Raw genomic sequence first — 51865 nt, 5'->3', positions numbered from 1 at the left:
GTATTTCCGGGGATTAAGACGATGTGACATTTCAAATTGGGAATAAAATAGGACATTTCAAATTGGAAACCACAACAACCTTTAAATCCCTTGACAGTTTTGGTGAGGCAAGATATAATCAATACACCTTGATTAAGCGCAAAACCGTGAGGCTGCGCTCAAATGGAAGCGACTGAAGCCCCCACTACAGTCAAAGAGAAGAAGCGAAAGGGTAGACGCCCCAGCGGGCGGGTTACCATGCAGACGATTGCGGAGCGCGTCGGCGTCTCGCAGGCGACGGTGTCCTATGTGCTGAACAACAAGCCGGGGGCGCGGGTCAGCGCGGCGGTCCGCGCGGAGATTCTGCGCCTCGCGCGCGAGTTGAACTACTATCCCAACGAAGCCGCCCGGCGGCTGGCGGGAATGCGCAGCCGCACACTGGGTATCTTGCAACTGTATGTGCGACATTCCGTGTTGGCGGGCTGGTGGTCCTCGGAGATCATGCGAGGCATTGCCGATGTCGGCTTCGCAGAGGGCTATCACCTGATGATTTACGCCATGAGCGAAGACGTGCGGGAGATGTGCCTCAACGCCGTGTACAGTGGACGTCTGGAAGGCTTGATTATCCTCGCGCCACACAAGCATGAACCACTCCTGAAGGAGCTCTGCGACGCAGATATTCCCCTTGCCGCGGTCGGCACACAGCAGGTGTACGGCTGTAAAATGGTGGCGGTGGACGCCGACAACGAGATGGGCGGTTACCTCGCCACACGGCACCTCATCGAGCAGGGACATCGGCGTATCGCTCACCTGCACGGGATGCTCAGCATCCCCAACGCTTACGACCGCTATCAGGGCTACCTGCGTGCATTGCAGGATGCAGACATACCCATCGAGCATGACCTGCTTGCACAGACCGATTTCTCGGAACGGGGTGCCTGTGAAGCCACGCAACGACTGCTGCAGCTGCCCAACCCGCCGACCGCCATCTTCGCCGCGAACGATGTCTCCGCCATCGGCGCGCTACGCGCGGTGAAAGATGCCGGGCTGCGCGTGCCGGATGATATCGCCATCATCGGCTATGACGGCGCACCCATTACCGAGCTGACCGAACCGCCCCTCAGCACTGTCCAGCAACCCGCCGCTGACATGGGACGGGTAGCGGCTCGCTTACTGATCGAAGTGATCGAGGGCAACACCCCTGCAGAGCGAGTGGTGAAGCTGCCAGTGCACCTGCTGGTGAGAGCCTCCAGCCACTGTAACATTTCAGGAATGACGCAGTTGTAAAGGTTGTTCGTGAGTTGGCGATATAAAGCGGCAACACCCGTTATTCTGGGTGAAGCGAAGAGTCGTTTTGAGGGTCTGTGATGGTTTGCTTGCGTTCAGCACAACAGACAATTGGCTCTGCAGTCGGTGATAAAAGGGCAGTTGCAGAGCTGCTATCTAAAAATCTAAAAAAGAGGCAGTTATTTTATTGCACTTTTTGCCTAGCTGTGGTAAAATGTGGTAGCAAGCACAAGTGGTGCTAGCTATAAATTAATCAAAAGAATCCAATAAAAGGAGGAAAACACAACATGAAACGCCGTGCATTCACGCTCATCGAACTGCTGGTGGTCATCGCGATTATCGCGATACTGGCAGCCATCCTTTTCCCTGTGTTCGCACAGGCGCGGGAGAAGGCACGCGCGGCATCGTGCATCAGCAATCTCAAACAGATTGGGCTGGGCGCGCTCATGTACGCGCAGGACTACGACGAAATCTTCGTCGGCTCGTACAGCTATCCCAACACTTGGGGGCAATGTCCACGATTCGTGTGGTTGGACCTTATCTACCCCTATGTGAAGAACCAGCAGCTGTTCGCCTGCCCCAGCAGTAACCGGGTGTTCGCACATGATGGCACGCGCTTGAACTGTGGGCCTGTTGCATCTGCATACAACTCTGCACTTGGGCAGGAACCGGGCACTTCAGTGCGCCCATGGCGAGTGGGGTACCTAATCAATGAAGGCTACAACGACGCCAACCAGTACTGTAGCAGGTGCGATTGTAACACTGGTTTGAACTGTTACCATGGCGTCATCAGCCACTCCATCTACATCCCGGCAATCGACGACACCGTGATGGACGTCGGCGCTGCACTCGCAGCGATTGAGGATGTGGCTAACACCATTGCTATCTCTGACGGTGACCCCAACTGCCCTCACAACGGCAATCCTTCAGGAACGATGGCGGTTTTCCGCTTCCCACGCGACACCGATGTGGAGTATGATACCTATGGCAACAGCTATGTGGGAAGTGGATGCTACATCGCTGGTGAGAAGGTAGGGCGCATCGCCAAGAGGCACACCGGTGGCGCAAATCATGTGCTGGCGGACGGTCACGTGAAGTTCTTCCGCAAGACCACGCCCAATATGTGGACACGCTATCAGGATTGAGTTCGGTGAACGCCAACCCCCTGCTTTGCAGGGGTTGGCATCTTATCTACAAGGAGGAGAGGATGAAGGAGAATCAAATCAAACCGTGGCACATCATCCTGTTCACCTTCGCCATTTTGCTGGTACTGTGGCAGGTGTTCGGATATGTGCGGGAAAAGCGCAAGCAGAGCCAGGCCACGTTTCAGGCCGGCCCCGGACCCAACATCACGCCCTACACGCCGCAGCAGTTTCAGAACATCCGGCAGCGAATGGAGCAGGAAAAGTAAGCAGGCGAAGCACGAATGAAGAAAGCAATTGCAACGGTTGGGGCGGTCATCGGCATTGTGCTGCTGATGTGGTTGGGATATGGTCTGTTCGTATACAGCCGCAATTCCTCGCCCCAATTCTCGTTACCTCCACCTCTGACCCCACCCCCCAACAATGTATATAGCGAACTCATCGCGTGTATCTACAACATTCGCGAACCCGGTAAACTGGCAGCGCTTGCTCAGCAGACAGACTATGGAACACTCGCCGAGAAACAAGCCGTCGTGGAAGCCAATCGCGAGGTATTCCGGAAGGTACGAGAGGTGCTCAACAAGCCTGCACAGGTGGAGCGACTGGCATACCAGACGGGTGACCCCACCGTAGAAGCTTACCGCCAATTCGCTCGCCTTTACATCGTGCAGGCCACATTGCTTGCACAACAGGGTAAAACTGCACAAGCGCTGGATGCCTATCTAGACGCTTTTGCCTTCCTGGAAAAAATCCTTAATGGTGGCAATGTGCTCCATCTCACTTTTCACTTTATGGCAACCAGTGATCTCTTTCAGGCGATACCCGCTCTAATTCCTCGTCTGAATGCCCAGGATGCTGAGCGCGGCGCGCGTCGTCTGGAGCAATTGCTGGCAAACGAATACTCTCTGGAGAAACTTCTGGAGCAGGAATTCCGGGTTTGGTTGACCGGCTGGCAACGGACGGTGCGCGGACAGTCCCTGCGAGGCTTCCGTTTGGACCTGCCCAAATCTGACCTGGAGCGCGAAATGCTTTACCTGCCAAAGGCTCCGCTCTCGCAGGCAGCACAGCAGTACGTGCAACAATGGCTGCAACAGGTGAAATTACCCTATTCACAACAACAGTTTGTTCCTTACCCTCCTGCGTTACAACAACTGGGACGTGAACTGGTCGTACGCGAGCCAGAGGGAATTGCTCTTGCCATCGCCCGCTATACCTATACCCGCGCTCGACTGCGCCTGCTATACACTACCCTGCGTCTGGAAGCATATCGCAAGTCCCGTGGACGCTACCCGGCTTCACTGAAAGAGCTGGGGGATAGCCCATACTTCACCGACCCGTTCAGCAACCAGCCGTTTGTCTACCGCCCGCAAGGTGACCGTTACATGTTGTACAGCGTGGGACCGAACGGTAAAGACGACGGCGGTCAGCCGTTCCACGAGGGACGCCTGCGTCGCGACCAGCCCGGCGACATGGGGCTGATGCCTTACCTGCCACAACGCCCATCGTGACCCCGTTTGCTTCCTCCGGATGAAGATTGGTATACTGTACCCGCAAATCCGTGCAGGAGAGGGACGCGATATGCTCGATATCCGTTTGATTCGGGAACAGCCTGACTTCGTGAAAGACGGTCTGCAGAAGGTGGGTGCAGACCCCGCCATCATCGACGAGATACTGCAGCTGGACGCTCGCCGACGGGAGATTCTCACTCAGGTGGAAAGCCTTCGGGCGGAGCGCAACGCCGTTTCCAAAGAAATCCCCAAAATCAAAGACCCCGAAGAGCGCAACGCCCGCATCGCGCAGATGCGACAGGTGGGCGACCAGATTGCGCAGCTCGAGAAGGAACTGGAAGAGGTAGAACAGACCTTCACCGCACGGATGCTGGAGGTGCCCAACCTGCCCCACCCCAGCGTGCCCGTTGGCAAAGACGAGAGCGAGAACGTGGTGGTGAAATACGAGGGTGACCTGCCAGCATTTGAGTTTACCCCCAAACCCCACTGGGAGCTGGGCGAGCAGCTGGGCATTCTGGATTTCGAGCGGGGGATTAAGATCAGCGGCTCGCGCTTCTACATCTTGAAGAAGGCAGGGGCGGCGCTGCAACGCGCGCTCATCACCTGGATGCTGGACCTGCACACCCGCGAGCACGGCTACACCGAAGTCTACCCGCCCTATCTTGTCAAGTCAGAATGCCTTTACGGCACAGGCAACCTGCCCAAGTTCGGAGACAACCTGTATCACGATGCGGAGGAGGACTTCTGGCTCATCCCGACCGCGGAGGTGCCCGTCACCAACCTGCACCGCGAAGAGATTCTGGAAAAGGAGCAGTTACCACTTTACTATGTCGCCTACACCGCCTGCTTCCGTCGCGAGAAGATGTCGGCAGGGCGCGACGTGCGCGGCATCAAGCGCGGACACCAGTTCGATAAGGTGGAGCTGGTCAAGTTCGTGGAGCCACACACCTCCGATGAAGAGCTGATGAAGCTGATTGAAGACGCTTCGGATGTGTGCCGACGGCTGAATCTGCCCTTCCGATGGGTGCAGATGTGTACGGGCGACCTCAGCTTCGTGGCGGCGATGAAGTACGACATCGAGGTATGGGCAGCGGGCTGCCAGGAGTGGCTGGAGGTGAGCTCCTGCTCCAACTTCCGCGACTTTCAGGCGCGCCGTGCCAACATCCGCTACCGCCCTGCCCCCGGCGCCAGACCCGAGTTTGTCCACACACTTAATGGTTCGGGGCTTGCCCTGCCCCGCCTGATGATTGCCGTGCTGGAGAACTACCAGCAGACGGACGGCACGATACTCATTCCCGAAGTGTTGCGTCCCTACCTGCACGGCGCAACCCGCATCGACGTCGATGGGGAGCTAACGTAAAGGAGCAACGAGATGGGTAAGACCATAAACAGCCTGATACCGTCAAGTTAAGGAGGGAAGCATGTCCAAGATACTTATTGAAATCCCAGAAGAGGTCTATTCAGCCATCCGTCTGCCGCCTGACGAGGTGGAGGCGGAACTGCGCAAAGAGCTGGCAATCGCTTTATATCAGCGCGGTGTGCTTTCGGCTGGCAAGGCATGTGCGCTTGCTGGCTTAGACCGATGGTCTTTCGAACAAATACTGGGCAGACGTCGGATAAACAGGCACTACTCTCAAGAAGACCTGCTGGAAGATATTGCCTATGCCGACAGCGGTCAGTAACTCCTCGACCCCCATACACCTGTCAGCGATTGGCAGGTTGGACCTGCTGCGCGAGTTCTTCGAGAAGGTGATGATTCCCCCTGCTGTCTGGAACGAAGTGGTTGAGCAAGGGAAGGGACGCCCCGGTGCGGAGGATGTGCGACTCGCCTGCCAGGAAGGCTGGATAAACCTGCTCGCCCCTAACAATCGCGCGATGGTATCAATTTTACGGATGCAGCTGGACGCTGGCGAAGCGGAAGCCATTGCACTGGCCGCGGAGCACAAAGCGGATATACTCCTCATCGACGAGTCAGAGGGACGTGAGGTCGCAAGGAATCTGGGGCTGTCTGTGACTGGTAGCATTGGCATCCTTCTGAGGGCATACCGTAGCGGCAAGGTGAGTTCACTGCAGCAGGAGATGGAACGCCTGCGAAGCGAGGCAGGTTTCTGGATTAGCGATGCCCTGTACCAGCGAATCATCAGTCTCGAAGAAACGGCATAGCTGCAACATCACTGGAACTAAACGGCACCCGCCACAAACCCCTACCGCTGCACCGTTTGCACCACGCGCACGACGCCATCTGCTGCCTGCTGCGCCTGATCCCAACCCAGCGGATACAGCCCGAAAATCAGACTGCCCACCATGCACAACGCTATCGCCAGCTGCAAGCCGAAGCCAGGCCGCGGCAACGCAGGCAGTTCCGTCGGGCGGAAATACATGACCACAATCAGCCGCAGGTAGTAGAACGCGGAGATAACGCTGTTGACCGCCAGCACAATCGCCAGCAATAGCCCCACCGAACCCTGCTGCAAGGCAGCGTTGAACAGGAAAAACTTGCCCAGAAAGCCCGCGGTCGTCGGGATGCCCGCCAGCGACAGCATGAACACCGTCATCATCGCGGCGGCATGCGGGCTGCGCGTGCCCAGCCCTGACAAATCGTCAATCAGGTTGCTCTCGCGCCCCTCGTGCGCCATCAGCGACGCTACTGCAAACGCGCCCATCGTCATCAGCGCGTAGGCGATGAAGTAGTAAAGCACCGCACTGATGCCCGCCCGCGCCGAGGGGAAGCTGCTGACTGCCACCACGCCCACCAGCAGGTAACCCGCGTGCGCAATACTGGAGTACGCCAGCATCCGCTTCAGGTTGGTCTGCGCCAGCGCAAGCAGGTTTCCCACCGTCATCGTCAGAATAGCCAGTACCGCCAGCACTGGCACCCAAAGCGCGCTGGCCGGTTGGAACGCTAACGCTACGCGGATGAACACCGCAAACGCTGCCGTCTTCGCCGCGGACGCCATGAACGCCGCTGCTGACGTGGGCGCGCCCTCATAGACATCCGGCGTCCACATGTGGAACGGCACCAGCGCCGCCTTGAAACCCAGTCCTACTAATATCCAACCTAACCCTGCATACAGCAGCAACCGTTTCGCTGGCTCCGACGAAAACAGCGCAGGCATCAGTTCGTTGAGATTGGTGGTGCCAGACGCCCCGTAAACAAGCGCAATGCCGTAAATCAGGAAACCTGACGCGAACGCCCCCAGCAGAAAGTACTTCAATGCTGCCTCCTCCGAGCGAGCCTCCGTACGCGCCAGCCCCGCCATCACATACATGGAAAGGGACAATATCTCCAGCCCGATAAACAGCACCAGCAGGTTCTGCGCCGCCGCCATCACCATGCCACCCGCCGTGGAAAACAGCACGAGCGCAAAATACTCGGGAAAGCGGATGCGCTTCTCCTGCAGATACGGTTCCGCCATCAGCACCGCAATGGCAGCGATGCCCAGCAGAATCAGCCGCACCATCTGCGCAAACTGGTCACTCAACACCGTACCAGCGAAGGCGGTCAAAGGCTTATTCCAGAAGAAGACCACCGTCCCCCCGCTGACAGCGATGCCCACCAGGCTCAGTACTACCAGCGGGGTATACGTGCCCCGACGCATTGATAACCCGATGAGCAACACCGCCATCGCCGTTACCGAAAGCACCAGCTCTGGCGCAATCGCGCTGAAACGAATGTCCTGGGGCAGCGGCGGGTAACCGTTCATGCCTGCGCTCCTCCTGCTTCCAGCACAGCCTCACGGATGGCAAGTAACAGCTCTGGCGGCGTATCGGTGGGCACAGCGCAACCGGGCGCGACGATGATGCCCCGTCCTCGCGTCTGCTCAATGGTCTCGCGTACCTGCTGCTTCACCTGCTCCACTGTCATGCTCTTGATGTTCACCTCGTCCACGCCCGCCATGATGCAGCCCGTGTACTTCAGCCGCGCTTCGGGAATGGATGGTGCGGTGATTCGGTTGCTCCAGGACAGGATGTGCGCCTTCGCGCTCAGCGGCAGCATCAGGTCGAAGTAGATGTTCTCGCCGTGCAGATGCAGTACGTTCACCGGCGCGCCCTGCGCCGCATCCAGCACCATCTCATCCAGCGGCAGGAAGATACGCTCATACTCTTCTGGCGTCGCCAAGTCAGCACTTGCGCCAGCCACCGCCAGATAGGTACCGATGCCCTCCTCCGCCAACTTCCTTGCGTAGCCCGCCAGCGACTGCGCGATACGTTCCAGCCCAATGCGTACGGTATCTGCATCCTGGCGAAGGTGGTTCAACAGCTGCTGCTGCGAAATCTTCTGCGCGTAAGCGAACACGTTGAACACCGTGTCCACAATGGGCGCGTCGTCTCCCTTGCGCCGCTGGATGATGCGCAACGCCGCCAGCTGCTCGCCAAAGTTGCCCTTGTCAGGGGGAAGCACCGATAGCTTCGCCCAGTCGCTGATAGAGTGAATCGATGCCATGCCCAGCGGCATCTCATACGGGATGTCGTGCATTACCTTGAACAGGTCGGGGTCATATTTAGCGTAGAACTCCAGCTCCGCGTTTGCCAGAGTCTCCCCTGCGGGTGGGTTCAGTCGGAAGTGATACCACAGGCTGTACGGCACGCGGTCTACCGCCTCGCCCCGTATCGCTGCCTGAATGCGTTCGAATTTGGTCATCGCCGTTCGCCCTCCCGTAGTTGCTAACGTGTTACCGATTGTACCACTGATTCACCCATCTGCGCCAGCCAAGCTGCGCCCGCGTCGCCGTTCACCTGCCGAATCAGGTTGTCTACCGAAGCCTGCATCGGGTCTATAAACGTGCTGGGATACAAACCAATCCAGAAGATAAGCACCACGATAGGCACCAGAATGGCGATTTCGCGCAGGTTCAGGTCGGGCAGGTGGGCGTTTTTCTCCGATGGCTCGCCGTAAAACACCCGCTGAAACATCCACAACAGATACACCGCCGCTAGGATCACCCCCGACGCGGCGATGACCGTCAACGGAACGCTCGCCGCCCATCCCCCCAACAGGGTGAGAAACTCGCCCACGAACCCGTTGGTGGACGGCAGCCCCACTGAAGACAGCATCACCAGCAGGAAGAAGGCCGCGTACACGGGCATCACGCGCTTCAGCCCGCCGAACTCCGCAATCAGGCGGGTGTGCCTGCGCTCGTAAATCATGCCCACCAGCAGGAACAGCGCGCCCGTACTAATGCCGTGATTGACCTGCTGCAGGATGCTGCCCGTCAGCCCCTGTGCGTTCAGCGCGAACAGCCCCAGCATCACGAAGCCCAAGTGGCTGACGCTGGAATACGCTACCAGCTTCTTCACATCGGGCTGCACTGCCGCCACAATCGCCCCATAGATGATGCCGATGACTGCCAGCGTCAGCATCAGCGGGGCAGCCACCTGCGACGCATCGGGGAACAGCGGCAGACAGAACCGCAGGAAACCGTAGGTGCCCATCTTCAGCAACACGCCCGCCAGAATCACCGACCCTGCCGTCGGTGCCTCCACGTGCGCATCGGGCAACCAGGTATGGAACGGGAACATCGGCACCTTAATCGCAAACGCCAGCGCGAACGCTGCGAACAGCCACAACTGCAGATGAAGGGGTAGCGGGCTGGTTGCCAGTGCCTGCTGGATTTTCAGCAGGTCGAAGGTAGCCATGCCCGTCATGTCGCGGTGCAGGTAATACAGCGCGACAATCGCCACCAGCATCAGGATGCTGCCGAAGAAGGTGAACAAGAAGAACTTAATCGCTGCGTAGATGCGCCGCTCCCCGCCCCACATGCCAATCAGGAAGTACATCGGTACCAGCATCGCTTCCCAGAACACATAAAACAGCACCAAATCCAGCGCGCAAAACACGCCCAGCATTCCCGTCTCCAGCAGCAACATGAAGAACATGTACTCCTTCACGCGCTCCTCCACCACCCACGAGAACGCCACTGAAAGCACCGTCAGGAAGGTGGTCAGCAATACCAGCCACAGGCTGATGCCGTCAATGCCCAGATGGTAGTGGATTCCGAACTGGGGCATCCACAGAGCGAACTCACGGAACTGCATACCCGCGCTGCCAGCGTCGAACCCGAAATACAACCGCAGCGACAGCACAAATACCACTGTCGTCACCGCCAGCGTGAACCAGCGGATGGCACTGACGTTCTCACGTGGCATCAGCAGCAGAATCAGCGCGCCCGCCAGCGGCAGGAAGATAATCAGTGTCAACAATCCTGGTGTGGTCGTCTCCATCGCTTACCTCGCCACCCCCGCACTTGCCCCTCGTATTAATAGCCATACCAGCAGCACAATTGCTCCAATCAGAATAGTGAAAGCGTAGCTGCGCACATAGCCTGTCTGCACGCGCCGCAGGCTACTGCCCACCAAACCTGTAAGACCCGCGATGCCGTTTACCAGCCCGTCCACGAGGCGCACGTCCACAAACTGCCACATCCAGTTCGCGATTTTGCCGCCCAGCCATAAGCCTATGCCCTTTACCATCAGCCAGTCATAGTAGTACTGGTTGTACAGCACCTTGCGCACGCCAGCCAGCTCGCGTTCGCGTTCGGGCAAGCCCTTCCGATAGCGCGACCAGCCGTACCAGATGCCCAGCACTGCCGCCGCCACCGACGCCCCAACCAGTATCCATTCCACGCGGACAGGCAGATGGGGCACGGCATCCTCACCCAGCACTTTTAATCCAGCAGACGGCTCCAGAAACGCCTCGAACAGGCTGGGAATATGCAGCGGCGCGAATCCGCCGATGAATCCGCCCACCACTGACAGCACTGCCAGAATCATCAGCGGAACGGTCATGCTGGGCGGAGACTCCTTCGGTTCGCCGTGATGACCATGCGCGCCATGCCCATGCACGTCGTCTTTGCCGTGGTGGGCGTGCGCCGCTGCCCAGCGGGGCGTTCCCCAGAAGGTCAATCCTATCAGGCGCGTCATGTAAAACGCCGTCAGCAACGCCGTCGCCAGTCCCACCGCCCACAGGATTTGTCCCATGCTCACGGGCAGGGCGTGCGTGCCAAAGGTCGCGGCGAGTATCTCGTCCTTCGAGAAGAAGCCCGCCAGCGGGGGAACGCCCGAGATTGCCAGCCAGCCTGCCAGCATTGTCCAGTAGGTGATGGGCAGGTACTTCGCCAGTCCGCCCATGCGCCGCATGTCCTGCTCGTGGTGCAGCGCAAGTATCACCGACCCCGAACCCAGGAACAGCAGCGCCTTGAAGAAAGCGTGCGTGGTCACGTGGAACATACCCGAGGCGAACGCCCCCACACCGCACCCCAGAAACATGTAACCCAGCTGGCTCACCGTGGAATATGCCAGCACGCGTTTGATGTCCGTCTGCGCGATGGCGATGGTCGCGGCAAAGATGGCGGTAAACACCCCAATCACCGCCACCACCAGCATCGCCGCTGGCGCCAGTTCAAAAAACACATGGCAGCGGGTAACCATCACCACGCCAGCGGTGACCATCGTCGCGGCGTGAATCAGTGCGGAGACAGGGGTGGGACCTGCCATCGCGTCGGGTAACCACATATAGAGCGGAAACTGCGCGGACTTGCCCGTCGCCCCTACGAACAGCAACAAAGCGATGGCGGTGATGATGCCTGCCGAGAGCATACCCTGCTGGTTCATGTCTATCGCCCGCTGGAACATGCTTTCCTCGCCCGCGAAGTTCAGCGTGCCAAACGTCCAGAACGACAGGATGACCGCCAGCATGAAGCCCCAGTCGCCGATGCGGTTGACGATGAACGCCTTGTTCGCCGAATCGGTATTCACCTTGTCCTTATACCAGAACCCAATCAGCAGATACGAACACAATCCGACGCCTTCCCAGCCCACGAACATCATCAGCAGGTTGTTGCTGAGAACCAGCGTCAACATGAACACGATAAACAGATTCAAGTAGGTGAAGAAACGGGGATAGTCCTCGTCACCCGCCATGTAGCCAGTGGAGTAGAGATGGATAAGTCCCCCAACGCCCGTGACAATCAACGCCATCAGCAAAGACAGCGGGTCTACCAGCGCTTCGAACGATACCTTGAACTCGCCCGCCTCAATCCATCGCCACAGCGTGCTGATAACTTGTTGTTCCTCAGCAGGTCGCTTCAACAGTTCCAGCAACAGGTACACCGATAGCGCGAACGCCCCAAGCACTACCGCCGTGCCAACCGTTCCCACCACCTTCTTGCTAACCCGCTTCCCCAAGAAGGCGTGGAACAGGAAGCCCGCCAGCGGTAAGCCGATAACCGCCCATATCAGGTCAAAGGTACTGGTCATCGCAGTCCTCCCTCAGAACTTCAGCAGGTTCATCTCGTCCACGTTAATGGTGTCGCGCAGTCGGTAGATGGCAACGATAATCCCCAGCCCGATTGCCACTTCCGCTGCCGCCACCGCCATCACCAGTATCGTATACACCTGCCCCGCGACCTGCGCCCCCAACTGCGCCTGCTGCCGCGCGAAAGCCAGAAACGCCAGGTTCGCCGCGTTCAGCATGAGTTCAATGCACATGAATATCACGATGGGGTTGCGCCGGATGACCACTCCGGTCACGCCCATTGCGAACATAAACGCGCTCAACATCAGATACCAGCTGACCGGTATTGCCTCCATGCCTACAGCCTCCGCATGACCCTGACCATAAAAATCAGCACCATGGCTACCACCAGAACCACCAGCAGCTCCCTCCAGCCGACTACCATTCAGAACCTCCGCTTCGCCATGACAATCGCGCCCACAATCGCAATCAGCAGAAGCACCGAAGTCAACTCGAAGGGATACACCCAGTCGGTAAACAGGTACTTGCCCACCATCTGCACCGTGCCGATGTCATCGGGCGCAGGCTGCGCCTGCCCCAACCGCGCGAACACCCCACCAGACAGCACAATCACGAACAGCAACGCCAATCCTACCGTCACGGGACGCTTCCACTCATACCGTTCCACCATTTCCGACGGCGCGCCCAGATTCAACAGCATGATGGTAAACAGGAACAGCACCATAATCGCGCCCGCGTAGACGATAATCTGCACCACTGCCACGAACTGCGCGTAAAGCAGTAGATACAGCACTGCCAGCGCAAAGAAGTTCGCCACCAGGTTCAGCGCACTGCGCACGGGGTTGCGCACCGCCACCACGCCGATGGACGTTACCACAATCACCAGCGCCATCAGCCAGAACAGAATCTGTGCAAGCATCCCGTCCTCCTTACTTCTGCCACCACACGATGATGGCGACTAAAAACAGGTTGACCAGAGCCGTTGGCAACAGGCGCAGCCAGCCCAGCTTCATCAGCATATCGTATCGCAGGCGGGGCAACGTCGCCCGCACCCAGATGAAAAAGTAGATGAACACGCCCAGCTTCAGCAGAAACCAGATTGGACCAGGCACCCACGTGAAGGGCGCGAACGGCAGCGGCGGCAGCCAGCCACCGAAGAACAGCGTTACCATCACCGCGGAGATGGTAATCATGCTGGCATACTCGCCCATGAAGAACATCGCGAACTTCATGCTGCTGTATTCGGTGTGATAGCCCGCTATCAGTTCGCTTTCCGCTTCCGGCAGGTCAAAGGGGGCGCGGTTCGTCTCCGCAAGCATCGCCACCAGAAAAATGCCCGTTGCAATCAGCCCCAGCGGGAAAAAGCGGAACACATGCCAGTTCAACATGCCGAGGCTGCCCTGCTGATTCAGTACCATGTCGCGCATGGATAGCGAGCCTGTGAGCAGCACCACCGAGATGATAGACAACCCCATCGCCAGCTCATACGAGATGGTCTGTGCGGAAGCGCGCAGCCCACCCAGCAGCGAGTATTTGTTGTTCGAAGACCAACCCGCCAGCACGATGCCGTATACCGTCAGCGACGTCATTGCCAGCAAAAACAGGATACCGATGTTCACGTCGGCAATCGGCGTCAGACGGTCATTGGGTCCCCAGGGGATAATCGCAGGTGCTATCAGTACTGGTATTAGGAAACCCGCTGGCGCGAGAAAGTAAATAAATCGGTCTACCCGCTCGGGAACAACGTCCTCCTTAAAGAACAGCTTAATCCCGTCCGCTACTGGCTGTAACAGCCCCGCCGGCCCCACTCGGTTCGGGCCCTTGCGGATTTGCATCAACGCCAGCACGCGGCGCTCCAGCCACACCAGTCCTGGCACCAGGGTCAGGATGAATCCGATGACAATCAGAATCCGTAGCGGGATAACCACCCAAGGGTTATTCAGTAATGCGTCCACTCTCCTCAACCACCCCTTTGTCCATCTTTCAGTATATTACAACACCGCTGCGCCTTCTGCCGCAGGCGTCAGCCGCAGCCGCGCCGCACTCTGCACAACGCGACGCCCTTCTGCGGGAAGCACCTCATAGCAACAGGCAGCGTAGGCGGGAACGACCTTCGCAATCTCGTCCATCACCTGCTCCGCCGAGAAGACGGGTATCGGCTTGCCCAGATACACCGCCAGCTCGGCGAAGATGTTCAAATCGGGTTTGACCTCTGGCGATGGCGAGTTGAACGCCTTCCAGAAGCGCTGCACCCGCCCCTCGGTGTTGGTAAAGGTACCCTCCTTTTCTGCCACGCTCGCCGCGGGCAACACCACGTCCGCATATTGTGCTGTCTCGGTCAGGAACAGGTCCTGCACTATCACAAACCCCGCGTTCTCCAACGCACGCTGCGCCAGTTCGGGGTCATGGTACTTCTGTGCCACGTCCTCACCCACGATATACAGTACCTGCATCTGTCCCTGCGCGGCAGATTCCAGCATGGCGTGTGTGTTGAAGCCGGGCTCCGCAGGCAGGCCAGCTCCCCACATCCGCTCTATCCGCTGACGCGCTTCCTCATCCCCTATCGGTGCGTGCCCCGGTAACCCGTCGGGCAGTACTCCCATGTCTGCCGCGCCGTGCGAGTTCACCTCCGACAGAAGAATATTCAAACCGCCGTTGTCGCGCGCGGCATTGCCGGTCAAGACGGTCAGATTCGCCAGCGCGTGTAGAAGCCCGGCATGGTCAGGATGGTTGCGCACCTTTGCCCCGCACAATATCACGGTGCCCTCTCCCAGCAGCGTCACCGCCTCTTCCAGCTGCTGCACAGGAACACCTGTCGCTTCAGCAACCTGCTCAGGGGTATACACGCGCACCGACTCCCGCAACACCTGCAATTCGTCTGCGGACAGAGCGTCGGTAACCGCCTTGTTCGAATCAAGCAGCAGGTGAATCAAACCGTTGACCAGCGCAGCTTCCGTGCCCTCTCGGTACCGCAACACCAGCGGCTCGTCGAAGCGCAGCTCGGTCTCCGTCACCTCCGGGTAGGCGATAACCACCTTCGCTCCGCGCCGGTACCACGCCTTACGCGCCCGCAGGAACACAATCGGCTGCTCGTCTACCAGCTCCGAACCGAAAATGAACACTGTTTTCGCCTGCTCGATGTCGGCGATGGCGTTCTGCGCGAAGGGCACGCCGAATCGAGTTAGCATCACGTTGCCTGCCAGTGGCAGCTGGTTGCGCTCCAGACGGTGGTCGATATTGTTCGTGCCTACCGCCACGCGCATCAGCTTCTGCAACAGGTATGCCTCCTCGTTGGACAGGTGCGCCCCGCCAATCGCCCCGACCGACTTCGCACCGTGTTGCTCGACCGCCTGCCGCAGGCGCGACGCTATCAGCTGGTATGCCTCCACCCAGCCGGCGGTCACGAACTTTCCATCCTTCCTGATCAGCGGGCTGAGCAAGCGGCGGTCGCTGTTGACATATTCGTGCCCGAACTTGCCCTTATCACATGTCCACTCTTCGTTAACCGCTTCGTTCTCGCGCCCCAGCACGCGCACCAGCCGGTTCGGGCGATAATCCAGCCAGACGTTACAGCCGTTGGAACAGCGTGTGCAGATACCCTTTTGCGATTTCATATCCCACGGGCGCGCGCGGAAGCGGTATACGCGGCTCGTCAACGCCCCAACAGGACACAGCTCGATAGTATTGCCCGAAAAGCGCGACGTGAACTCGGTGTCGTAGAAGGTGCTGACCATCATGTCCGCGCCGCGCTTCAGGAACTCCAGCTGGGCGTCGCCCGAAATCTCCTGCGAGAACCGCGTGCAGCGGGCACAGTGGATGCACCGTTCGCGGTCCAGCACCACGTAATCGCTGATGGGGAAGGCTTTGGGCAAGTGGCGCTTCTCCTCCACAAAGCGCGACACTCCCGGCCCGTAAAACAGCGTGTTATTCTGCAAGGGACACTCGCCGCCGCGGTCGCAAATCGGGCAGTCGAGCGGATGGTTAATCAGCAGAAACTCCAGAACGCCCCGCCGCGCCTTCTGGATAGCCATCGTGTCGGTATAAATGACCAGACCCTCGCTGGCGGGCAGCGAGCAAGACGTTTGTGGCTTGGGCATCATGCGCACGGAGCCGTCAGGCTGTTTCGTGCCCACTTCCACCAGACACATCCGACAGTTTGCCGCTTGCCCACGACCCAGGCGGGGATGGTAGCAAAAGAAGGGAATGTCCACACCAATGCGCTTGGCGGACTCGATAATCATCTCGCCCTTCGGCACCTGAAGCTCGATGCCGTTGATTTCAATAGTCACCAGCTCCTGTTCAGCCATAGTTGCCCGACTTGCCTCCCTACACGGCGATAGCTTGCGCCTGTGCCTCCACGATGGAATGCCCATGCTGGATGTAATACTCGTATTCGTGCCGATAATGCTTGATGCTGGCGCGGATTGGCCACGCCGCGGCGTCACCCAGCCCGCAATAACTGCGCCCGTCGATCTGGTCACAGATGTCCAGCAGTAAGTCGATATCCTCCATCCGCCCGCCGCCTGCCAGGATGCGGTCGAAAATCTTCACCATCCACCGCGTGCCTTCGCGACAGGGCGTGCACTTTCCACAGGACTCGTGCGCGTAAAACGCGGCGGTACGGCGCATGAAGCGGACGATGCAGACGGTATCGTTCAGCACCATGAAGCCGCCAGACCCCAGCATCGTGCCCGCCGCCTGCAACGACTCGTAATCCAGGTTCACGTCGCACTTTTCCGCAGGCAGAATGGGCACTGACGAACCGCCCGGAATGACCGCCTTCAGCTTGCCCTTCACGCCGCCCGCCAGCTCCAGCAGCTCCATCAGCGGTGTGCCCATCTCCACCTCGTAGTTGCCCGGCTTGTTCACGTGTCCACTCACCGAGAAGATTTTGGTGCCGGTGCTTTTCTCGGTGCCCATCGACGCATACCACGCACCGCCGTTGCGGATGATGGCAGGGACGCAGGACAGGGTCTCCACATTGTTTATCAAGGTCGGGCAGTCCCACAAGCCCGCGATGGTGGGCAGGGGCGCGTGGGGAAACTTCAGGCGCGGCTGACCCCGCTCGCCCATCAGCGAACTCATCATGGCTGACTCTTCACCGCACTCGTACGATCCTGCGCCCATGTGGATGTACAGGTCGTAATCCACACCGCTGCCCAGAATATTTTTGCCCAGATAGCCCGCCTGATATGCCTCATCGATGGCGCGGCGCATCGCGCGGGCAGGCTCGGTGTACTCCCCACGAATGTAGATGTAGCCGACCTTCGCCAGTGTGGCGTAGCCAGCGATAATCATGCCTTCGATGAGCTGGTGCGGCAGGCGCATCATCAGCTCGCGGTCTTTGAAGGTGCCCGGCTCGCCTTCGTCGGCGTTGCACAGCACGTAGTGAGGCTGTCGCTCGTCCTTCGGGATGCCGTTCCACTTAATCCATGCGGGGAAGCCAGCACCGCCTCGCCCGCGCACGCCAGACGCCTTCACCTCATCGATTACCTGCTGACGGGTCATCCCCAACGCCTTGCGCAACGCGCTGTAGCCACCGTGCTGTTCATAAACAGCGAGAGTTTCGATACCAGGAACGTCCCTGTGCTGGAATAATACCCTTAACTCACCCATTGTCTACCTCCTGCGAGACACTGCTTTTCGCCAGCGCTTCGGCAATCGCCTGGCGGTCGCTCTCCGATAGATGACACTGCACGACGGTATCCGCCAGCTGCACTACTGTGTGCTGGTCAGTCTGTTTCAGCTCTTCCAGCAAGGCATCGATCTTCTCGGGGGTGAGATTGCCAACATAGCGATTGCCCACCTGCATCACGGGGGCGTTGCCGCAATCGTTCAGGCACTCTACCTCTGTCAACGTGAACTGCCCATCCGGCGTGGTCTCGCCTACACGAATGCCCAGCTTCTGTTCCAGATAGCGCAGAACTTCATAGCCTCCGCAGATGGAACAGGTCAGATTGGTGCATACCTCCAGCATCACCCGCCCGACGGGACGTTTGTTATACATGGTATAAAACGATGCTACCCCCTCGACCACCGCGTATGACGTACCCAGGCGGTATGCGACCTCCATCAACGCTTCTGGCGGTAGGTAGCCGCCATACTCCCGCTGGGCAATCCAAAGCGCGGGTAACATCGCCGCCCGCTTTGTCGGGTAATGCTGCTTGATGCGTTCCAGCTCCTCCACAGCTTGCGGGGAGAAGCGCAGTTCGGGTGGCTTTTTCTCATCGATGCGTCGCACGCGCGGATAGTCGCTCAGCTGAATCCGCTCGCTCATCGGTCGATCTCCCCCAACACGATATCGATGCTTCCGATGATTGCCACGATGTCCGCTACCATGTGTCCCTTGCTCATCAGCGGTAGCGCCTGCAAGTTCATGAAGCAAGGTGGTCGCGTTTTGACCCGCCACGGGCGGTTGCTGCCATCGCTCACCACATAGTAGCCGATTTCGCCTTTGGGTCCCTCGATGGGCACGTAAGCCTCGCCCTCTGGTGGACGAAAGCCCTCCGTCCACAGCTTGAAGTGGTGAATCAGAGACTCCATGCTGTTGTCGAGCTCTTCGCGTGGCGGTGGAACCACCTTGCGGTCGTCGCTGCTGACAGGTCCCTCCGGGATGCGCTCCAGGCACTGCTTGATGATGCGCGTGGCTTGACGCATCTCTTCCAGCCGCACCAGGAAGCGGTCATACACATCGCCCACGGTACCTGTCGGGATGTCGAACTCCACCTGGTCATAGTAGAGATACGGGTTCGCTTTGCGGATGTCATAGGCGTAACCGCTGCCGCGCAGGATAGGTCCGTTGATGCCTAATGCGATACACTCGTCCACCGTGATGATGCCGATGTTGCGCGTGCGCTCGATCCAAATCGGGTTCTCTCTGAGCAGCCCCTCATAGTCGTCCACTTTAGAAGGAAAATCTTCCACAAACGCCGCGATTTTCTCCAGCAGACCCTCTGGCATATCCGCACGCCAGCCGCCGACCTGAATCCACGACGGGAACATGCGCACGCCAGAGAGATGCTCGAACATGTCCAGAATCCGTTCGCGCTCGCGGAAGCAGTAGAAGAACGGCGTCATCGCGCCGATGTCCAGCGCGTGCGTGCCCAGCCACACCAGGTGGCTGGCGATGCGTTGCAGTTCGCTGAAAATCATGCGCATCCACACCCCGCGCGGCGGAACCTCGATGTCCAGCAGCTTCTCCACCGACAGCACGAACGCCAGCGAGTTGTTCATCGCCGAGAGGTAGTCCATCCGCTCCACCAGCGGGATGCACTTCTGATACTGTTCGTATTCGCAGGTCTTCTCAATTCCTGTATGCAGATAGCCAATGTGGGGCACCACGTTGACTATGGTCTCGCCTTCCAGTTCCACCACCAGTCGCAACACCCCGTGCGTGCTGGGGTGTTGTGGGCCCATATTGATAATCATCGTGCCTTCGGCGGCGCCGGGTAATATCTCCATCTGCTCTGGCGTAATGCTCATGCTTGCCTCCACCTGTTACTCCCTGCTGGACAGTCCTGTTTTCCCAAAGAAGGACTCTCCGGGATGCGGGGTCTGCACTTCCGCGATAGACGGTCCCAGCGTGCCGCGGTCGAAGACCACCTCTTCACCGCCCAGCGGAAAGTCCTTGCGCAGGGGATGCCCTACCCAATCATCCGGCATCAGGATGCGCCGCAGGTCAGGGTGCCCTTCGAACACAATGCCAAACATGTCGTACACTTCACGTTCCGGAAAGTTTGCGCCCGGGTAGATACCCGTCACCGACGGGATGGTTTCGTTTTCATTCACACGCACCTTCAGAAACAACCGCGTGAACGTGCGGAACGAATACAGGTTGTATACCACTTCGAAGCGCGGCTCGCGCCTGCCCAGCTGGTCAATACCCACTACGTCGGAGAGAAACCGATAGCTGAGTTCGGGGTCATCGCGCAAAAAGCGACAGACTTCCAACAGATAGGCTTTGTCTACAACCACCCACGTATCGCCGCGGAAGGAATATACCTCCTGTATCGCCTGCGGGAACCGCTCCCGAAGAAGCAACACGTCTGTCCGCTCGGTCATCTCCTGTGCGCTGGTTTGGCTCATGGTTTCCTCCTCAATTGGGCAACGCCACTTCCTCCCGCGAGGTCGCAGTGGCGTCCAGTCGCTGGGCGACTGCGCTGAGATTCACGCGCCGCGGTTGCGCCCGCTCGGACTCTTCCCACTCCAGCGCGCGCGTGCCCAGCATGTAGAAGTAGCCGACGAAAAGAATAGCGATAAAGACGCCCATCTCCATCAGGTTAAACAGCTGCACCGATTTCGGCGCGTCCTTGAAGATAACCGCCCATGGATAGAGGAAGATGGTCTCCACGTCGAAAATAATGAATAACATCGCCACCAGAAAGAACTTCACGGGGAACCGCTCGCGTGCGGAGCCGACAGGGGTCACGCCACACTCGTAGGCAGACACTTTGCGGGCGTCCGGTCGCTTCGGACCCAGCAGGAAAGAAAGCACCACCATGCCCACAGCCAACACCGCTGCCAGCACTGCTAAAACCAGCACAGGGATATACGTGTTAAGCATCATGTCGTTCCCTTCGCCACGTGAACGAATTCACAATCGCAAAAGCCGAAAATATTTTACCCCAATAAAACGATTTTTGGGTAGTATTTCGGCGTCGTTTGAGAACGAATTCGCGAAGGGTTTTGAAAAATCCTGCTTTATGCGAAGACCCCTCCCCCCTGTGCGGAGGGAGGGGGAAAACCGAGGAGGCTACTCGTCACCCAGCTCGCCGAAGTTACGCACCAGAATACCGAAGTCCAGCAGGGTAACCTCGTCATCGCCGTCCAGGTCGGCGTCAGCATCCCAGTTGGCATCGCCGGGAATGGAACCGAACGCGGCGACCAGCCGCCCGAAGTCGAGCAGGGTGACCTCGTTGTCGCCGTCCACGTCGCCGTTCACCAGCACGACGTCCACGCCGGTCAGGTCATTATCGACCACGACCCCGGTCAGCACCCGCCGCAGCCAGTGGCTGGCTTTGAAGGCGATATCGTACGTGCCTTGTGGCACTTCCGCTAGGACGTATCCGCCGTTGCTGTCCAGCGTCACGGTCTCCTGACGCACGACGGAACCGCCCTGTCGCAGCTCGACCTGCACCTGCACCCCCTGCGGGCTGGCTCCATAGTCGCCAAGCGTAACCTGCCCGCGCACCGAGAAGTCCATGACACCCGTGTAGCGCAACACCAGCAGCCCGGGCGCGTTATCGCCAACGTATACATACCTGCTGACAGCGAACACGCCTTCTGCCCAGCCCGGCGTGTTGTAATAGCCTGCTTCTACCGGCGCAGACGGGTTGCTCACGTCGTACATGCGCACGCCGGACGCCCCAGCTGCAGCATACACAAAGCGACCAGTCGCGTGCAGCTCCCAGACGTTTTCTGGCGTGTTGATAGTCTGCACAACGCGCGGACTGGCAGGATTGGACACGTCCACAATGCGTATGCCTGCATACCAGCTGGCAACATAGACTACGTTGCCAAGCACGGCAACATCGTATGCATAGCCAACGTTCAGTGTGGAGACCACCTGAGGGTTGGCAGGGTCAGAGATGTCCACGATGCGCAGTCCTGCGCTCGTAGCTGCCAAATACGCCAGCGAACCCGATACGGCTATAGCGCGGATGGAACCTCCCAGTGTGGCAATCTGACGCGGGGCGGCGGGGTTCGATACGTCGATAATCCGCAAGCCGCCATTTCCATCCGCGACCATAGCCACCGAGCCGACGACGGCCACCTCGTAGGCAAACTCCGGGGTGTCGAAGGCGCCTACCTCCCGAGGACTTGCGGGATTGGTGATGTCGATGATGCGCAAGCCTGCGCCTGCCGCCGCCAGGTACGCATAGTTGCCGGACACAGCCACATCCTGAGCGACCCCCGCGGTCTGCAAAGCCCCTCTTTGCTGAGGAGCAGCAGGATTGGATACATCGATGATGCGGAACCCACCGCCTTCATCGGCGACATACGCCAGCGAACCAGACACCACCACTCCGATCGCTTCCCCTGGGGTATTGTAGCTTCCCACGAGGTCCATGTTGAGAGCCTGTGCCTGAACCTCTCCCTGACACATCAGCAGAGTGGCACATACAGCGAACACGATACCCGCAAAGGTGCGTTGCATAACCAAAAACCCTCCTTTCCGAGTGTAATGGGAGATTAACACTCCCGTAATTATTTCGATGCAAGAATCGTGCCACAGGAAGGGATTCCAGTAATTTTTTCACCAAAATTTTCAGAAAATGCACGAAGCCGTTTGTGACCGCTCACGACGCGATGAACACCGCCGTCTCCCCTTCGCGCATCTTCAGGCGGAAGACGGTTTGCCTGCTGGAGTCGTTTTGCCATAAACGCATGGGTTTGGGGAGTTGGATTTCTCTTTCCCCATCGGACGTGGCGGTGACGGAGACAGCATCCGTGCAGGCGTAAACGATGTCGGGCTGACTGGTCCACAAACGTACCCCCGCCTCCTGCGCTAAAGAACGAAGAATCTCCGCAGGCACGGGCGCAGTGCCCACATACACGGAGGTAAACCCGTCTACCTGCTTGCGAGCAAAAGTCACACCGCTACCATCTTGCCAGCGCCCTAACTGCTCAGCGGAGGCATCTTCCACCACAAAGCGGGGCTGATGTACCCCCGGCAAACCAAACGTTCTCCCATCCGCTTCGATCAGCATGCCTCCCGCTCCAGGCAACAGGCGCAGGGAAAACCCTGTCAAACGGCTCATACGCTCCACCGAACTACCCTCTGGGCAAACATATCCGGGCGCGTAGAACCAGACCACCGTCGCACCGCTTTGCGCAAAAAGACGGCGCAACTTCTCCACCTGCTCATCGTTCAAGGTGAAACAGTTGCACAGCAGAAACAGCCGGTACCGCCTCGCGTCGCCTGGATTCAGGTCATTGATGTCCAGAAAGTCCACCGGCGCACCAAGCCGATGGATAGCGCGGGATTGCCTGTTGAGGAAATAGTCTCCGAACAGGTCGAACTCGCCTTCCCCCGTGGCAGTTTTCCAGTGCGCGGTGAAAAAGAAGCTCTCGGGCTGAAACACCGCCACCACCTGCGCGGAGGACTGCAGGTTCCAGCGGACACGTTCCCTGCCCAGCTGCACGAAAGCGCGAATCTCTTCCAGAAACTCCCTTTCCGCAAACCAACCCGGACCGATATCGAAAAGCCACCCAGCGTTGCCCTGCGCCGTCATATGCGCCAGGTCGCGCCGCAGGATGAGCCGACTGCCCCGCAGCGTCTCGCTGCCAACACCGCCGTTGCCCATCTGCTCGGGCTGTGTTTCCAGGCAGGTGCTGGGGTCTATCTCCGCGAAGTAGAGCTTGCCATGCCGCTGGATGCTCTCTAGTAGCACACGATACCCCCCATCACCCGACAAGCCTCGCGAGCGTCCCAACCAGTTGCCCGCGCCATCGCGCGCGTCTCCCTGATAGGCATAGGGGCACGCGACAAAATCGAGGTATGGGCTTGTCAATACCTTTTGCGGTGCGAGGTGACCACCCTCCTGTATCCACAGGTTCTCCAGCAGATAGGCATAGAACGCAGCGCACAGCACCCTGCCGCGTGTTTCTTGCTTCACCACCTGCGCGAAGGTCAGGATGGTATCGGCGCAAACGTCATGGAAGCGCTGGTAGTAGCGGATGACCTCCGCCTCTGTCGTCGGGTCACGGAACAGCCCCAATGAAGCGTGCATCCGGGCTCTGGCGTCGGGAACAACGCCGCACGCGCGTTGCATCGGCAGGCTGGTATCAGGCAGGTAGCGCGCCCCAAAGTAGTGCCATTCCCCATAGATACCGTTGGCTATCTGATAGCCGATGACGCGACTGCGCAGGGGATTGCGCTCTACAAAGCGCAGAAAGTGACGCAGCACCGCCTCGGTATCGCGTCGACACACCTCCGAGGCAAAAGACGGATGCCGCACCCCTCCAAACTCGCCCTGCCGCTCATCGAGTTCACAAGCGTAGCCAATCAGCTCCTGAGGATGCTTCGCTTTCCACCACTCCGGTGCAAACACACCCAGCCGTATCAGAAAGTACGCCTTTGGGTTGATACCCAGCAGGCGCGACAGCAGGTTCACGAACCCGCTCCAATCGTGCTTGCCGTCCTCCCGCCAACCATCGGCGAGGTTGTAATGGGGATGGAAGAGGTCGATGCCGGCGTGGGTGAAGTCGGGCGCGAACTCGATCAGGTCATTGCTCCATGCGAGTAACGGAAAGACCTCTCTGCCGTTGATAAACAATCGGGGCGCGCCGCGTTCCACACGCACTTCCGCGCGTGCCGGAGGCTCTCGTTTCAGCGGTTCCAGCGCGCCCTGCAGGCGTGGATGCGGGTAGTACCGCGCGATATTGCCGGTGCCGTACCATGGCCCGGCGAACACATCACCCTGCACCACCGCCTGCGCCCAGCGCGAATGATTGTAATCGACCTCCTGCCAGCGGGGGGATTCCTGGGTACTGCACCGCCAGCTGCTATCGCTGAACACCCGCTGCACACGCCCGTCAACGTCTTCGATTCGCAGCTCCAGCAACAATCCGGCGGGCGCAACCGCGTTGAACACCGACGCCGCCAGCACATTGCGTCCCTGTCTCAGCAGACGAGTGACATCCACATCACGAAGCATGGGCTGTCCGCCTTTCGCCACCTCGCGCCCGTTGAGCCACAGGGTGAAGGCATCATCGCCCGTGACAATCACCCTTGCCCGTCGAATGCGCTTGGGCACCTCAAAGGTCTTGCGGAAAAAGCGTGTGGCGTTGTCGGCGATAGGGGTTTCGGGATACCAAATCCATTGGGGAAAGTTTCCCTGTGTACCTGCCGTTTGGCGGGTGCGTGACCACCAGGAACGTCGCTTGCCCTGCCCCACATACGGCGAATACTGCACCCCAAACAAAAAGCGCAGACGCGCGTCACGCCGATCGCCCAGATAGGCGGGTTGTGAAGAGTCGCTCTCCAGCCGATGGGCGTAAAGCCCCACGCGCGTGCCGCCCGTACGCTGGGAGACCTCCCAGTAGTAGGTGCCGGGCGGAACCGGCTCCGGCAAAATCAGGGCGACCCTGCTGTTATCGCGGATGTCGGTAAATGCCTGCGACGCCAGACGGCGCCTGCGCCGGGGCGAATCCCACAAGGTGAGCGTGAATCCTCCCTCGTTATCGCTCCAGCTGGGCACGGAAACCCAGAGCAGGTTAAACTTCTCCTCGGCGGTAAACAACTGCCCGAGATGAGGATGGTCGTTCAAAGCGATTGCAACTGGTTGCGCCATGAATACCTCCAGTTTGGTGATGCGTCGGAAATAAACACGCCCCTCTGCCGTAAGCCGGGAGTAGACTTGCAGGATGGGTCATTCTTCCTCGCGTGCGGTGTCTAACGAACCGACACCCCAAACGGTTCCTTCCTTCTGCATGACCGCCGTCACGGGTTCGTACTGCTCCATGCCAATTGGACTGCGTGGGTGCACCGTGACGCGCACCCTGTCTCCCTGCATTTCGAACTCCCTTACCAGAAGCACCACCCGCTCGACAGGGATTGCCTTCCGCAGCGCACGCAGCATCGCCTCCCGTTCGGGGTGGACTTCAGGGAATATATCCCGCGGCGCGGCAGCCGCCTTTGCCTGAAAGATACGGTACAGGTAAGCCAGCACATCGAGACAGGTGTGTTCGTCTGGACAGGTCACGTATGCAGGGTTTACAATACCGCGAACGTACCACCGACTCCCCTCCTTCTGCAAAAGCGCAGCGATGTCGGCAACGTAGTTTTCCCCTATGACCTCTACCCATGCCCATCCGTCCTTCCAGGCGATGCGCCTCATCTCAGACGCAAGATCGATATACCGCCTCCCTGTTTGGCTAAAAAAAGATCGATGCGGTAATGGTACGGCTGGGCCGTTTGCCTGTCAGGTACCACCACCGGCAAAGCAAGCGCTGCGCCTACACCCGCTTGAAGGAACGTACGCCGTGAGACCTTGCTCATGTTTCTCCTCCTGTGACTGCCAGATGATAGGCATTCCAGTGCGCCTGCCACACATCCTGTGGCGGTTCCTCGCCGTTCCAGACCCATAACCTGTAGCGCAACGTCAGCGGCTTGCCCGGCTTCAACTCGTAGCGCACCCCCGCTGCAGGAAACGTGGGCTGTATCCAGTTCAGGTCAGGATACTCCACCCAGTCAGGCGGATGGTGGGGGTTCTCCGCATGTGGGAAGATAAGCAGTCCGCCTGTCTCCTTCGCCCCCGGAAAGACGCCAAACGCACCTGCCCACGCCTGCTTGCCTGTAGAGGGGATGGATGTAGTTACTGCGCGGGCGCGAGTAGATACGGTTTTCGGGAGACACCTGCGCGTGGCGCTCAGGGCGGTCCACCGTCCAGTAGTTGTATTGCAAAACGGGTTTCCCATCCTCTTCGATGAGCAGTTGTCGCGTCGCGCGGTCGCGCCGGGCGATGACCATGGCGGGAGCAGGTCGTGTGGATATCTGAAGTGCCCACCTTTCTCGCAGCACGGAGAGAGGCACTGACGCCCACACGGCCCCGTCCAGCTGCTGCGCCCAGGTTTGCCAACCGGAACTGGCATGAACGAGCTGTAGCCGAGCCTCTTCAGCCGCCCGTCGCTGCCCTGCGGAGAGAGACAGGTTAAGACGCACCGGTACCTCTACCTGTTCAGCGGACGGGCGGTGCTGTCCGGACATGGCGGGCTACAACCCCCAGCGTTTTCGCGCTTCCTGAATGGACTCAAGGGCTTCCTTGCCATGCACTTCATGCCCTTTCGGGTTCTCGCCAATCCACCGTTCATCTGCAGGCTCGTCCGCGCGCTGGTAACGGGTGTCGCAACTCAGGCGATACGTGTTGGTGACGTTATTCAGCGAACCGTGCATGGTAAACATGCCGAAAATGATGGCGTCGCCCGCCTCAAACTCGGTGGTTAGCCATCGTCCACCAAACTTGTCCACCATCTCGACAGGGTCATTGGAGAACCAGCCTTGCAGCCTGTCGCGGTCGACGTCCACCCGTCCGTAAGTCTCTTTCAGCTTTTCGAGTCGGTGCGACCCCTCCAGAATGGCAAGCGGTCCCTTTTCGAGTGGCACATCGCCCAGAGGAGTCCAGACGGTGTACAGATTGGTAGTTCCTCTGCCCATGTAGACGATATCGTAGTGGGCACCGGTAAACTCGCCCTTACCCACCGCACGGAGCCACTTGTAGTTAAAGGTGATTGCCGGCGCGCCCAGAAAGTCGGTGAAGAACTGCATGACTTCTGGAGATTCGACGACTGCCAGGAACTCCGGCGTATGTGTTACCGCCTTTGCCCCGCCGAGGAACGCCCCGCGTGCCCCCTCGGCGATGACCCCCTCGTCCAGTGGGTAGCGCGTGTCGATCTGTCCGTTCGCAGCGAGGTTTTCCAGAAGCACACGTCGCGCCGCTTTCACCCGCTCTGGATCATGGAAGCGGCGGATGAGCAGGTAACCATCCTCTGCCATGCGCTCGCGCAAAGCTTGAACATTCCCCATGAGTGCGTTGCAATCGCGTAGTTCGCCCAGATATTGGCTACCCAGCTCCAGTTCGCGAACACCCATTTGCACTTTCATGCGGCTACACCCTCCCGAATGTTTTTCGAGGATAATAATTCTGTCTCGCTAACGGAGCATCCTGCATCGCCAACGGATTCTCCACAGGCGTTTCCACCACAGGCGCCGTTGGGAAGCTTGATTCCCCCACCGTTTTGTGGTAAACTGGCTTTGCGACAAAACGCGATGACACACCGCTCCGGACTCGTGCGCCGGTGTCCCGCCCGGGATCGCGCACGGGGCGGATGGAGCGGGAGGCACAACCTGAAGGCAAAGGAGGAAAAACGGCTTTGGCTACGGTCACCATGAAAGAGCTCCTGGAAGCAGGAGTTCATTTCGGTCATCACACCCGCCGCTGGAACCCCAAGATGAAGCGCTATATCTATGGCGCGCGGAACGGCATCTACATCATTGACCTGCACCAGACGCTTCAGCTGTTCGAACAGGCGCAGGCGTTCGTGCAGGAGGTGGTACAAAACGGCGGGCACATCCTGTTCGTAGGCACCAAGAAGCAGGCGCAGGAAGCGGTGCGCGAAGCCGCCGAACGCAGCCGACAGTTTTACGTCAACAAGCGCTGGCTGGGCGGGATGTTGACCAACTGGAGAACCATTCAGGAACGCATCAAACGCCTTAACGACCTCGAAAAGATGGAGGCGGACGGCACGCTGGAGCGCCTGCCCAAAAAGGAAGCCGCCAAGCTGCGCGAAGAGAAAGAAAAGCTGAACTCGGTACTGGCTGGCATTAAGGATATGCCGGGGCTACCGCACGCCGTGTTCATCGTCGATCTTAAGAAAGAGCACATCGCCGTGCAAGAGGCGCACCGGCTGGAAATCCCCATCATCGCCATCGTCGACACCAACTGCGACCCCGACGAGGTGGATTACGTGATTCCGGGCAACGATGACGCCATCCGAGCCATTAAGCTGCTTTGCAGCCGCATCGCCGACGCTATCGTCGAGGTGAAGGCAGTCGAGTGGCAGGGCGCGGAAGTGGTGGAAGCTGCCGAAGAGGCTGAGGAAGCGGAAGGCGAAGAGAAACCCGAAGAAGGCGAAGCCATCTACGAAGAAGCAATAGAAACGGAAGCCGAGGAGGTTGAGGAAGAAGAAAAAGATATCCTGGTTCGACCCGGCGAGGACGACGAATACGCCAGGATGTACGAGGAATACAGCGAGTTCGAAGAAGAGGAAACGGTCGAACGTCAGCGCACACGACGAACACAGGAGGACTAGGCATCAGTGGAAATCACAGCACAAATGGTCAAGGAACTGCGCGAACAGACTGGCGCAGGTATGATGGAATGCAAACAGGCTCTGATTGAAGCTCAGGGCGACATGGAGCGCGCCCGGCTGATTTTGCGCGAGAAGGGCGCCGCCGCAGCAGTAAAGCGCGAATCGCGGCAGGCATCTGAAGGCGTGGTGGTCGCTGCGGTAAGCCCCGACCGCCGACGTGGCGCGCTTCTGGAGCTGAACGCCGAAACCGACTTCGTCGCCCGCAACGACGAATTCCAGTCGTTGGCGAAGGAACTGGTGCAACAGCTGGTGGATACGGGCTTCGAGGGTTCGCTGGAGGAGTTCCTCCAACAACCCAGCCAGGTCGCGCCAGACCGCACCGTGCGCCAGCGCGTGGAGGACCTGGTGGCGCGTATTCGTGAAAAGATTGTCATCGGACGCATAGCCACCTTCAGCACCGATAGCACCGGCTGCGTGGATACCTACATCCATCTCGGCGGTAAAATCGGTGTGATGGTGGAGTTGAAAGCGGCTACCGAAGCGGGCGCTCAGCACCCCGAAACGCTGCACCTCGCACGCGAGATCGGGATGCAAATCGCTTTCGGCAACCCGGGATATCTGACACGCGAAGAGGTACCCCAGCAGCTGATAGACGAAGAACGTGAAGTGCAAAAACAGCGTGCCCTGAACGAAGGTAAGCCGGCTCAGGCGATAGACAAAATCGTGGAAGGACGTCTGAGCAAGTTCTTCGAGCAAATCTGCCTGCTGGACCAGGGCTACATCCGCGACGAGAAGAAATCGGTCAAGCAGGTCATCGACGAGTTCTCGAAGGCGGTAGGTGAGTCGTTAACGGTGAAGCGATGGGTGCGCTTCCGTGTCGGTGAGAGTAGCGGGTCGTAACCATGAGGGCGGAAACATCCACACCTCAACCCCGCTGGCAACGGGTGCTTCTCAAGCTCTCCGGCGAGGCATTTGCCGGAGAGCGGGGAAGCGGACTGGACTACACGGTGATCGGCTCTCTGGCACAGCAGATTGTGGATGCACACCAGCTGGGTGTGGAAATCGCGGTCGTTATCGGCGGCGGTAATATCATTCGAGGGCAACACGCGGCGCAGGCGGGCATCGATCGCGCTACCGCCGACTATATGGGCATGCTCGCTACCGTCATTAACGCGCTCGCCCTGCAGGATGCCATCGAGCAGCTGGGCGTGCCGACCCGCGTGCAGACCGCCATCCAGATGTTTCAGGTTGCCGAGCCTTTCATCCGCCGCCGCGCCATCCGCCACCTCGAAAAGGGGCGCGTGGTCATCCTTGCCGCCGGAACCGGCAACCCCTACTTCACCACGGATACTGCCGCGGCACTGCGCGCGCTGGAAATCCATGCACAGGCTTTCCTGAAGGCAACGAATGTAGACGGGGTTTACGATTCCGACCCCAAACGCGACCCAAACGCGAAGCGATTCTCGTATATTACATATAGTGAAGCCATCACACGTCAGCTGCGCGTGATGGACCTGACTGCGCTGACTCTGTGCATGGAAAACCGTCTGCCGATTGTAGTTTTTAACATCGCCCGTCCGGGCAACGTCGTACGAGCCATTCTGGGCGAAGACATTGGCACTCTGGTAGGAGGAGAGGAAAAATGATTGAGGATTTGCTTAAGGAAGCCGAACACAAAATGGAGAAAACGGTGGAAAAAGCGGCGCACGAGTTCGCCACCATTCGGACAGGTCGTGCCAACCCGGCGATACTGGAACACGTGATGGTGGACTACTACGGTACTCCCACTCCCATCAACCATATTGCCAGCATCACCGTACCCGAGCCGCGTCTGTTGCTGATCCAGCCGTACGACAAAAACAGCCTGCCGTGGATCGAGAAAGCGATCCTGAAATCCGACCTGAACCTGGTACCCAACAACGACGGACAGTTCATCCGCATCCGCATCCCTGAGCTGACCGAAGAAAGACGCAAGGAGCTCATCAAACTGTTGCACAAGAAAGCGGAAGAGGAGCGCGTGGCAATACGCAATGTACGCCGTGAAGTCAACGAGCATCTCAAGGCGTTAGAAAAGAAGGGCGAAGTGTCGGAAGACGATGTGAAACGCGCCGAGCAACAGGTTCAGAAGTTGACCGATAAGTATATTGCCGAAATCGACCGCCTGCAGAAGGCGAAAGAGGAAGAGCTGATGGAGGTATAAGCGGAGCAAGGCTCCGGTGAGAAGGATGGAAACCCTCTCCTCACAGGCTGATACGGACGAACAGTCCGTGGCTGTCGTCAAAGCGCGAGAGGCAGGAGTGGATTTTTCGCGACTGCCCGAGCATATCGCTATCATCATGGACGGCAACGGTCGCTGGGCGGTACAGCGCGGTCTGCCCCGTCTGGTCGGGCACCGTCAGGGCTATCGAACGGTGCGTCGCGTGGTCAAGGACTGCGCCGACCTCGGCGTGAGGATGTTGACCCTGTACACCTTTAGCACCGAGAACTGGCGTCGCCCGCCGGACGAGACCAGCGGTTTGATGGCTTTGATTGAAGAAGCGGCGCGTCAGGAACTGCGCCAGATGTACATCAACGGTATTCAGGTGCGCGTCATTGGGCGTCTGCATGAGCTGCCCGCCAGCCTTCAGGAAGAACTGCGCCGCGGCATGGAGATTACCGCACAGAACGACCGCCTTATCCTGAACCTCGCCATTAACTACGGCGGACGAGCGGAGATTGTAGACGCCGTGCGTGCCATCGCCGAGCGCGTCCGACGGGGTGAGTTACAGCCCGAAGAGATCGATGAATCCACCATTCGGGCGCACCTGTACGCACCGGATATGCCGGACCCCAGCCTGATTATCCGTACCGCGGGTGAAATGCGCGTCAGTAACTTTCTTGTGTGGCAAACCGCCTACTCGGAACTGTGGGTAACCCCCACCCTCTGGCCCGACTTCCGCACAGAACATCTCATCGAAGCCATCGTGAGCTACCAGCACCGCGTACGGAAGTTCGGCGGCATTCTGGATGAGGGATGAAGCGGATAGCCGTTCTCGGAAGCACTGGTTCTATTGGCACACAATGTCTGGATGTGGTAGCGCGCCTGACCGACCGCATTCGGGTGATAGCCCTTGCCGCCCACCGCGACCACGAACGCCTGTGGCAACAGGCTCATCAGTTTGGCGTGCGGCACGTCGCCCTCGCTGACGAGCAGGCAGCTTCTGCCCTGCGCGCGCGCCAACCCGACTGGTACGTCTACGCCGGCGACGAAGGCTTGCAAGCAATCGCCACACTGCCCGAGGTGGACACTGTGGTCGTGGGAGTGGCTGGAGTCTGCGGGCTGGCGGCGACGGTTGCTGCGTTGCGTGCAGGTAAAAGCATCGCGCTGGCAAGCAAAGAGGTACTGGTTGCGGCGGGAGAGAGCGTGATGTCGCTGGCGAAACAGCATGGTGTGCCTGTAGTGCCTATCGACAGTGAGCACTCCGCCGTGTTCCAGTGCCTTCAGGGCGAGCGACCTGACTCGGTGCACCGAATCCTGCTGACCGCTTCTGGCGGCGCACTGCGCGATCTCCCCCTTGAAGAACTGCCCTTCGTCACCCCAGAGCGTGCCCTGCAGCATCCCACGTGGCAGATGGGAGCCAAAATCACGATCGACAGCGCCACGCTGATGAATAAAGGACTGGAGATTATCGAAGCGCACTGGCTTTTTGGGGTGCCCGCCGACAGGATACAGGTCGTGCTGCATCCGCAAAGCATCGTGCACGCGCTGGTGGAACTGCAGGATGGCTCGGTGCTGGCGCAGCTGGGTTTACCGGATATGCGCTTGCCTATTCAGTATGCCCTGCTCTACCCCGAAAGGGTGGATACTCACCTGCCCCGCTTGAACCTGACCGAGGTCGGTATGCTCACGTTCTGCGAACCCGACCTGCGCCGATACCCCGCGCTGCGGGTGGCGCGCGACGCACTGGCAGCAGGAGGCACCATGCCCGCCGCCATGAACGCCGCCAACGAGGTGGCTGTCGCTCGATTCCTGCGGGGAGAAATCGCTTTTACCGACATTATACAGTGTGTGCGCGACGTGATGGAAAAGCATCAGCCTCAACCCGCGACGCTGGAAGCCGTGCGAGAGGTGGACCTGTGGGCGCGGGAACAAGCACGCCTCTGGAAAAGTCCATAATCTGGTGCTTTTTGTAGCGAATCGGAAACGCGCAACAGGTATAATGAACGTAAGAATAGGTAGCAACCGGTTCGCCGCAAATCGTTGCCTGTTGAGGAGGTTTCGCCGTTGGAATACCAGGTGTTACAGACCCTGTTCTATTTTCTACTCACAATCGGTATACTCGTTGTCGCACATGAGTTCGGTCATTTTATTGTTGCGAAATGGTGCGGGATGCGCGTGGAAGAGTTCGCTGTCGGGTTTGGTCCCAAGTGGATTGTACTGGCACGCAGAGGTGACACCGAGTACACCATCCGCCCGATCCCACTGGGAGGCTTCGTGCGTATCGCCGGCATGGACTCACACGAAGAGACCCCGCCTCCGGGCACCTTCTTCTCCAAACCGATATGGCAGCGCAACGCAGTGGTGCTTGCCGGTCCTGTAATGAGCTTGCTGCTGGGTTATGCTATCTTCTCCATCATGGGCATGACGGTGGGGCTGGACATCGGTAAGCCCATGAACCGTGTCGCACAGGTTCTGCCCGGCACCGAAGCGGAACGCATGGGGTTGAAAATGGGCGACGTGATCGTGGAGATTAACAAGGAACCCATCCGCGACGGCGAACACATGATGAAAGTGATTCACAGCAGCCCCGGCAAGCGGTTGTTTGTGCGCGTCAAGCGTGATAACCAGTACGTCCTGCTCAGCGGTACCCCGAAGGAGTACGAGGTCGAAGAGGTCAAGGACGGCAAAAAGGTCATTCGCAAAGAGGGGCGGTTGGGATTTATACCCGGCTTCGAGGTCAAACGGCTGTCGCCCTGGGAGTCGCTGGTGGCAGGGACACGCATCACCAAAAACCTCATCATGGCGATTCCCGAACACCTTTTCACCAAGAACGTCAAGGACAACGTGGGTGGCCCGGTGGCAATCGTGCAGATGACGCACGTTGCCGCGAAAGAGGGGCTGCACCGTGTGCTCAGCTTCATGGCGGCTCTGAGTATCAGTCTGGGCATACTGAACCTCTTTCCCATCCCGATTCTGGATGGAGGACACCTGGTGCTTTACTTCATTGAATGGCTGCGCAGAGGGCGTCGTCTCACTGCCAAACAGCAGATGGCGGTGCAGATGGTCGGGCTGGCTATCCTGCTCTCCATTCTGGTACTGGTCACCGCCAACGACATCAACCGCCTGATTGCAGGGAAGTTCCCACAGTAGAACAAAACAACAGGGTATGAGGGGCACTATACGGAAGGCGCGCACGGCGGACGTTCCGGCGATGCAACGCCTTGTCAACTATTATGCAGACCGTGGGGAGATGCTACACCGCTCGCTGGCGCAGTTCTATGAAAACCTGCGCGACTTCTTCGTGGTGGAAGAAGGTGACGAGGTGGTGGGCTGTGTGGCGCTTCATGTGCTATGGCGCGACCTGGCGGAGATTAAATCACTGGCGGTTGCCGAACAGGCTCAGGGAAAAGGCTACGGCAAGCAGCTGGTGCTGGAATGCCTGCGAGAGGCTCCTCTCATCGGCGTCGAGCGGGTGTTCGCACTCACCTACAAACCGAAGTTTTTCGAGAAACTGGGGTTCCGCGTGTGCGACCGCGCCGAGCTACCCCGCAAAGTGTGGACGGAATGCGTACACTGCCCCAAGTTCTACGACTGTCAGGAGGTGGCAGTGATTATCGAGGTGTATCCTCCGAAATAGGGTGACGTTGCAGCTGTCGCTGCTTCGATGACGCCTGCTTTTGCCCGAAAAGCCTTTTAACATGGCTCGGCTTCCGCCGAGCCGTTTCCCGTCAATGCACGGGAACCTCCACCGCTTCGGGAGTGACGCTTCTTTTAGCGATGAACGCCAGCAGTATCGGAGCGACGAAGGTTGTCAGAAATATCACCGCCAGCAGTGCCGCATAATGGGCATCGCTCAGCACACCGTTCTGCTTGCCCACCGTCGCGAAAATGAGACCCACCTCTCCGCGTGGAACCATCCCCGCACCGATGAGGGCTTTTCGTATGCCCTTGCCCCACGCTCCCCAGCCTGCCAGGAACTTACCCAAAAACGCCACCACCGTGCCCAGCAGCGCAAGCACCAGTGTGGAGCGATTCGCTGGATCAAAGGGATTAAACAGTCGCACATTCACCGCCACGCCTACACTGACGAAGAAGATGGGCGTAAAGAAATCGGCAATGGGCTTGAGCTCATGCTCGATCTGCTTCGTGCGCCCAATGGAGGAGAGCACCAGTCCCGCCGCAAACGAACCCACTATCGCCGCGGAACCTACTTTCTTCGCCGCCAGCGCGAAAGCGAATGCCATCACCAGTGCCGCCGTCACCAGCGCACCGCGCACCGTCATCCGGTCTACCACCCGGAGGATAGAAGGAGCAAGCATCCTGCCCACGATTAACGCTACCGCCACAAATACCAGCGCCACGACCGTGGTCTGCACAACGAATAGCGGGCTCACGCTCCCCTTCATCGCTATCGCCGAGACCACAGCCAGAATCACCAATCCCAAAACGTCATCCAGAACCGCCGCCCCCAGCACGATACGTCCCTCTGTGCTGTTCAGCACGCCCAGGTCGGACAGCACACGCGCGGTGATACCAATGCTGGTCGCGCAGAACGCCGCTCCGAACAGAATGGCGGTCTTGCCAGTGATGCCCAGAGCGACGCAGGTCAGGTATCCCCCGGCGAACGGTAAGGCAATACCGATAAGAGCCACCACGAGCGACTTCGCCCCCACCCGAAGCAGCGCACCCAGGTCGGTTTCCAAACCGATTTCGAACAACAAAAGCATGACACCCACTTCTGCCAGCAGATGCAGGATCTCGTTATCGGGAACCCAACCGAGTACGCTCGCGCCGAGCAGTACCCCTGCAATCAACTCGCCCAGTACAGGGGGTTGTTTCACACGCTCCGCCAGCTGCGCCATGATGCGGGCGAAGAGTAGAATGAGAATCAGCATCAGCAAGAAACTATCCAGCGCCATACTGTCCTCCTTTCGCCTTTGTCTGCTAATTATACTTGTGAAGGGCGTTTACCTGTCCCCCTCGCCGGCACCGCACCATCGCGCTTGCAAGCAGGGAGCATGTCCACCAAGGAGAAAGAATCATTTGGAGCGTTAGCAGCCCCGCAGGCTAGCAGTCTGCAGTGTGCGCATCACGTGTGGAAAGAGGTATGAGCTGATGGGGAAAAGGATAACCTGGCTGTGCGCCATCTTGCTTTTCTGCTCCGCAGCCTGGGGCGAGTCGTTCGTCTTTTTGCATATCACCGACACCCATATCGGTATCACGGCGCATCATCAGGAAACTCGCGCCTACATTCAGACTTTCAACGCACTCGACCCACAACCCGCCTTTATTGTGAACACCGGTGACTGTACCGAGCTCGGCTCTACCGAGGAGTACCGGCGCTATCGCGAAATCATGAGCGAGCTGCGTATCCCGCTCATCAATGTGCCGGGCAACCACGATGTGCGCTGGAGCGCAATCGGCAAGGAAGGTTTCGCCAGGTGGCTGGGTCCCCTGCGGATGCACTGGGAGCGGGAGGGATGCCACTTTTTTGCTCTGGATAGCACGGCATTACTGGAACATCACGGGCACTTCGAAGAGGCAGACCTGCAGTGGCTGCAGAAGCGGCTTCGTCGGCTTCCCAAAGGCGCTCCGGTTTTCCTCTTCTTCCATCACTGGGTCGCCTCCGGTGCGAAAATGGTCGATAACGAACACCGCCTGCTGGACATCATCGCCCCATACAACGTCAAGGCGGTATTCGTAGGTCATGGACACAGGGACACCACGTGGTGGCGCAACGGTGTGCTGTTCCTGATGGCACGCGGACTGTATCAGGGCAGCTATCACCGCGCGGAGATAGGCAACACCACGATACGCATCTGGCGCGTGACGAAGGAAAACGCACAACCCATTCTGCTGGCAGAGTTACCTCGCGCGCCTCAGCCGGTACCACAGCTGCACGTGCAAGACGTGCGCCCGCAGGGCAATGCCCTGGTGGCGCGGCTGCAGTGGCGTGCGCCAGAAGACGTGCGTCCCGAGCAGTGGCAGAGCCGCATCGGCAACGGAGAATGGCGCAGCGTGACCGCGGAAGGCATCGGTACCTCCTTCACCGTGCGCCTGCCCATCGAAGATGCTGTGCCAGGCACGCATCGGGTGGATTTCCGGGCGGTCTGTGAACAGAAGCCTTACGAAACGTCCACTATCGTGCAACTGCCCGGTGCGGTGCGCCCTTTGTGGGTTTTCCGAACAGGAGGCTCCGTCAAGGCGCAACCTGTTGTGTACAACGGCACCGTCTACATCAGCAGTTTCGACGGCACATTGTATGCTGTGGACATCGCATCCGGCAGGGTGCGCTGGAAAACGCCTGTGGGTGGCACGCTGGTTGCCGCTCCGGCAGTAACTGAGGATGTGATAGTTATCGGAAGCACATCGGGAGTGGTCGCGTGCCTGCGCCGGTCCGACGGTCGCCCCATCTGGAAGACGAAGCTGCCTCCTCCCGTGTTTGCTTCGGCGGGGATTCATGAGGACGTGGTATGCACCGCTGCAGGCGACGGTAAGATTTACGGATTGTCCCTGCGCGATGGCAAACCGCTGTGGGATTTCCAGACGGATATGTTCGTGCAATCGCGCATCGTGCCAGTGCGCGGGATGTTTATCGCAGGATGCTGGGACAATCACGTCTATGCGCTGGATGCCCGCACTGGTGCGTTGAGGTGGAAACAGAAGTTCGGGAGGTCGTTCTACTACTCCCCCGCCATTGGCTCACCGGCTACGGACGGAGTGCGTGTCGTGGTTCCTTCCAACGATGGAGTACTGCACGCGATGCGCGTCAGCAACGGGGAGGTCTTGTGGGAACTGCCTTCTGCGTCGGGCAACAGTTTCGGTTATCCGTCCCCTCTGCTCAAAAACGGGATGGTCTACTGTGGTGCGCTGGGCAATCGGGGGCTGGTCTACGCCATAGATATACGTACTGGACAGCCGCGATGGGTTGCAGAAACGGGGCGAGTGATGTATGATTCTGGGTGTGCTCTGGCGCAGGGCGTTATCTTCACGGCGTCGGTAGATGGTGTGGTATACTGGATAGAGGAGAGCAGCGGGCGGATATTACAGACCTATCAGCTGGCGGAGGGACACGTTTTTTGCGTACCCGATACGGACGGTGAACGGTTCGTCATCGGGTCTCTGAACGGAAAGGTTTACGCTTTTCCGGCGCGTGTCCGGGGCAACCAGATGTTGGAAAAGTGAGGGAAAAGGCATGGAAAGTTACCGCATTTTAATCGCCGAGGACGAACCGCTGACCCGTATGATGCTGCGGGCGAGGCTGGAAAAAATCGGTCATCAGGTAGTTGCGGAGGCAGAGAACGGCGTGCAGGCAGTACAGGCAGCGCGAGTGCACGAACCCGATTTAATCATCATGGACATTCGCATGCCGGAGATGGACGGCATCGAGGCAGCTCGCGCGATTGTTCAGGAACGCCCCTGTGCCATTGTCTTTCTGACCGCCTACAGCGAACAGGAGCTGGTGGAGGCGGCAAGCGAAGCGGGGGCGTTCGGCTATCTTGTCAAGCCATTCCGCAAAGAGGACCTGGGGCCCGCGATTGAGATTGCCATGCTCCGCTTCCGCGAGCTTCAGGCGCGCAACCGCGAGGTAGAGGAACTGAAAGAAGCCCTTGAGACCCGCAAGCTGATCGAGCGCGCCAAGGGAATCCTGATGCAGCGTCTGGGGTTGACCGAAGAGGAGGCGTTCAAGCGCATCCACTTCCAGGCGCGCAATCAGAACAAGAAGATGCGCGAGATTGCCGAGAGCATCATCACCGCAGCGGATTTAATCTGAACGCTTACCGGTGGCGGAGCATCTGCTTCAGCTCCGCCACGTTCCCCGCATTTGCCAGAGCCTCTTCGTAGGTAATCAGCTGCGCCGAGTACAGTCGTTCGAGAGCCTGGTTCAGTGTGTTCATGCCGTAATGCTCACCTTCGCGCATGGCGGCATACAGGTCGTCGGTTTTACCGTCTTCGATCAACTTGCGCACGGTAGGCGAGCCCACCAGTATCTCCACCGCGGGCAACCTGCCTTCCCCATCGGCACGCATCACCAGCCGCTGTGCCACCGCGCAGATTAACGTATTCGCCAGCTGCACACGTAAAGGCACACGCTCCTCCGGCGGGAAGCTGTTGAGAATGCGTGTGATAGTGGCAGGAGCGGACATGGTATGCAGGGTGGCAATCACGAGATGCCCCAGCTCGGCAGCGGTCAGCGCAACCCGCATGGTTTCCACATCACGCATCTCCCCAATGGCAATCACATCCGGATTCTGTCGCAGCACACTTCGCAGGGCAGTGGCAAAAGAAGCGGTGTCCGTTCCCACCTCGCGCTGCAGAATCACACTTTGCTTGTCCTCAAAGACGTACTCTATCGGCTCCTCGATGGTGACGACGTTGGCAGTGCGGGTGCGATTAATCTCCTCGATCATCGCCGCCATGGTGGTGGATTTGCCGCTGCCGGTGGGCCCGGTGATGAGAATCAAGCCCTGCTGTTGAGAAACGAAATCCTTAAAGACCAGCGGCAGGTTGGCTTCCTCAATAGTGGGCGGTTGCAGAGGTATTATCCGTAGAGCCGCACTGATACTGCCCCTCTGCAGAAAAAGATTGCACCTTACACGTGCCAGCCCCCCGACGGTGAAGACGGTGTCAATCTCGGCGTGCTGTTCCAGCTGCTGCATCTTCTCGTCCACATCCAGCGGCTCCACGCTCGCGCGGGGATGAGCGGACGCCAGAAGAGCATCACGAGCGGCGCTGTAAAGAATGCTATACGCTAGCTCGTGGCAGTCCAGAGGAGTAAGCGGAGGTAAATCACTGACCACCACTTTGCCGTCAATCCTTAAAACCGGAGGACTGCCAGCCTTGAGGATGACATCCGAAGCGCGTCGCGGAATAGCATACTCCAGTAAATCGTGAATGTTTCGCATGATTCTTTTGTAACTCGCTACCGTCGATGTGGGAGGGAAGTCCCCCCACGCTTATTATATCACACAGTGCTTCTGCTCGTTGCTGTGCAACCTGCGGGGAAAAGCGATTGACAAACGGCGAGGAACACTGGTAGGATGTAAAGGGTTGACGAAAAATGGCAATGCACTCACTCAAAGTTTGTGTCCCGGAGACTGATTACCTACAGGCGGAACGGCAAGAGCCCACCAAAAGGGAGTATTTGGCGGGCGAGGTACGTGCCCTCGCAGGTGCATCGGAACCGCACCACATCATCGTGCTGTTGGTGCAGGACAGAATGCATGCAGAACACTACGTCCGTCAGCCCGATGGACAGTGGTCGCGCACAGCGTATGACCACCCCAAGCAAAGCGTGGTATTGCACAGCGCGGCGGTCGCGTTGCCGCGGTGGGCTATTTACGAAGGCATTTCGCTTTCACAGGAGGCATAGAATGGGCGCGGTGCGTGCCGTCCGAACTATCTCGCAAGCCGAGTACCTCCATACCGAGCGGCAAGCCAGCACCAAAAGCGAATACCTTGCAGGAAGGGTTATCGCGATGGCGGGGGCATCTTACGTCCATAACCGCCTCAGCACGAACATCGCGGCGAACCTGCATCTCGCCCTGAGAAACAAGCCGTGTGTGGTGCTGGGCAGCGATATGCGTGTCAAAATCGCAGAGGTGAACGCCTATTTTTATCCTGACGTGGTGATTGTGTGTGGGCAGCCGCAGTTCGAGGACGAACAAAAGGACACCTTGTTGAATCCCACGGTGGTCATCGAGGTGCTTTCGCCGTCCACCGAGGCGTTTGACAGGGGTGAAAAGTTCGCGGCGTATCAGCACATCCCCACCCTGCGCGAATACCTGCTGGTGGCGCAGGATAGAACGCACGTGGAACACTTCATCCGTCAGCCCGGTGGCGAGTGGCAGCGGAGCGAATATACAGACCTTACCCAGAAAGTCCACTTACCCAGCGTTGGGATCGACGTGCCTGTCGAGCTGATTATGAGGGCGTGAATCTTGCACACTCTAAACAAGCATGAGGTGTAGCATGCCAGAAACCTCCATCTTGATTGCGCTTACCCTGTCGTTCGTACTCGTCATGGCGAGCATCGCCCAGCCCGCTGTGGATACGCCTTTTCTGCAGGAAACCGCTGAGAAATACTCTCTGGGAGACTCAGGGGCAAATGATGTACGCGCGGTTGCTGTGGACATCCAAGGCAACATCTGGGCGGCAACCCGCGCCGGCATTTACCTTCTGGACAAAACACAGAACCGCTGGAGAGCAGCGACCGCCCCCGAACATGCAGGGCCCGCTTTCGTCGCCTTCACGGATAGTAACGGGCGCGTCTGGCTGGGTGCATGGGACGGGCTGTATCGCGCGACCGATAGTGGTTTACAAAAAGTGCCCGGCGTCGCGCAACCGGTATCCGCTCTCTGTGAAGTGAACGGTGAGATACTGGCTTTCGGTCCCGATGGGATGTGGCGGATAAAAGGCGATTCGGTAACGCCGCAAAACCTGCCCTGTGCGCGAAGCGTCCGAGCGGTATTGCCAGACGGTAACGGCGGCATCTGGATTGGCACCGACGTGGGATTGTTTCACCATTCTTTGTCTGGCACCACGTGGCACTACGACGAGCAGCACCTGCTGAGCGCATCGGTGCGGGGACTGGCGTTCGCCCCAAATGGGCACCTCTGGATTGGCGGTCTGGGGGGCATTACTATCCATCGCGATGGACACCGTGTGGGGCAAATCACCGCCGCCAATGGGCTGCCCAGCGTGCAGGTGCAGTGTGTGCGTCGCACGCCAGATGGCAGAATGTGGGTGGGCACGCCAGTCGGCGTGACCCGCACGGACGGCAAACGGTGGTCTCTGTTGCACAGCCTGCGCTGGCTGCCCGACGATGACGTACGTGATGTCGCATTTGAAAAAGACGGAACTGCGTGGGTGGCTACCGCTGGCGGGCTCAGCGCGATACGCAGGCGTATGCTGACCCTGTCGGAAAAGGCTCAATACTACCTGAGCGTTTGCCTCGCTCGCCATGTGCGTGAACCCGGTCTGGTCGAGAAATGTTTCCTGCAGGTGCCGGGCGATGTCAGCACCTGGAAACCACGCGATGACGACAACGACGGCGAGTATACAGGCATGTATCTCGCGATGGAATCCTTCCGGTATGCCGCCACTAAAGACCCCTCCGCCCGTGAGAACGCGCGCAAAGCGTTTCATGCCCTGCGCTTTTTGCAAACGGTGACCGATACGCCCGGATTCGTGGCGCGAACGGTCATCCCGGCGGAATGGAAGCCCATGAACGACCCCAACCGCGTGTACACCGATGCCGAGTGGGCAGAAGAACACGTGAGGGACCCCCGTCACAAGCGCGTGCACGAGCGATGGCGGCTGAGCAAAGATGGTAACTGGCTCTGGAAGGGGGATACCAGCAGTGACGAAATCACCGGACATTTTTATGGCTATCTGTTCTTCTACGACCTCGCCGCCGACGAGCAGGATAAGCAACAGGTGCGCGAGCATGTGCGCCGCGTGATGGACTACATCATCGATGGCGGCTATGTGTTGCGCGATATCGACGGCACACACACCCGCTGGGGCGTGTGGTCACCAGAGAAGCTCAATGGAGACCCGGACTGGGCGCCGGAACGCGGCATCAACTCGGTGGAGATACTCTCCTTCTTGAAGGCAGCGCACCACATGATCGGCGATGCCAAATACGAGCGCGAATATCGCCGCCTGCTGGACGAGCACGGTTATCGCGAAAACGTGAAGCGAGCGAAAACCTTCAACCGGGCCTGGCGCACGCATATCGACGACGAACTGCTGGCGCTGGCTTTTCCCGCTTTGCTGCTGTACGAAAACGATGCCGACCTCAAACGGCTGTACAGACAGGCACTGGACACGTGGTACGAAGGGGTGAAGCACGACCAGAACCCCTGGTTCCACTTCCTGTACGCCTCGCTCACCGGCTCTCCACCCGAAATGGGGGACTCCCTCATGTTCCTGCGCGATGCCCCGCTGGACCTGGTGCGCTGGACGGTGGACAATACCCGCCGCGAGGACCTGAAGTTGGTGCGCGCCCCCGAGATAGATCCCTGGCAAACCGACCGTCTACCCCCGCCGAGCGAACGCGGCGTGATGCGCTGGGATGATAACCCCTGGCGGGCAGTGCAGGGCGATGGCGGACAGACCGAAAGCGACGGTGTGTTCTGGCTACTGCCGTACTGGATGGGCAGATACTACGGCTATATCCTGCCCCCGGAGCAAAGCAAGTAATATGTAACCCGGCGAGATGTGGAACAGTCTAATTAGTGTAAGCACTGGAAGGGAGGGTGTTCCCATGAAAACTCTGGTCTCCCGCTGGAGATTGCTGATAGCGGCTGCGGTGATCGCCATCGGTGTGGCGATGGCAGTGCCTGCGTCCGCAGACGACCTCGGCAAGCTGTTTAAGAAGACCGAAAGCGGCAAGAGCAAGTCCGACGACAAGCCGGCGCCCAGCAAGAGCGATGGACGCAGCGCGCCGTCTGTATCCCCCGGCAACAGCAACTCCGACACCAACGACCTTTTCCGCAAGCGAGGAAACAACACCCCTGCACCTGCCCCGACGCGCCAGCCGTCCAATAATCCTTCGCCAACTGCGCCGGGCAATCGTCCACAACCCAGCGGACGCAACAACCAGCCGCCGGTTGGGCCAGGCGAGTACTGGGTGTATCCTCCAGAGATGGAAACACCGTTCGGCAACCGCCCACGCCCGTCCAGCAACGGCATGATTAACCTCGCACGACGAACCGGCGAATGGCAGCCGAAGATTTACTTCCCGCCGGTCAACGACCAGTACCGGCGTCACTATCCGCGCGGCGTGGCGTACGGTTTCTATATGCGTGTGTACGAGCCGTACCGCGTCTGTCCGTCGGTGTACGTGTTTTATCCCACAATGCCCGCGTATATCTCGACCGAGCGCATTGTGGTGATAGAGCGACCGGTCTTCGTGGAAGTGCCGGTGTTCACCTACCGCGAGAGCTACTATCTGGAGCGCAACCTGCCCTCGCGGCTGGACGTGACCATCGGCGATATCCAGCGCGCATGGCGATACAATAGTCCCGACCTGATACGCCGACACCTGCGCTTCGATATGTTTGTGGCAGTGTACCTGCGCGGTAAGTACGCCTACTCTATACCCGCAGAGGATTACTTCACCATGACGATAGATGCCATGCGCAACACGCGCACGGTGCGCTTCGCCTTTGACGAAATCCGCAAGCGGACAAACGACGCCTACGTGCTGTACGGACAGCACGTATACGAGGACGAAGATGGGCAGATACGCACCACCTACATCAGCTACACCGTCGAGCGCATGGGCAGCGAGTGGATCATCACGGAGGTCGGGTCCAGTCCGGAACCGATACTGCGCTGACACCGCTCCAGCGGCAGATGGGGAGGGTACAGAGGAAACGCTCTGTGCCCTTCACTATTTTATGTCCACAGACGCGTTGCTTTCCATTGCTCCATAAACTTTGTCCAGCTTGGAGTATAATATGCTTAGGAGTTACGCAGTTGCGATGAACATCTAACGAGTCACGCTTTTTCAGTGATTGCAAAGACACTTTCCTGTCATGCTGAGCGAAAGCGAAGCATCTCAGCCCGGTAAACGAGATTCTTCGCTCCGCTCAGAATGACAGAAGATGGCGTGTTACATCGGAAACTTCCGGATAGTCTTTCAACTGCGTAATTCCTAATGCTGTTGGGGAGGTGAGTGGTATGAGCGAAAAGTGGGAGGGCAAATTAGAGCGGATTGATACCTATCGCTGGCGCATTCCCAAGGACTACAAAAACGGCATGCGCGTGGACGGCATCATCTACGCCAGCGCGCAGTTAGTCGAACAGATTGTTCAGGACCAGTCTCCGGAGCAGGTAGCAAACGTCGCCACCCTGCCGGGTATTCAGAGCTACTCCATCGCCATGCCCGACATCCACTGGGGCTACGGCTTCCCCATTGGTGGAGTAGCGGCAATGGATATCAAAGAGGGTGTAGTGTCACCTGGAGGGGTTGGCTTTGACATCAACTGCTTAACTGAGGAAACACGAGTTCTCTGCGAGCATGGCTACACCCTGACCATTGGCGACCTGCAGCACCGGTGGCACCAAGAGACGATTATCTGCCAGGTGTTCTCCCGAAAATCGTCCGACACAGCAAGTATCGGCGCTTACATCAAAGCGCGCGCGGATAACCCTGTCTATGAGATTTGTACAGAGGCAGGGGATGTGATTCGGGCAAGCGTGGAACACCCCTTCTTAACCCCGAGCGGAATGAAGCCCTTGCAGGAGCTGAAGGTTGGAGACGTCATCGCCCTGTATCCTTTCGAAGGGGTTCCCTACGAACAGCCCGGTGACGAGGTTATTCTTGATGAAGAGGACATCATCCATCGCTTAAAGGACCTGGGTGACGTGGAGGCGGGAAACCGTGGCGAGCAAATACTCAGATACTTGAGACGACTGAAGATTCTTCCATTGCGATACGACTCGCCCGCCACACCCTTCTTCATCAAGCTGCTAGGCTACTTGATGGGTGATGGCACGCTCTATTTCGAAGGCAAAACCGGGAAAGGCGTCACCTGGTTTTACGGAAAAGAAGCGGACCTGGAGGACATCCGCCGCGACCTAAAGCGTGTCGGTATCACTCCCTCGCAGGTCTACCGCAGGTTGCGCCAACACTCCATTGTGAAACCCCACAAGAAGGTACACTTTGAATACCAGGAATGCGCTTTTAAGGTGGTTAGCACGGGTTTTGCGCTGGTCATGGCAGCCCTGGGGGCACCTGTTGGCAAAAAGACAGAGCAGGCATACGAGGTGCCGTCGTGGCTGCAGCGCGCGCCCAGGTGGCAGAAACGGCTATTCCTCGCAGCGCTCTTTGGCGCTGAGATGAATGCTCCTGCCCCCCTGCCGGGACACGTACATCACTTCCAGTATCCCACGCTTTCGATGAGCAAGAGACCACCCCAGGCGGAAAGCGGCAGACGGTTCCTTCTGCAGATAGCGAACATGCTTCGCGAGTTCGAAATAGAAGTACATCCCCTACGTGAGGAAGTAGAACAGGTCAATGAACAAGGGGACGTTTCCGTGCGGTTCAAACTCCTTATCCGCAATGACCCCGAAAACCTATTGCGATTATGGTCACAGGTTGGTTTCGAGTATAATCGCGCGCGCCGAGCATTGGCAAACGCGGCAGCACAGTACGTAAAGCGTAAAATTCAGGTAGTCAGAGCCCGTCAGCAGGCATCCCTCACCGCGCTGCGGATGCACAATCAGGGCAAAACTCTGCAAGAGATTACCGAAAACCTGCAACCGCTCGGCGTCAGCCAGCGGTTTATTGAGCGCAGCATCTACGAAAACCCGAACCGAACACCTCGAGTGCCCAAGCAGTTTCCCACCTTCCCAGAATACCTCAAGGAGGCAACTGCGGGAATTGAATCCAGCGGCATGGTGTGGGACAGCATTGCCCGCATTACACCCGTACAGGATGTCAAAGAGGTCTATGACCTGACTGTAATGCATCCTGACCATAACTTCGTGGCGAATGGTTTCGTGGTCTCGAACTGTGGGGTCCGCATGTTGCGAACCGACCTGACGATGGATGAGGTACAGCCGCGCATTAAGGAGCTGGTGGACCAGATTTTCCGCGATGTTCCCGCAGGGCTGAAGGGCGAGGGGTTGATCAAGGTCAACCCGCAGGAGCTGCGCGAGGTGATGCGCAAAGGCGCCATCTGGATGATCGAACACGGCTACGGCTGGGAGGAGGACATCGAGCGCAGCGAGCAAAGCACCACCCTCACCGGACTGCTTCCGCCCGAGCCGTCCAACATCTCCAATCGCGCCATCGAGCGGGGAAAGACGCAGCTGGGCACACTGGGCGGCGGCAACCACTTCCTAGAGATACAGGTGGTGGACGAAATCTACGACGCCAAAGTCGCCGAGGCCTTCGGCATCACTCAGGTGGGACAGATTACGGTGATGATACACACCGGCTCGCGTGGCTTTGGACACCAGACCTGCGATGACTATCTGGACGTCATGCAAAAAGCGCAGAAGAAGTACGGCATCGAACTGCCCGACCGCCAGCTCGCCTGCGCCCCCATTACCTCTGAAGAAGGCGAGGACTACCTGACGGCAATGGCGTGCGCGGCGAACTTCGCCTGGGCAAACCGCCAGGCAATTGCGCACTGGGTGCGGCAGGCCTTTGCAAAGGTATTCGGCAGCAAGCCGCAGGACCTGGGTATGCATCAGATATACGACGTGGCACACAACATCGCCAAGATAGAGGAACACGAGATAAACGGCAAAGTCAAGGCGGTATGCGTGCACCGCAAGGGAGCCACTCGCGCCTTCGGTCCCGGACACCCCGCTGTGCCAGAGGTGTATCGCCATGTGGGTCAACCGGTGCTGATTCCGGGCGACATGGGGCGGTACTCCTTCATACTGGTGGGCACGGTAACCGCTATGCGTGAGACCTTTGGCTCCACCTGTCACGGCGCGGGACGCATGATGAGCCGGCATGGCGCGATGCGTGAGGCGCAGGGTCGCAACATCGCCCAGGAGCTGGCGGAGAAAGGCATCTACGTGCGCGCCCAGAACAAAGCCACACTGGCAGAAGAGGCTTCTTACGCCTACAAGGACGTGGCAAACGTGGTAGACGTGTGTGAAGGCGTGGGTATCTCCCGCAAGGTCGCCCGTCTGCGTCCTATCGGCGTGGTGAAAGGGTAGCAAGCCGGTTCAGGGAGAAAACGCCTGGCAGTGCTTCGGGGCGGCACTCCTGTCTCACCCCTGGCGCTGCGAGGCGTGCCTTTTGAGAAACCTCAGCGTACCTTCTGGCGCAGGGTTTGCAGGGTGGTCCCTATCTGTCCGCGCGTGCCCCTGTCCGTCTCCATTTGCAACCTTTGTTCCAAAACAGGCATCGCAGAAGCCGTGCCCACCGTGCGCAACGCCTCCGCTGCGCCGTAGCGGACGTTAGCCTCTGGATGGGTGGTCAACAACTCCAGTAACAGAGGCTCGGCACGAGGGTCACCAAGGTATCCTAACGCGCGGATAGCGCTTGCTTGGAAGTAAAAGTCGGTGCTTTGCGCTGCAGACAGCAGTTCTGGTAACACGGAAGGGTCACCGATTTTGCCGAGGGCGATGGCGGCTTCGATACCAAGCTTGATGTCGCCTCCGCCCAATGCCTCTCTTAACAGCCCGCGCAGGGGCTCAACCGCTTGCCTCGCCCTTAAGTTACCCAGAACCAATGCTACTATCTTCAGGCAACGTATAGGGTCCTTCCCCCTGGGGTGCTGAAGGGCATCGATTAGATAGGGAACACTTGTGTCTCCTAGCGCTTCCAACACCTTGTGGGCATACACGTCAAGCTCATCGCCCCCAAGCGCGCCCAGCATCGTCTCAATTGTCTGGGGAAGGCTCATGCCTTGCGTCCGCATCTGCCAGTAAGTCCACACAGGGTCCACCTCACCCGGGCACAATGAGTTCCAGCGGAATAAGCGATCGAATAATCCTCTGAAATAGCAGGCATGGGCAATGGTTTTCATAGTGTTCCTGTCACCAATTTGTGCCAGCGCACGGATAAGCGGAAAACCATATATACCAGCGATCCACAACGGCTCCTGGGTCTTTGCCTCCAGTACCGGTGCAGCCTCTGGCACTCGTCGCTGTCCCAACGCCCAAGCTGCTTGCCAGACACGCATCTTTCCTTTGCGGGTAGGTTGTCCTCTTTCGTCTACCGACCCAGGGTAGGTTTTGTCGCCGTTGCGAACCCAGTCCAGCATCGTCGCGATGTAAGTGTCTCGCCCAGAGACACGCATTTGAATGCACTCGATGACTACCTCAGCCAACGCCACGTCAAAGTCTGTCATCGTATCACCTTGTGCCTTGCGCGCAGCGATGAACTCCTCAATGGCAGGGATGATGTCGGAACCTGCAGTATCTCCCAGCAAGGTCAGCGCATACCATCGGCGCCCCAGCTGTTCCTTCTCATCAGGCGTCGTCTCCGACACGGAAAATGACTTCTGTTTACGCTCGTTCATGAAAGCCACGTGGTCGCGCAGATAACACAGAAGACCTGCAGGGTTCTTCTGGGCAGTGCAATACATCTCTATCCATTCTGCGGGCGTTTCGGGCAATATAATCGCCGGTTGTCGCAGCGGGTCCTTTGCCGGCGGCAGGTCTGCCCACACCAGCGGCGCCGTTGCGAACACAAACACGGCCGTGTGGAATAGCGCAAAGCGTTTCATGGCGTTTACCTCCTCGTTTAGTAGTCTTGACGTCCTGTGACAGACCAGTCTCGGTTGTCCAACGAGCCAACTTGGTAGCAATCCCATTCGCCCCAAAGGTGAGCACACATCTCCGGGTCAGTATAGTACGCGTGCGTCGCCCCCGGGTCTCCTGTCCACCATTTCAGCACCGCACAGCGGTCGTTAGGATTCGTGGGGTAGACAGCTTGTACTCGTTCCTCATACTCATTCGACAGCCCGTCGCCATCCCGGTCATAATCAGGAGATAAAAGCCGCCAGTTAGGGTAAGAACCAATTTGGGCATCTCCAAACCCTCCCCAAGAAGCGATGAGCTGATCTCTGTGTGCAAATTCATGAGCGACAATCCGCGCGACGTAGTCTATCCACTCGGTACGAAGCCCGTAAGGGTTATTCTCGAGACTGTGCCGAATTACCGCTCGGCACAGGTAGATGCGACCACGATACATTTCGCTATACTGCAAACCACGAGGAGCCAGTAGCCCTTCCCAATCCATGAGGGCTGCCAATTCGTTGCCCCAGGGGTCTTCAAACCACTCCCTGTCCACCCAGTGCACCACTGGATACCTGACGCCGTTGTGGATGTACTCTTCGTTGAAGCGGGGAATGACGTTGCCCCAGTGCCCTGCCCGATTGTGAAACCAATTGGGCACGTAAAACTCGCCTGCGATTGATCTCCCGCGTGAGGTATCCAGCAACTCGTTATAGGAGAATCGGTCAGTCATATCGAATCCCAGAAGCCGTTCAGAAACCTTTTCGTCTCGGTGCTCCAGTCGTCCGACAGGGGGAGGAAGCGTGATACTAAACGTTGCTGCTGCCTCGTAACTAAATCGACGGTGTTCTTCATCGCGTGGTATCGGAAACGATAGTACAGCCGTTGCCGTGCTACCGTCAGCGGATACTGCTGATACAGTCCCCCACGGGATACGCCACTCCACACGATCTAGTTGCCATCCTCCTTTGCGGCTACTCGCGCTAAATCTGAGACATGCGGGCATCAATTGACCCGAAGGCATCGGTGTGCCAGATATCGATTCCCCCTGAGAGTCAACAGCCTGCACCCCTATGTGCACAGTTGGACGGTTCACTATACGGAAACGCTGCGTGATGACGCAGTCAGCATCCCTTCTTGCAGGATCAGGCGAGTTATCGGTGATGATACACTCGATAGTTACTTCTCGCTCCTGCTCGTTCGCTTCCAAGAGAGGAGGAAAATATACTGCGGACGTCGAATTTATAGGGCCTATTGGAACAATTACTCCTCCACCGGAGACTACTCGCCATGTGCAAGAGAAGTCTTGAGATTGTGCCCGCTCGCGATTTACCAGCAGTTCGCTATTGTCTGCAGAAGCAAAAGTGACCAGGTCGTAGTCCACCACCCTCACATGAACGCCAATGGGCGCAAGGGGGGCGTAACGTCTGTCTGCATAAGCCTCCCCTTCGCCAGGGGTTACAAAGAAAGCCCACATCTGGGGTGTGCGCAGATACCTTCGCTTCGCCGCACGTTGAGCCACTAAAAAGCCCGAAACACCTGTCACCTTCACCCACCACGCTCCTGATTGTGGAAGACGAAGAGTGAAAGACGAACCTGTCAGCACGTTGTCCAGATAGTATACTACCTGCTGAGGGTCATCTTCCTGCAGAGCCTCGATGCGTACGAGTTTGGATTCGCCCTGCCAGCCCTCCAGTTGCACTACACCTTGTAGCTCATAACCGCCGCTCTGCAGAGCAGGTTGCCGGGGCAAAGCGGGGTCAAATGGCTGCGCGCCAATCGCCCCAAAGTTGCCCTGAAGGATGGCAAAGTCGTAAAGGGTTACTTGAAGGTCGCCATCCAAGTCGGCGCGAGGGTCCCAGTTGGGATCTCCGGGAACGCTTCCAAACGCAGAGGACAAAATGCCAAAGTCATAAAGGGTCACTTCGTTATCGCCGTCGCAATCGCCATTGAGCAGGGTGATAGAAAGGTCTTGTGCCTGCAGAGGTGTCAGCAGGAGGCAAGGCATGAGGCACAGTGCCGTAAGGGGCGGGTAGATAAGCGATTTTTGCAATACATCGTGGCTGCCTCCTTCTCATCTTGTGCGTGTTTTACACGCCTGATTACAATAGGAGTTACGCAGTTGACCGCGAACCCCTATCGACAATACTATGATAACATGAAAACGCAAGCCGGCCAAGAGGAGCGCTGTAGAAAATGAACCCACCTAAACGTGATGATTTAGACTACATCCACTTCCTCATTGCCGCCCAGAAGATCTTCACCTGCACCGAAGCAGCCAGATGCCGACCCGAAGGGCAACACTCTCCCGCGCACGATGCCTTCACTTTTTAGACACAGAGGCGTTGTGGCAGGAAGCGAAGGCGTTCGTAGACCCCACGCGGGGGCTTTTGGACAAGCCTTATGCTCAGCAGATGGAACTGGTGACCACTCACTGGAGTGGCAAACACCAGAGGGTGGTGCG

Annotated in this window: 44 protein-coding genes and 1 pseudogene; 23 read left to right on the top strand and 22 right to left on the bottom strand. The window is 58.5% G+C overall.

Going from position 1 to position 51865, the window contains the following annotated elements:
- The first annotated feature begins 162 nt into the window (after positions 1–162).
- From K6U75_12920 to K6U75_12890, 7 genes are all read left to right on the top strand, one after another.
- Positions 163–1266, top strand: a complete 1104-nt coding sequence (locus tag K6U75_12920; protein ID MCL6475941.1) for a LacI family transcriptional regulator — start codon at positions 163–165, stop codon at positions 1264–1266.
- A gap of 287 nt (positions 1267–1553) precedes the next feature.
- On the top strand, positions 1554–2411 hold the full coding sequence (locus K6U75_12915; protein ID MCL6475940.1) for a DUF1559 domain-containing protein: 858 nt from the start codon (positions 1554–1556) through the stop codon (positions 2409–2411).
- A 62-nt stretch (positions 2412–2473) separates the two neighbouring features.
- Positions 2474–2677: a hypothetical protein gene (locus K6U75_12910; protein MCL6475939.1), complete on the top strand. Its 204-nt coding sequence runs from the start codon at positions 2474–2476 to the stop codon at positions 2675–2677.
- Between the two features lie 15 nt (positions 2678–2692).
- Entirely contained in the window at positions 2693–3916 is a 1224-nt protein-coding gene (locus K6U75_12905; GenBank protein ID MCL6475938.1) for a hypothetical protein, read from the top strand.
- A gap of 70 nt (positions 3917–3986) precedes the next feature.
- A complete protein-coding gene (gene serS, locus K6U75_12900; protein MCL6475937.1) occupies positions 3987–5276 on the top strand; it encodes a serine--tRNA ligase in 1290 nt (429 codons plus the stop codon).
- 61 nt (positions 5277–5337) lie between these two features.
- Positions 5338–5598, top strand: a complete 261-nt coding sequence (locus K6U75_12895) for a UPF0175 family protein (GenBank protein ID MCL6475936.1) — start codon at positions 5338–5340, stop codon at positions 5596–5598.
- A complete protein-coding gene (locus K6U75_12890) occupies positions 5579–6079 on the top strand; it encodes a DUF3368 domain-containing protein (protein MCL6475935.1) in 501 nt (166 codons plus the stop codon). The genes K6U75_12895 and K6U75_12890 overlap by 20 nt, the downstream gene beginning before the upstream one ends.
- A 41-nt stretch (positions 6080–6120) precedes the next feature.
- Here the strand turns inward: K6U75_12890 and K6U75_12885 are convergent, their stop codons facing one another.
- From K6U75_12885 to K6U75_12800, 18 genes are all read right to left on the bottom strand, one after another.
- The gene (locus K6U75_12885) at positions 6121–7620 is read right to left on the bottom strand and encodes an NADH-quinone oxidoreductase subunit N (protein MCL6475934.1); all 1500 of its coding nucleotides are present in this window, start codon (positions 7618–7620) and stop codon (positions 6121–6123) included.
- Positions 7617–8558 carry a hypothetical protein gene (locus K6U75_12880; GenBank protein MCL6475933.1) on the bottom strand — a complete coding sequence of 314 codons (942 nt, stop codon included), beginning with the start codon at positions 8556–8558 and terminating at the stop codon, positions 7617–7619. Before K6U75_12880 ends, K6U75_12885 begins: the two co-directional genes overlap by 4 nt.
- A 23-nt stretch (positions 8559–8581) precedes the next feature.
- Entirely contained in the window at positions 8582–10138 is a 1557-nt protein-coding gene (locus K6U75_12875; GenBank protein MCL6475932.1) for an NADH-quinone oxidoreductase subunit M, read from the bottom strand.
- Between the two features lie 3 nt (positions 10139–10141).
- Positions 10142–12172, bottom strand: a complete 2031-nt coding sequence (nuoL, locus tag K6U75_12870; protein ID MCL6475931.1) for an NADH-quinone oxidoreductase subunit L — start codon at positions 12170–12172, stop codon at positions 10142–10144.
- Between the two features lie 12 nt (positions 12173–12184).
- Positions 12185–12505, bottom strand: coding sequence for an NADH-quinone oxidoreductase subunit NuoK (gene nuoK / locus K6U75_12865; GenBank protein ID MCL6475930.1), 321 nt, complete (start codon positions 12503–12505; stop codon positions 12185–12187).
- An 89-nt stretch (positions 12506–12594) separates the two neighbouring features.
- Complete coding sequence (locus K6U75_12860; protein ID MCL6475929.1) at positions 12595–13089, bottom strand: NADH-quinone oxidoreductase subunit J; 495 nt, start codon at positions 13087–13089, stop codon at positions 12595–12597.
- A 10-nt stretch (positions 13090–13099) separates the two neighbouring features.
- A complete protein-coding gene (gene nuoH, locus K6U75_12855; protein MCL6475928.1) occupies positions 13100–14134 on the bottom strand; it encodes an NADH-quinone oxidoreductase subunit NuoH in 1035 nt (344 codons plus the stop codon).
- Between the two features lie 27 nt (positions 14135–14161).
- A complete protein-coding gene (gene nuoG, locus K6U75_12850) occupies positions 14162–16477 on the bottom strand; it encodes an NADH-quinone oxidoreductase subunit NuoG (GenBank protein ID MCL6475927.1) in 2316 nt (771 codons plus the stop codon).
- A gap of 19 nt (positions 16478–16496) precedes the next feature.
- A complete protein-coding gene (gene nuoF / locus K6U75_12845; GenBank protein ID MCL6475926.1) occupies positions 16497–17786 on the bottom strand; it encodes an NADH-quinone oxidoreductase subunit NuoF in 1290 nt (429 codons plus the stop codon).
- Positions 17779–18447, bottom strand: coding sequence for an NADH-quinone oxidoreductase subunit NuoE (gene nuoE / locus K6U75_12840; GenBank protein ID MCL6475925.1), 669 nt, complete (start codon positions 18445–18447; stop codon positions 17779–17781). The genes nuoF and nuoE overlap by 8 nt, the downstream gene beginning before the upstream one ends.
- A complete protein-coding gene (locus K6U75_12835; GenBank protein MCL6475924.1) occupies positions 18444–19652 on the bottom strand; it encodes an NADH-quinone oxidoreductase subunit D in 1209 nt (402 codons plus the stop codon). Before K6U75_12835 ends, nuoE begins: the two co-directional genes overlap by 4 nt.
- A 15-nt stretch (positions 19653–19667) precedes the next feature.
- A complete protein-coding gene (locus K6U75_12830; GenBank protein ID MCL6475923.1) occupies positions 19668–20231 on the bottom strand; it encodes an NADH-quinone oxidoreductase subunit C in 564 nt (187 codons plus the stop codon).
- Between the two features lie 34 nt (positions 20232–20265).
- Positions 20266–20733, bottom strand: coding sequence for an NADH-quinone oxidoreductase subunit A (locus K6U75_12825; GenBank protein MCL6475922.1), 468 nt, complete (start codon positions 20731–20733; stop codon positions 20266–20268).
- 189 nt (positions 20734–20922) lie between these two features.
- Positions 20923–22326 carry a hypothetical protein gene (locus K6U75_12820; GenBank protein MCL6475921.1) on the bottom strand — a complete coding sequence of 468 codons (1404 nt, stop codon included), beginning with the start codon at positions 22324–22326 and terminating at the stop codon, positions 20923–20925.
- A gap of 142 nt (positions 22327–22468) precedes the next feature.
- Positions 22469–25465 (bottom strand): hypothetical protein, encoded by a 2997-nt coding sequence (locus K6U75_12815; GenBank protein MCL6475920.1) that lies wholly within the window; start codon positions 25463–25465, stop codon positions 22469–22471.
- A gap of 78 nt (positions 25466–25543) precedes the next feature.
- A complete protein-coding gene (locus K6U75_12810; GenBank protein ID MCL6475919.1) occupies positions 25544–26011 on the bottom strand; it encodes a hypothetical protein in 468 nt (155 codons plus the stop codon).
- Positions 26012–26168: 157 nt separating this feature from the next.
- Complete coding sequence (locus K6U75_12805) at positions 26169–26591, bottom strand: PmoA family protein (protein MCL6475918.1); 423 nt, start codon at positions 26589–26591, stop codon at positions 26169–26171.
- A 295-nt stretch (positions 26592–26886) separates the two neighbouring features.
- Complete coding sequence (locus tag K6U75_12800; GenBank protein MCL6475917.1) at positions 26887–27774, bottom strand: phytanoyl-CoA dioxygenase family protein; 888 nt, start codon at positions 27772–27774, stop codon at positions 26887–26889.
- A gap of 269 nt (positions 27775–28043) precedes the next feature.
- Between K6U75_12800 and rpsB the strand changes: the two genes are divergently transcribed.
- The 8 genes from rpsB (at position 28044) to K6U75_12760 (ending at position 34819) form a co-directional block, all read left to right on the top strand.
- The gene (gene rpsB, locus K6U75_12795; protein MCL6475916.1) at positions 28044–28982 is read left to right on the top strand and encodes a 30S ribosomal protein S2; all 939 of its coding nucleotides are present in this window, start codon (positions 28044–28046) and stop codon (positions 28980–28982) included.
- 6 nt (positions 28983–28988) lie between these two features.
- Entirely contained in the window at positions 28989–29882 is an 894-nt protein-coding gene (tsf, locus tag K6U75_12790) for a translation elongation factor Ts (protein ID MCL6475915.1), read from the top strand.
- Between the two features lie 2 nt (positions 29883–29884).
- Positions 29885–30628 (top strand): UMP kinase, encoded by a 744-nt coding sequence (pyrH, locus tag K6U75_12785; GenBank protein ID MCL6475914.1) that lies wholly within the window; start codon positions 29885–29887, stop codon positions 30626–30628.
- Positions 30625–31182: a ribosome recycling factor gene (gene frr, locus K6U75_12780; protein MCL6475913.1), complete on the top strand. Its 558-nt coding sequence runs from the start codon at positions 30625–30627 to the stop codon at positions 31180–31182. The genes pyrH and frr overlap by 4 nt, the downstream gene beginning before the upstream one ends.
- Before the next feature lie 25 nt (positions 31183–31207).
- Complete coding sequence (locus tag K6U75_12775; GenBank protein MCL6475912.1) at positions 31208–31999, top strand: isoprenyl transferase; 792 nt, start codon at positions 31208–31210, stop codon at positions 31997–31999.
- Positions 31996–33138 carry a 1-deoxy-D-xylulose-5-phosphate reductoisomerase gene (locus tag K6U75_12770; protein ID MCL6475911.1) on the top strand — a complete coding sequence of 381 codons (1143 nt, stop codon included), beginning with the start codon at positions 31996–31998 and terminating at the stop codon, positions 33136–33138. Before K6U75_12775 ends, K6U75_12770 begins: the two co-directional genes overlap by 4 nt.
- A 108-nt stretch (positions 33139–33246) precedes the next feature.
- Positions 33247–34332 carry an RIP metalloprotease RseP gene (gene rseP / locus K6U75_12765; protein ID MCL6475910.1) on the top strand — a complete coding sequence of 362 codons (1086 nt, stop codon included), beginning with the start codon at positions 33247–33249 and terminating at the stop codon, positions 34330–34332.
- A 16-nt stretch (positions 34333–34348) separates the two neighbouring features.
- Positions 34349–34819 (top strand): N-acetyltransferase, encoded by a 471-nt coding sequence (locus K6U75_12760; GenBank protein ID MCL6475909.1) that lies wholly within the window; start codon positions 34349–34351, stop codon positions 34817–34819.
- A 91-nt stretch (positions 34820–34910) separates the two neighbouring features.
- Here K6U75_12760 and K6U75_12755 read toward each other — a convergent pair whose 3' ends face one another.
- Positions 34911–36101, bottom strand: coding sequence for a cation:proton antiporter (locus K6U75_12755; GenBank protein ID MCL6475908.1), 1191 nt, complete (start codon positions 36099–36101; stop codon positions 34911–34913).
- Between the two features lie 196 nt (positions 36102–36297).
- Between K6U75_12755 and K6U75_12750 the strand changes: the two genes are divergently transcribed.
- Positions 36298–38367, top strand: a complete 2070-nt coding sequence (locus tag K6U75_12750) for a PQQ-binding-like beta-propeller repeat protein (protein MCL6475907.1) — start codon at positions 36298–36300, stop codon at positions 38365–38367.
- Positions 38368–38377: 10 nt separating this feature from the next.
- Positions 38378–38956, top strand: coding sequence for a response regulator (locus K6U75_12745; GenBank protein ID MCL6475906.1), 579 nt, complete (start codon positions 38378–38380; stop codon positions 38954–38956).
- Positions 38957–38960: 4 nt separating this feature from the next.
- Here K6U75_12745 and K6U75_12740 read toward each other — a convergent pair whose 3' ends face one another.
- Positions 38961–40088 carry a PilT/PilU family type 4a pilus ATPase gene (locus tag K6U75_12740; GenBank protein ID MCL6475905.1) on the bottom strand — a complete coding sequence of 376 codons (1128 nt, stop codon included), beginning with the start codon at positions 40086–40088 and terminating at the stop codon, positions 38961–38963.
- Positions 40089–40243: 155 nt separating this feature from the next.
- On the opposite strand from K6U75_12740, the gene K6U75_12735 reads away from it, so the two are divergent.
- The 5 genes from K6U75_12735 (at position 40244) to K6U75_12715 (ending at position 47874) form a co-directional block, all read left to right on the top strand.
- On the top strand, positions 40244–40555 hold the full coding sequence (locus K6U75_12735; GenBank protein MCL6475904.1) for a hypothetical protein: 312 nt from the start codon (positions 40244–40246) through the stop codon (positions 40553–40555).
- Position 40556: 1 nt separating this feature from the next.
- Entirely contained in the window at positions 40557–41120 is a 564-nt protein-coding gene (locus K6U75_12730; GenBank protein ID MCL6475903.1) for a Uma2 family endonuclease, read from the top strand.
- A gap of 34 nt (positions 41121–41154) precedes the next feature.
- A complete protein-coding gene (locus K6U75_12725) occupies positions 41155–43389 on the top strand; it encodes a regulator (GenBank protein MCL6475902.1) in 2235 nt (744 codons plus the stop codon).
- Between the two features lie 64 nt (positions 43390–43453).
- Positions 43454–44530 (top strand): hypothetical protein, encoded by a 1077-nt coding sequence (locus tag K6U75_12720; protein MCL6475901.1) that lies wholly within the window; start codon positions 43454–43456, stop codon positions 44528–44530.
- Positions 44531–44874: 344 nt separating this feature from the next.
- Positions 44875–47874 (top strand): intein-containing RctB family protein, encoded by a 3000-nt coding sequence (locus K6U75_12715; protein ID MCL6475900.1) that lies wholly within the window; start codon positions 44875–44877, stop codon positions 47872–47874.
- A 92-nt stretch (positions 47875–47966) separates the two neighbouring features.
- Here K6U75_12715 and K6U75_12710 read toward each other — a convergent pair whose 3' ends face one another.
- Both K6U75_12710 and K6U75_12705 read right to left on the bottom strand, forming a co-directional pair.
- On the bottom strand, positions 47967–49391 hold the full coding sequence (locus tag K6U75_12710; protein ID MCL6475899.1) for a HEAT repeat domain-containing protein: 1425 nt from the start codon (positions 49389–49391) through the stop codon (positions 47967–47969).
- A 17-nt stretch (positions 49392–49408) separates the two neighbouring features.
- Positions 49409–51454, bottom strand: a complete 2046-nt coding sequence (locus K6U75_12705) for a hypothetical protein (protein ID MCL6475898.1) — start codon at positions 51452–51454, stop codon at positions 49409–49411.
- 143 nt (positions 51455–51597) lie between these two features.
- Here K6U75_12705 and K6U75_12700 point away from each other — a divergent pair.
- Positions 51598–51865: pseudogene (locus K6U75_12700) on the top strand (IS701 family transposase).

The sequence above is a fragment of the Bacillota bacterium genome (genome assembly GCA_023511455.1).
GTDB lineage: Bacteria > Armatimonadota > HRBIN16 > HRBIN16 > HRBIN16 > HRBIN16.
The sequence above is the reverse complement of the archived record's forward strand: the minus strand, read 5'-3'. Positions and strand labels throughout refer to the sequence as shown.

What these genes read in the sequence shown, in the direction of transcription:
- K6U75_12920 (MCL6475941.1), top strand. Translation starts at nt 163, where the DNA reads ATGGAAGCGACTGAAGCCCCCACTACAGTCAAAGAGAAGAAGCGAAAG.
- K6U75_12915 (MCL6475940.1), top strand. Translation starts at nt 1,554, where the DNA reads ATGAAACGCCGTGCATTCACGCTCATCGAACTGCTGGTGGTCATCGCG.
- K6U75_12910 (MCL6475939.1), top strand. Translation starts at nt 2,474, where the DNA reads ATGAAGGAGAATCAAATCAAACCGTGGCACATCATCCTGTTCACCTTC.
- K6U75_12905 (MCL6475938.1), top strand. Translation starts at nt 2,693, where the DNA reads ATGAAGAAAGCAATTGCAACGGTTGGGGCGGTCATCGGCATTGTGCTG.
- serS (MCL6475937.1), top strand. Translation starts at nt 3,987, where the DNA reads ATGCTCGATATCCGTTTGATTCGGGAACAGCCTGACTTCGTGAAAGAC.
- K6U75_12895 (MCL6475936.1), top strand. Translation starts at nt 5,338, where the DNA reads ATGTCCAAGATACTTATTGAAATCCCAGAAGAGGTCTATTCAGCCATC.
- K6U75_12890 (MCL6475935.1), top strand. Translation starts at nt 5,579, where the DNA reads ATGCCGACAGCGGTCAGTAACTCCTCGACCCCCATACACCTGTCAGCG.
- K6U75_12885 (MCL6475934.1), bottom strand. Translation starts at nt 7,620, where the DNA reads ATGAACGGTTACCCGCCGCTGCCCCAGGACATTCGTTTCAGCGCGATT.
- K6U75_12880 (MCL6475933.1), bottom strand. Translation starts at nt 8,558, where the DNA reads ATGACCAAATTCGAACGCATTCAGGCAGCGATACGGGGCGAGGCGGTA.
- K6U75_12875 (MCL6475932.1), bottom strand. Translation starts at nt 10,138, where the DNA reads ATGGAGACGACCACACCAGGATTGTTGACACTGATTATCTTCCTGCCG.
- nuoL (MCL6475931.1), bottom strand. Translation starts at nt 12,172, where the DNA reads ATGACCAGTACCTTTGACCTGATATGGGCGGTTATCGGCTTACCGCTG.
- nuoK (MCL6475930.1), bottom strand. Translation starts at nt 12,505, where the DNA reads ATGGAGGCAATACCGGTCAGCTGGTATCTGATGTTGAGCGCGTTTATG.
- K6U75_12860 (MCL6475929.1), bottom strand. Translation starts at nt 13,089, where the DNA reads ATGCTTGCACAGATTCTGTTCTGGCTGATGGCGCTGGTGATTGTGGTA.
- nuoG (MCL6475927.1), bottom strand. Translation starts at nt 16,477, where the DNA reads ATGGCTGAACAGGAGCTGGTGACTATTGAAATCAACGGCATCGAGCTT.
- nuoF (MCL6475926.1), bottom strand. Translation starts at nt 17,786, where the DNA reads ATGGGTGAGTTAAGGGTATTATTCCAGCACAGGGACGTTCCTGGTATC.
- nuoE (MCL6475925.1), bottom strand. Translation starts at nt 18,447, where the DNA reads ATGAGCGAGCGGATTCAGCTGAGCGACTATCCGCGCGTGCGACGCATC.
- K6U75_12835 (MCL6475924.1), bottom strand. Translation starts at nt 19,652, where the DNA reads ATGAGCATTACGCCAGAGCAGATGGAGATATTACCCGGCGCCGCCGAA.
- K6U75_12830 (MCL6475923.1), bottom strand. Translation starts at nt 20,231, where the DNA reads ATGACCGAGCGGACAGACGTGTTGCTTCTTCGGGAGCGGTTCCCGCAG.
- K6U75_12825 (MCL6475922.1), bottom strand. Translation starts at nt 20,733, where the DNA reads ATGCTTAACACGTATATCCCTGTGCTGGTTTTAGCAGTGCTGGCAGCG.
- K6U75_12820 (MCL6475921.1), bottom strand. Translation starts at nt 22,326, where the DNA reads ATGCAACGCACCTTTGCGGGTATCGTGTTCGCTGTATGTGCCACTCTG.
- K6U75_12815 (MCL6475920.1), bottom strand. Translation starts at nt 25,465, where the DNA reads ATGGCGCAACCAGTTGCAATCGCTTTGAACGACCATCCTCATCTCGGG.
- K6U75_12810 (MCL6475919.1), bottom strand. Translation starts at nt 26,011, where the DNA reads ATGAGGCGCATCGCCTGGAAGGACGGATGGGCATGGGTAGAGGTCATA.
- K6U75_12805 (MCL6475918.1), bottom strand. Translation starts at nt 26,591, where the DNA reads ATGGGAAACCCGTTTTGCAATACAACTACTGGACGGTGGACCGCCCTG.
- K6U75_12800 (MCL6475917.1), bottom strand. Translation starts at nt 27,774, where the DNA reads ATGAAAGTGCAAATGGGTGTTCGCGAACTGGAGCTGGGTAGCCAATAT.
- pyrH (MCL6475914.1), top strand. Translation starts at nt 29,885, where the DNA reads ATGAGGGCGGAAACATCCACACCTCAACCCCGCTGGCAACGGGTGCTT.
- frr (MCL6475913.1), top strand. Translation starts at nt 30,625, where the DNA reads ATGATTGAGGATTTGCTTAAGGAAGCCGAACACAAAATGGAGAAAACG.
- K6U75_12775 (MCL6475912.1), top strand. Translation starts at nt 31,208, where the DNA reads ATGGAAACCCTCTCCTCACAGGCTGATACGGACGAACAGTCCGTGGCT.
- K6U75_12770 (MCL6475911.1), top strand. Translation starts at nt 31,996, where the DNA reads ATGAAGCGGATAGCCGTTCTCGGAAGCACTGGTTCTATTGGCACACAA.
- K6U75_12760 (MCL6475909.1), top strand. Translation starts at nt 34,349, where the DNA reads ATGAGGGGCACTATACGGAAGGCGCGCACGGCGGACGTTCCGGCGATG.
- K6U75_12755 (MCL6475908.1), bottom strand. Translation starts at nt 36,101, where the DNA reads ATGGCGCTGGATAGTTTCTTGCTGATGCTGATTCTCATTCTACTCTTC.
- K6U75_12750 (MCL6475907.1), top strand. Translation starts at nt 36,298, where the DNA reads ATGGGGAAAAGGATAACCTGGCTGTGCGCCATCTTGCTTTTCTGCTCC.
- K6U75_12745 (MCL6475906.1), top strand. Translation starts at nt 38,378, where the DNA reads ATGGAAAGTTACCGCATTTTAATCGCCGAGGACGAACCGCTGACCCGT.
- K6U75_12740 (MCL6475905.1), bottom strand. Translation starts at nt 40,088, where the DNA reads ATGCGAAACATTCACGATTTACTGGAGTATGCTATTCCGCGACGCGCT.
- K6U75_12735 (MCL6475904.1), top strand. Translation starts at nt 40,244, where the DNA reads ATGGCAATGCACTCACTCAAAGTTTGTGTCCCGGAGACTGATTACCTA.
- K6U75_12730 (MCL6475903.1), top strand. Translation starts at nt 40,557, where the DNA reads ATGGGCGCGGTGCGTGCCGTCCGAACTATCTCGCAAGCCGAGTACCTC.
- K6U75_12725 (MCL6475902.1), top strand. Translation starts at nt 41,155, where the DNA reads ATGCCAGAAACCTCCATCTTGATTGCGCTTACCCTGTCGTTCGTACTC.
- K6U75_12720 (MCL6475901.1), top strand. Translation starts at nt 43,454, where the DNA reads ATGAAAACTCTGGTCTCCCGCTGGAGATTGCTGATAGCGGCTGCGGTG.
- K6U75_12715 (MCL6475900.1), top strand. Translation starts at nt 44,875, where the DNA reads ATGAGCGAAAAGTGGGAGGGCAAATTAGAGCGGATTGATACCTATCGC.
- K6U75_12710 (MCL6475899.1), bottom strand. Translation starts at nt 49,391, where the DNA reads ATGAAACGCTTTGCGCTATTCCACACGGCCGTGTTTGTGTTCGCAACG.